Origin of the sequence: Priestia filamentosa (genome assembly GCF_900177535.1) — a bacterium.
Taxonomy (GTDB): Bacteria; Bacillota; Bacilli; order Bacillales; family Bacillaceae_H; genus Bacillus_I; species Bacillus_I filamentosa.
On the sequence record NZ_FXAJ01000008.1, the window covers coordinates 57,672 to 115,342 of the forward strand.

Sequence of the window (57,671 nt, forward strand, 5' to 3'; positions counted from 1 at the left end):
TCGAAAAAGGGTTTAAGGAAATATTTCCACAAGCTTCTTATGTAAAGCTTCCGATGGCCGACGGTGGGGAAGGAACGGTAAGATCGTTAGTTGATGCAACAGGGGGAACAATTGAGAAAAGAACAGTGACAGGTCCCTTAGGAGAGGAAGTTGAGGCTTTCTTTGGTTTAACAGGAGATCGAGAAACGGCCATTATTGAAATGGCGGCTGCATCTGGTCTACATCTTGTTCCACATGAGAGACGAAATCCACTTATTACTTCAACAAGAGGAACAGGAGAATTAATAGAAGCTGCCCTTAATTTGGGTGTCAGCCACATTATTATTGGCATTGGCGGAAGTGCAACAAATGATGGGGGAGCAGGTATGCTACAAGCTTTAGGTGTTAAGCTATTAGATCAAGAAGGAAAAGAAATTGGCCCTGGCGGTGGGGCACTTGCAAAGCTTTCAACAATAGATTTACAACACTTTGATGTACGAATTAAAGATGTTCAAATAGAAGTAGCGTGTGATGTAGATAATCCTTTAACAGGAAAGAGAGGAGCGTCGGCTGTTTTTGGTCCTCAAAAAGGTGCTACTTCTGAAACGATTGATATTCTTGATAGTAACCTTGCACATTTTGCCGATATTGCCGAAGAAATGTTAGGAATACAATTTCGAGAAGTTAAGGGAAGTGGGGCAGCTGGGGGAATTGGGGGGAGTTTGTTTGCTTTCCTGAATGCACAATTAAAAAGAGGGATTGATATTGTTTTAGATGCCGTAGACTTTGAAGATCATGCAAAGAATGCAGACCTTATTATTACAGGAGAAGGAAGAATTGATAGTCAAACGATCTACGGTAAAACACCAATTGGGGTAGCAAAAGCCGCCAAAAAATATGGAGTACCTGTTATCGGATTTGCGGGTTCGCTCTCTGAAGATAGTGAAGTTGTACATGAACATGGAATCGATGCATTATTTACAATTGTTCCATGTGTAACATCCCTTTCTGATGCTATTGAAAATGCAGAAGAATACATGAAGAGAGCAGCAAGAAATGTTGCTGCCTCAATCAATATCATGAATTCTTTATCAATAAAAACTGTTGATTAAAGCCAAACAATGAATTTGTTTGGCTTCTTTTAATCATGATATATTATAATTTTACATATAAAATATCACTTCTTTTAAAGGATGTGAGACGGGTGAATTTTTTAGCAACTAAAGATCCACTTGGACATTACTCGAAAGTAGATCTATACTTTTATAAAGTATTAGACATGCTGAGTTTTCGAAAATCTATCTATACAAAAGTAAAAATAAAGTCTGTTGAAACGTATTTAGAAGCTAGATACAATAGCTATTAGTAGAGGACCTTGTAAGTTTAAAGGTCTTCCTTTTTTATTCTTAATTATGGTAAGAAGTGGCTAATGATAAAGTTCTTTGATAAAATAAACGAGCAAGCGTCACTTTTCTAAAATTTAAAGTGTAGCCCTTTCATAGTATATGGGCTTCTATATTGAGAATAATCATGAAAGAAAGCGATAAAAAACTATATTTGAGGGAAGTTATAATGGCAAAAAAACAACAAAAATCTAGATACTTTGCAGGTATTTCACTAGGAATTATGGGTATAGGGTTTCTGGCAACTCTTCCTTTTCAAGATTCTATTATTGGCAAACTTCTACAAGGAGGATTTGAAGCAGGGCTTGTTGGGGGACTTGCGGATTGGTTTGCTGTAACAGCTCTTTTCCGCCATCCGCTAGGTATTCCTATTCCACATACGGCACTTCTTCCTAAAAACCGTGATAAGATGGTACGTGGAGCCATTGCAATGGTTGAGAATAATTGGCTGACAAAAGAGAGTATTAAAGGAAAGATTGGACAGATCACATTTACAGACAAGCTTTTTCCACTCCTAGAGCGAGAACTGGCATCAGAAGGTGTTTATAAAGCAACTCAATCGGGACTTAAACATGCTGTTGATAAAGTGAATTTAGACCAAATTTCTATTTTTATTGAAAAAGAATTAAAAAAATACATCTCATCTGTAGATGTTACTGTTTTTGTAAAATCTCTAACAGATCAAGTTGTAAAAAGAAATCTAGATGAAAAAGCAATAGACTATATTTTAGCTGAAGTAGAAAAATGGATTTCCAAAGAAGATACAAGACATAAAATTGGCGTTATGGCCAAACAATTTCTTGATAATACAGAATCAGATGGATTTTTAAAAATGGCAATGAGCTCTTTTAGTAGTTTTATTAATGAGGATAAGCTCGGAAAAATCCTTCAGCCCTTTCTTCTTGAAAAGATCGTTCTCCTTCAAGATAAGGATAATCCTTACCGGGGGCTTATTTTAAATCGTATTCGCCAGGAAATTAAAGGTGTTTCAGATCGTGAAGAGCTTATGACTGAAATCAATCAATGGAAAGATAAAACAGTTCAAAACATTGAAGCTTCGGACAAAATCAAAGCTGTCTTAGAGCGGTATAAGGATAAACTTCATAAAATGCTAGCGGATCGAGTATTTATTGCAAAACATGTGCTCTCAGCTGTAAGAGAACTTATTGAGAAAACGAAGAATGATGAAGAAAAAGTAAACACAATTGAAAAATGGATTCACGGACAGGCTGCCTCTTTTATTGAAAATAATCATTCTAAAATTGGTAGTCTTGTGAAAGAAAACCTTGAGAAATTAGATAATGACACGCTCATCCATATGGTAGAAACAAATGTTGGTAAAGATCTACAGTGGATTCGCGTCAATGGAGCTCTCTGTGGGTTCTTGATTGGTCTTGTTCTATCTATATTTAAGCTTGTTATATAAACAAAACTCCTGTGGCTTTTTGCAGACCGCAGGAGTTTTATTTTTTATAAAGATTGTTCATTACGCTGTATCTGGCTTGTTTTAGGGTGTGCAATAGAGCTAAAAAAGAGCATCAAAAGTTCAGCAAGACATAAGGACAGAATAACCCAAATGCCCGTTAATAATGTTGTATGCTGAACAATTGCTTGAAGTTTTGAGGAAGGGTCAACATAAGAAGTGAACGTATAAAACATAGCAAACGTAAACAATCGGCTCCATTGTGATACATCATACGTTAGAATACCTTCTCGAATTCCATATAATTTAATGCGCTCATACATGCGATAAATTTCAATTCCCTCAACAAGAAAAAACATAAGACAAGCAAGTGCCCAAATGAATAAAATCATTTCTGGATTGATGGCTTGAGACGTTATACAGGCGAGCCCTGTAATCGATAAAGCTCCATGAAGAATACAATTAGTATTATTCCAATGTGTAGCAACTCTCCCAGTAGAAGATCGGCTGACATAGCGTTTAGCTATAAAAAAGAGACTAATACAGTAAAGAAGAATCCCGATTATGACTAAGCAAACATTGAATATTTGCGGTAGATCAATCCAGACGGTATTTAATAATAGTACAATTGATTGGGTACTCACTGTTGTAAGGAGCAAAATTCCGTGAGCTTTTTTCAGGAGTTGAGCTCTTTGGGCGGTTAGGAGTGTTTTTATGCAAACAAAAATATACATCGTCCACAAACCACTATTGAAAAGGGAAAGTATCTTTGCAACGAAAAGCAAATCAGTAAAATGTTTCGCAAGCAAAATACCGGAAATTGAAGTGCCAGCAATCCATGTTCCCATTCCAAATCGATTTAAAGGGTCATTATAGTGTTTTTCAATAAATTTATGATGAAAAAGTGAAGTTAAAATAGAAATGAAAAAAGAAATCCAAAGAGAGAAGATAATGATACTAATAACTTTTCCATAGCCTAATGTAAAAAATTTAGAACCAAAATAGTTGGATAAGGCTCCTTCTGTAATAATTCCCAATGCCATCACAATGGCCATTGTTGATGTTTTAATATAAATTTCTTTCATTATCATAAAAGAAGTCATAAGAGCAGAAAGAATGATTAGTAAAATAAAATATAGCATAGATCCTCACCATCATTTGAAATATGTGTAAGCTTTAATGTTTTTATTGTAACATGGTATGCATGAAAATGAAGGAGGGAGAGGAATGCTTACAAAAAAGCTCGTTGCTATAAGCAACGAGCTTTTAGATTAAATCCACTCTACGATACTTTCTAACATTTGTCTCGATTTAGGGCGAGGATCATTTAGACGATATCCAAAAGCAACTGTGCAAGCGAGACTAAAACCTTTCTCTGGCATCACACCTTCTTCGATAAGTACTTTTTCTGCCTTCTCTTTATCGAAACCTTCAATAGGACAAGAGTCGATTCCAATCATTGCAGCAGACGTCATCATATTTCCCATAGCAATATAAGTTTGACGAGCTGCCCATTCAAACATTTGCTCATCGTATTTAGTTAATTCAAAATCATTTTCAATAAAATTGCGATATGCCTTTCCTCTACCTTCCACAGCTTCATTAGGAAGGTCGTGCACATCTTTCATCATTCCTTGAATGTAATCTGAATCAGGAGCTAAACTGTCTTTTGTGCGAGCAAGAAACACAACAAAGTGACTTGCTGTTGGTAGCTGCTTTTGAGCTCCCCATGAAACAGCTCTTAATTTCTCGCGTATTTCTTCATTTTGAACCACAACAAATTTCCATGGTTCAAATCCAAATGAAGAAGGGGAAAGTCGCCCTGTTTCTAGAATAAAATTAAAGTCATCTTCTGAAATTTTCTTTGTTTTATCAAACTCTTTACTAGCATGTCTATATTGATAAGCATTTAAGATTTCTTCTTTATTAAAGGTTGGTTTTATAGCCATCATTATCCTCTCCCTTTTTCGTTTTATAGATAGAGTATAGTACACATAAACAATAAATATAAGTATGCACATTTTTGTGGTATAGTATCAAAAAAGGTACTGTGGAAAGAAGGTGTCTGTATGAATGAAAAGGAATCAAACTTAGCCTTTCTTGGGAGATATTCATGTCCTGTTGAAGCAACAGTTGATGTTATTGGCGGGAAATGGAAGAGTGTTATTGTTTATCACTTACTTAATGGAACAAAACGATTTAATGAATTAAAAAGACTCAACAAAGGAATTACACAGCGAATGCTTACACTTCAACTTCGGGAACTAGAAGCTTCAGGAATTGTTCATAGAGAGATTTATCGTCAAATTCCCCCTAAAGTGGAATATTCCTTAACTGAGTTTGGAAGATCTCTAGAACCACTCATTTTATTTATGAGAAATTGGGGATTAGAAAATATGGAAAAAGTATTAGAAAACAGAGAGAAGCATGAAACAAACCAATCTTAAAGGAGTTAGAACGTATTTTAAAAAGAGGTATTCATTTGGAAAACAAGATTATTTACACGTGGAACGTTTTCATAATTTCTCCTTTCAATTTTCCTTTCTCCTCTTTTCACAAAGGGATATCAAGAAAAGGTGCCCTTATCTGTTTTCATCTTTTTTCTGCTTACTTTCATTAATACATTGGTTAAGGGGATATATCATAAAAAGAATAGAAAATAAACCTCAGATGTATAGTAGGATGTGGAGCTTGCCGATTAATATCAGTGTTCTTGTTCTGTTTTATTTACTCTAAGCCTAATCAATATTGATTAGGCTTTTTGTTCGCTATTAAGAAAGGATTGTCATTCGTATTTTCACTCGCTATAATAGGGATATTGTGAAAATGATTATCAATTGAGAAAAGAGATTCTTATAAAGAAGGTTTCTACTAGAGGAGTGAGCATATGGGAAATAGTCTTTCAAATGAATTTATTAGAAAGAGAACAAGTACTGTTATCTTTCTCTCTTTTTTACTAGCTCTTATCATTCTCTGCATTTGTGTATTTATAGGAATTACTTTTGGAGCGAAGAATCTAGATTTTCAAACTGTATGGCAAGCAACTTTTCATTATAATAATCAAATTACTGCTCAGCAAATTATTCATGAGCTACGCCTTCCAAGGGTTATTGGAGCTGCTGTTATTGGAGCTGCTTTTGCTGTAGCTGGAGCACTTATTCAAGGCGTTACACGCAACCCTTTAGGAGATACGGGAGTATTGGGGATTAATGGAGGATCTATGCTTATTGTTGCTCTATGTTTTGCTTTTTTGCCAAATCTCTCTTACCCAACTCTCATGGTGTTTTCTTTTATCGGAGCTATCTTGAGTACACTTTTAATTTTTGCTATTAGTGTAGCTTCTCGGGGTGGGTTTACCCCAATGAAGCTTACAGTAGCAGGTGCGGTTATAGCAGCTCTGCTACATTCTTTAACAACTGGAGTTGCTATCTATTATGATTTGAGTCAAGATCTAGCATTTTGGTATGCAGGTGGAGTATCAGGAGTAAAATGGTCTCATTTATTCATATTAGTTCCTATTATCCTCGTTGTTATTGGAATTAGTACTTGCTTAGGTAAATCTCTTTCTCTTATTGCAATGGGAGATGATATGGCTGCTAACCTTGGGGTTAAAACATTAAGAGTTAAGGCTATAGGAATCGTTCTCGCGGTTATCTTAGCAGGAGTTTCAGTATCAGTTGCTGGTTCAATTGGGTTTATTGGCCTCGTAATTCCCCACATTGCAAGGAAAATTGTCGGAACAAATTATTATGCTATTATTCCAATGTCAGCTTTATTAGGAGCTATCTTATTAGTTATCGCTGATTTGGGGGCCCGCACCGTTGACCCTCCACGAGAACTTGCTATTGGTATCATGGTCGCCTTTGTTGGTGTTCCATTTTTCCTTTATATTGCCCGTAAAATAGGGAGGGAATTATAGGTGAGAACTTTATGGAACAACAAGGGAATAAGAAGAACGTATGTTGTAACAATTCTTTTCATCATTCTAAGTTTAGTTTCAATTCTTATTAGTCTAGACACAGGTACAATCCCACTATCTCCTTTAAAAGTGATTAATACATTTTTAGGGAAAGGTGATTTTTACAGTGAGACGGTGCTTTTTGATTATCGCTTACCTCGTATAATAATTACCGTTTTAGCTGGGATTGGATTAGGAATCTCAGGAGCTATTCTACAAGGGTTATCTCGTAACCCTTTAGCAGATCCCGGAATTATTGGACTTAATACAGGTTCAGCTTTTGGATTGATGATTTTCGTTACATATTTTCACTCATTAAATGAACATGCCTCTCTTTATATCCCTCTTTTCACTTTTATAGGAGGGATATTAGCAGCCGTTGTCATTATTTTATTAACATACAATAAGCAGCAAGGTATCATCCCAATTAGATTGATCCTAGTTGGAATAGCTGTTTCAGCAGGGTTTAGCGCTGCTACTCTTTTCTTATCCTTACGTCTAGATGAAGAAACATATATGTTTGCTTCTAGGTGGTTAGTTGGAAATGTATGGGCTAGAGATTGGATTCATGTAATTACTCTTTTGCCCTGGATTCTTGTATTAGGTCCGCTCTCATGGTTTCAGTCAAAAACTTTAGATGCTCTTTCTTTAGGAGATCAAGTTGCTTCAAGTCTAGGAGCATCCGTTCAAAAAAAGCGTTTATTGCTATTATCTCTAGCTGTTGGTTTATCAAGTGCTAGCGTAGCTATGGCAGGTGGAATTGGTTTCATTGGTCTAGTAGCACCTCATCTTGCTAGGAGACTTGTAGGCCCATTATATCGACATTTTTTACCTCTTTCAGCTCTTATTGGTCTGCTGATTTTAGTTGTAGCTGATACGATTGGGAGAAATATATTTGAGCCTAATTCTATTCCAGCAGGAGTTGTTGTTGCTGCTGTTGGCGCCCCGTATTTTCTTTACTTATTAATAAAAACTAAATAAATAGATAAAAAAAGGAGTACAAGATGAAAAAATATTTAATCACAATACTAAGCATTGTCATGGTGGTAAGTATTCTCGCTGGATGTGGTCAAAGCAATTCAAGTGAAAATCGTAAAACATCAGAAGATACAAAGAGTGGTAAGGAAGAGAAAATTGCTTCACTTTCTATTCATTTAACAAATGACCTTCTTGCTCTAGGCCTAACACCAGCTGGATCAGTTGTTGGTGGAGCATTAAAAGATTTTCTGCCTCATGTTAAAGAAGACTTGAAAAATACAGAAAAGCTAGGTTCTGTCAAAGATCCAAATATGGAAGCTTTACTCTCTCTAAAACCAGATGCTATTTATCTTGATAAAGAATACTCAGGAAGTGATTTAAATCAGTTTGAAAAAATTGCGGAAACTCATGTGTTTGATTTGGATAAAGGAACGTGGAGAGATCACTTAAAAGAAATTGCCAAGATCGTGGATCGTGAAAAAGAAGCAAACCAGTTCATTAAGGATTATGAAGAAGAAGAGAAAGAAGTTAAGAGTTTAATCCAGAAAGAGCTTGGTGAACATGACAGCACAATGGCTATAAGGGTGACAGCAAAAGAACTTCGCGTTTTCACAACAAAACGTCCAATGGGCCCTATCTTATTTGAAGATCTAGGATTAACTCCTGCTTCAAAAGTGAAAGAGCTTGACCAAACGCAACCATATGAAGTCATCTCTCAAGAAGTACTACCAGACTTTGACGCTGATGCTATTTTTGTTGTTGTAAACGAAGATGATCAATCACAAACAGCGTTCAAAGAACTTGAAAAGTCACCAATTTGGAAAGGGTTAAAAGCTGTGAAAAATGAACATGTTTATGTTGTACCAGAACAGCCTTGGCTTGACTATTCTGCACTAGGTAATAAGCTTGCTTTAGATGATGCAAAGAAACTTTTTAATAAGTAATAATGTAGCTTCAACCTATAGTTTTAAGAAGCCACGTTGATGAATAGAAGATTAGCAATAAAAAAAGCTAGATGAACATCCTTTCATCTAGCTTTTTTCTATATTTAGTCGACATTACGTCTATTTTCTTGATTAGTTGATGTTCGTATTTTAAATGGGAATCAATCATCTATCAATCGCCTTTGAAACCATTTTCCTTTTCTTGCTTATAGGTAGAGTAAGAAAGCTGCTCCTAATAGTGCTAGGGGAATAAACAAAAGGAGATGTACACTCTTATACATAAATAAAATCGCAATAAACTCTCGGATAAAAGCGTTTGGAACAAAGTAAGAAGCGGTTTTAGAACCAATTCCATCTATAGAAAGTCCAGCTCTCTTAGCATAGAGCCCAGCTCGAAATAGATGAAAGCGATTTGTAACAAAGATGGCTTTATAATCCCGCTTTTCTCTCTCCATTATCTCTTTTGAAAATCTCATATTTTGATCTGTATCAACTGCTTTGTCTTCAACTAGAATGTCGTCAGAAGGTATTCCTGCATTTCGTAGATAACGAGCCATTGCCTCACCTTCCGGAATCGATTCATTTGGTCCCTGTCCACCTGTTACAATAAATTTAGCTCGTTTTCCTTTTCTCTTCATCTGTTTATAGTAGAAAGAAATTCCTTTATCAAGTCGACTTGCAAGTAATGGGGGGACTTTTTCTCCGATAATCCCACTTCCTAGTACGATAATAAAGTCTTTATTCCGAAATGGTTGATGTAGGAAATAAAGGTAGGTAGAGACTAAATAGCAGAAAAACCAAAACCCATAAAATATAGCGATAACTAAGATTATAGAAATAATAGAAGGAAAAAGGTATTGTGAGAAAATTGCATAAGAGACAATAAGTAAAATAATAGCCACTCCTAATGTAAGGGAAAGCAGGTTTGTAGGCTTTTTTCCTTCTTTTCTAATAAGTTCACGACCGTTACGGATTAGATAAATAGCAATAAACACAATGATAAAGGGGGTAAGAAAGATAAACAAAATAGCAAATAAAACTAAAATCCATTTAAGTGGTTCAAGGTACTCCACTTTTAGAACAACCACTGTAATACTCACCATAAGAAGCAGTATGCTTATCGTGAGTAAAAATCCATTTAAGATTCGTCTCTTATCCGTTAAGTAACTAACTAAGAATAAAAGAAAGCTGACAGCAGTTAAAGACGCTAATATCAATGGCAGTACCTCCTTTGATGTTATATATATATTATCTTTTGAGCATGTAAAAGCCCACATATAATGCTCTAATTTGAGGGGAAAGACATATATCTTTATTCTTGCTAAACATGTCGGTATAACTCATAATTACGCTGGAAATAAAAAAATTAGGATACAAAAAGGAAGAGTTAATGTTATCCATTCGTCTCTGCTAGTTATTAACTAAAAATCCCCCGTCTCTTTATTTAGAAAGAGACGGGGGAATAATTTTATGTTTATTTTTCTAAGAAAGATTTTTTGAAGAAATCTAGCTGATAATCCAACGTAATTGGATCACTAAAGTATGCTTCTTTTGCATCCATTTCAAATAAATGGCCATTCTTTACTGCTGGAATGTTTTTGTATGTTTCTGTTTGTTGGAATGAATTATCAGCTTCTGAACTCTTACTAAAGATAATATAGTCGCCTGCATATTGTGGAAGAACTTCAGCTGAAATTGAACGATATCCTTCCTTTAATGCATCTTGTTTTACTTTTTCAGGCATTTTTAGCCCCATTCCTTGATAAAGGACTTCTGTACCTCTTGCCCAATTATCGCCAAAAACATAAAGCTCTTTATTTGCTGATTCAATTACAGAAACGGTTGCATCTTCACCAATTTTTGCTTTTACATCTTTACCTGCTTGCTGGGCTCTTTTCTTGAAGTCATCCACCCACTTTTGTGCTTCGTCTTCTTTTCCAACAAGCTTTCCAATCTCAATCTGTTGTTCTAAGTAATCAAGCTTACCCCATGTATATGTAACAGTAGGAGCAATATCCTTTAGTTTATCGATATTTTTTGTAGTAGATAAACCAACAATAAGATCAGGGTTAAGTTCAATAATTTTTTCTAAATCATCTTCAGAAACGACCTCTGCATCTTTTAAATACTTATTATAGCGAGGATTATCTTTAGACCAGCTATCCACTCCAACAATGTTAATATCAAGGCTAGCTAGGTTACCTGCAAAGCTAGAAAGAACAACAACGCGTTTCGGGTTTTTCGGTACTTTTACAGATCCGCTTTCTGACTGGTATGTAACCATTTCTTCTTTATTATCAATTGAAGTTGAATTCTTATCTTTATCAGTGTTTCCGCTGCTGCATGCACTTATTAGTAGCACAAAAACAAGGGAAAGTGGAACTAACCATTTTTTCATATTAATTTCTCCTTTAAAAGAATATAGTGGTTAGTTTATGAACGATTATCGTAATTATCCGCCTATATACACAAAACAATTAAACGATAATGATTATCATTACTAACTATATTTTTAATATAATGTCGATTTATGTAGTTGTCAATCTCTATTTAAATCGCTTATATCATACGCTTTGATTGTTTTTGAAATTAATACTAATACAGGAGAAACAAAGCGTGAATTTATACGATTAGAAGAGGAATTATGAAGCTAGCTACTTTCAATTTTTTTATTTCAGTAAAAGGAAGTTTATTTGGGGAAAATACTATACTAATGGAAAATATTTTATAATAAAAGCAAGAAATCTTTTTATGTGAAGATAGAGAGTTTCTTCTTTCTATACCAACTTCTTTCAACAAGGAGATTAGAAATGGAAAAATATAAGCAGTACTTTTTGAAAAATATACGAAAACAGCTAAAAGAGTGGGAAGTTGTTTCTTTCATTTCTCATGAAGAGATTTACAGATTTCTTCATTCTATGGTAGAAACAGCTGCAATAATAGGTTGGGAGAAAATCGGAACAAAGGCAAGAGAGCTAATGGATGAGCTAGAAGTTATAGATAAAGAAGAGTTGGAAATGGAAAGTGTAGAGCGCTATATATTTAATGTGATCCAGCTTTGCTACGCATATGATCATCAAGAAGTAATCGACTTTCCGAAAAAGACCAATGAACAACAAAAAGAGAGTGCCGTCATCTTATTAATTGATAATGACACATCTTTTTTAATGTATATGAAAGAAAAATTAGAAGAAGAAGCTGATTGGTGTGTCATTGTAGTAGCAAATCCTCAAAAGGCTGCCTCTGCTCTTTATGATATGAAACCGGATTGTGTGATTATGGATATTCATATGAGGGAGAAAAATGGACTTGAATTGCTTGAGTTTCTAAATGGAAAGCTTAAACAACAATTCATTCCAACTTTGATAGTAAGTGTTGATGGAGGAAAAGAAGCACGCATTAATAGTTACCAAAAAGGGGCAGATGACTTTATTCAGAAACCGTTTGATATAACAGAGTTTATTGTGCGTATTCAAAGGCAATTAGACAGAAAAAAGCAATTTCATGATCTGTTACTTCTTGATGAGTTGACACATGTGTATAATCGTAAATATTTAAATCAAGCTTACGAACGGCTGCAAAATGAAAGGAATCGTTCTAGAGAACCATACTGTTTAGCTGTTTTAGATATTGATCATTTCAAGAAAATTAATGATACACATGGCCACCTTGTTGGAGATGAAATCTTAAAAGCCTTTGCTCGCTTTTTAAAAGAGGAAACACGTATGAATGACATTGTGGTTCGTTTTGGGGGAGAAGAATTCATCATTCTTTTTCCGAAAACAAATATTCAGGAAGGGTATGAGGTGATTGATCGGTTACGAGTGAAATTTAAAGAGTTATCATTTGAAGGAAAAAGGACATTTTTTTGCACATTCTCCTCAGGGATTGTAGAGGTAAACAATGTAAATACACTCGAATACTGGTTACAACTAGCAGATAATGCTCTTTATGAGGTAAAGAAAAAAGGCCGGAATCGGGTACAGAAGGCAGAGTCCTTATATAGTTTTTTACCTCAAAAAGTATTGAAAGTAGCAGTAGTCGATAATGATCCAATTATTAGAACGATTATCAAAGGTATTTTAACAAAGCTTCCTCACCAGCAGACAGTTCTTGAAGTTAAAACATTTAAAAATGGAAAAGATTTTATGAATTCTAAATGGCATATAGCAGAGGAGGATTCGTGTCTTGTGATTTTAGATGGGATTATAGATGGATTAGAAGTGCTAAAATGGCTGTATAATCAAGAACAACAAGGCCTTTATAAAGTAATTCTGCTTACTTCAGGAAACAGTAAGGAAGATGTGGCAAGAGCACTTCAACTTGGGGCAGATGATTATATGATAAAACCATTCAACTTATTAGAGTTGGAAACAAGAGTAGGAAAATTAATGAGCAGAATGTTTTAACGCTAGTAATGAAGAAAATAAGGGAAGTTGATTGAAACGAGCAGGTTTGTCTGTTCTTTTTTAGATGCGTAATATGTGATTATTCTGAACTATTAGAATGGTATTGACAATTAATAAAGAGAACGATATAGTTATGAAAATTGAATTCTTATCCAGAGAGGTGGAGGGACTGGCCCTTTGAAGCTTCAGCAACAGGTCAATTATAGACACTGTGCTAATTCCAGCGGGTGATTTAGCCTGATAGATAGGACCGTACGTTTTTATTTGTCAGTAACGCATCCAAAAAATTGGATGCGTTTTTTATTGGGTTTTTAATTGAAATATGAAGGAGAATCAGCATGGGAGCTCAACCAAAACAGGAATTTCAAAGGAAAATGAAAGAAAGACATCTTGTAATGCTTTCACTTGGCGGAGTTATTGGAACAGGTCTTTTCCTAAGCTCTGGTTATACAATTCAACAGGCAGGCCCCTTTGGCACTATTCTTTCTTATCTTGTTGGTGCCGTCGTTGTCTATCTTGTAATGCTATGTTTAGGAGAACTTTCTGTCCACATGCCTGAAACAGGCGCATTCCATGCATATGCAGCTAAATATATCGGTCCAGGAACTGGGTATGCTGTTGCATGGCTTTATTGGTTAACATGGACGGTTGCACTTGGATCGGAGTTTACAGCAGCAGGGCTGCTTATGCAGCGTTGGTTTCCATCTATTAATGTATGGATATGGAGCGCATTATTTGCTGTTTTGATTTTTGTTCTTAATGCTTTAACAGTCAAATTTTTTGCAGAATCAGAGTTTTGGTTTTCATCTATTAAAGTTTTAGCCATTGTATTTTTTATTATCCTAGGAGCAGGAGCAATGTTTGGTATTATTCCGCTTGAGCATTCAGAAGCTGCTCCGTTTTTCTCTAATATAACGAGTGAAGGTCTTTTTCCAAATGGAGCATTAGCTCTTGTAATGACGATGCTTGCAGTTAACTTTGCTTTTTCAGGAACAGAGCTTATTGGAGTTGCAGCTGGGGAAACAGCTGATCCGGAGAAGAACATTCCTAAGGCTATTCGTACAACATTATTCCGACTTATTATTTTCTTTGTTGGAACGATTGTTATTTTGGCAGCATTCTTACCAAGTTCAGAAGCAGGAGTTGTAGAAAGTCCATTTGTTGCTGTTCTTGAAAAAATAGGTGTCCCATACGCAGCAGATATTATGAACTTTGTCATTCTAACAGCTATTCTATCAGCAGCAAACTCAGGGCTCTATGCTTCATCTAGAATGCTCTGGTCACTTGCTGATCAAAAAACAATTTCACCCATCTTTGCAAAATTAACAAAGAGAGGTGTTCCAATTTACGCTGTAATTTTGAGTATGGTTGGAGGGGTGCTTGCTTTATTTTCAAGCATTATTGCTCCTGATACCGTATATATTGTTCTCGTCTCTATCTCAGGACTTGCCGTTGTTATAGTTTGGATGAGCATTAGTCTTTCACAGCTTTTCTTCCGCCGCTGTTATATTCGAGAAGGAAACTCTGTTGAAGATTTAGCATACAAAACACCGCTTTATCCATTTGTCCCTATTGCATCATTTTTACTTTGTTTAGCATCATGTATTGGGATTGCTTTTGATCCAACACAGCGTATAGCCTTGTATTGCGGCCTTCCATTTATTATTTTATGCTATATCGTATATTACACAACTCAACATTTTAAGAAGAAAAAGGAGCCTATTGAATATGCTAGTGGAGAGAAAAGATCCAGTTAAAAACATTCTAGAACAGTATCAAACTTTAATTGTAGATGGAGCACTTGCAACAGAACTAGAAGGATATGGCTGTGACCTTAATGATCCTCTCTGGTCTGCACGTGTTCTTATCGAAAATCCAGAACTTATATATAAAGTTCATAAGGAATACTTTCTTGCTGGAGCAGATTGTGCCATTACAGCAAGCTATCAAGCAACAATTGATGGCTTTAAACAGCGAGGAATTCAAGAAGAAGAGGGAATTAGGCTTATTAAAAAAACGGTAGATCTTGCCAAGAGGGCACGTGATGATTTCTGGAATGAACACAAGAGCAATGGGAGGCCAAAACCTATTGTCGCAGCATCTGTTGGACCATATGGAGCATACCTCGCAGATGGTTCTGAATACGTTGGAAACTATGGGGTTGATGATGAAACCCTTCGAGCTTTTCATGAACCAAGAATTAAAGTGCTGATTGAAGCAGGAGCAGATGTTCTTGCATTTGAAACTATTCCTTCTTTGCAGGAAGCAAAAGTCCTGTCTGGTCTTTTGGAAAAGTTTCCATCTGCTTATGCTTGGCTCTCTTTCTCTCTGAAAAATGAGAAGGAGATTAGTGATGGAAGTGCGCTTAAAGTGTGTGCAGAAGCTTTTAAGGAACATCCTCAGATTGTTGCAGTTGGTGTGAACTGTGCCGCTACAAATGTTGTTACAGAGGCTATTCACACTCTTCATCACTACAGTGGCAAGCCTATTATTGTTTATCCCAACTCAGGAGAGATGTATGATGCTGAAACGAAAACGTGGCATGGCTCTTCAACAGGAAAAGGATTTCATGAAGAATCGAAAGATTGGTATGAAGCAGGAGCCCGTTTGATTGGAGGGTGCTGTCGTACTTCTCCCCAGCATATTAAAGAGCTTGCTCATACATTTAGAGCCTAAACAAAGCGTTTCTAAGCTAGCTTAGAAACGCTTTTTCTATAAGTTGATCCGCTTTTGTCTATAGAGTTTCATAAGTGGATGAGTTCCTTTTGTAATTACATCTCGTAGGACTTTTGCAAGTGCTCCACTATAGACAAGAACATAGAAAAAAGGAGAACAAAATATGAAATGGAGAGCTTTTATAGGTGGAATTATTTCAGGTATCATAATGAGTGTTTTTTTAAAAGGAATTGAAGAATTAACTCACCTTCGAGTTTATACATTGTTACTAAATGTAGATTATATACCATTGTTAAAACTGGTAACATCAAATGAACCATGAGAGCTTATTCTTCACCTTATAGTAGCTGTTATTGTTTCTGTTGTTTGGTTTGTTGTGCTTCAAAAAATCAATCTAACGAAGAAAAAGGGCAGAATAGCAACAATGATGATGGCAATGTGTATTGGTCTTCTTCTATATCCTTCTACAACTATGTCAGAGAGAACCCCCTCCCTTTATTCTTTACCTTCTTTAGGATTTTGGCTTCTGGGCCATTTAATATTTGGTATATTATTAAGTCTTTTTTATAAGCGAGATAAATAGTTTTATGCACCTTCTCGAGAAAACCGTCATGTTCTTTTGGTTGAAGAATATATTGAACTATGGACAAGTACGGAAGAGGTTTGGATAGGGGGCGTATATGTACGTTGAACGATTGAAATATGTAATTCAAAGCAGTGTTAGAAAAACATCTTTATACAGGAGAATTTTTTTTGTTCTTTGTGGAGCAATGCTTGTTGCCGTTTCTTTGGAGCTTTTCCTCGTGAGAAACAGCGTTATTGATGGGGGGATTGTTGGGGTAAGCCTCATTCTCTCTCACCTTTCATCTTTTGAAGCAGGCCCTCTTCTTCTTTTATTAAATAGTCCTTTTCTTCTTGTAGGATATCAATATATGGGAAGGCGATTTGTATTTCTAAGTATGCTTGCCATTTTTGCATTATGGAGCGGAATGTTTTTGTTGAAACCATACCCGGTTCTTACAACAAACCCTTTTGTTGTAATTGGCGTAGGAGGAACAATTTTAGGGCTTGGAATAGGATTGATTATTCGTTATGGAGGAGCTTTAGATGGGACGGAGATTTTAGCTATTTTATTAAGTAAGAGAACAAGATTCTCTATCGGTCAATATGTGATGATCTTTAATTTTATTATCTTTGGAAGTTCTATTTTTGTATTTGGAATGAGAGAAGCCTTTTACTCTCTTGTTACGTACTTTATTGCCTATAATATTATTGACTTGTCTGTCCAAGATCAATAGCTTAGAGCCATATCAATCCCTTGATATGGCTCATTTAATTAAGGTTGTAAATAAGAAAGAGTAAGGGAAGTCAGCATTTTTGCTGCAATAAGCATTGATTTCTCATCAATATCAAATTTAGGATGATGGTGAGGATAATTTGCTTTTTTCTTTTCATTGCCTGCACCAGTAAAAAAGTATGCACCTGGTACTTTTTGAAGATAATAAGCGAAATCTTCTCCACCCATATTCGGTAAAATTTCTTTTGTATTGGAAGGCCCAACAATAAGTGAAGCATGTTCTGCAACTAAATTTGTCTCATAAGAATGATTGATTACAGCAGGATACCCTTTTTGATATGCAAAATCGTAGGAAGCTCCACCTTGTTGGCAAATACCTTCTGTGATTTTTTCCATCTCTTGTTGAATAAAATGTTGTACTTCTTCATCAAAAGTTCGAACCGTACCTCTGATGGTAGCTTTTTGCGGAATAACATTAAAAGCATCACCGGCTTGGAAAGAGGATACAGTTAAGACAGTGGGCTTTAAAGGATCAACACGTCTGCTTACAATGTGCTGGAGGGCTTGAACGAGTGAAGTTCCGATTGCAATTGGATCAACTGTATCATGAGGGGAAGCCCCATGGCCCCCCTTTCCATTAATTGTAATATCAAATCGGTCTGCAGCTGCCATAAATTCTCCGCTACGGTATCCAATTTCCCCAATTGGGATAGGCGTCCAAAGGTGTGTGCCAAAAATAACATCCACACCATCAAGACATCCATCTTCAATCATTGGTTTTGCTCCACCAGGCGTTATTTCTTCCGCAAATTGATGGATAAATACGACATTTCCACAAAGCCTATCCCTCATTTCAGAGAGAACCTTAGCAACGCCAAGGAGTGTTGCGGTATGAGCATCATGTCCACATGCGTGCATAACCCCTGGATTTTTGGATTTATATGGAACATCTTTTTCATCTTGGATCGGAAGAGCATCAAAATCAGCACGTAAAGCAACTGTTTTTCCTTGAGCACCACCTTTTAGAAATCCGACAACTCCGTTTCCTCCAACACCTGTTTTTACATCTAACCCTAATGATTTTAAATAATCTGCGATCTTAGCAGGAGTTTGTACTTCACGAAATGAGAGTTCAGGATATTGATGAAAATAGCGACGCAATTCTACTATTTCAGGGTAAATATCTTCTAAACGGGCTAACTGTTCTTTCATAACCTTTATCCCTCCGATATCGTTTCTTTATCCTTATTTTCTTATCAAGCTTTACATTCTTGTATTTGAAATAGCATCCCTTACTTTCTCTAAGGACACCTCTGCTTTCTGTTTATTTAGCATCATAATATTCGCATAAAGAGCATCAATAAGGCTCAATTGACCAATCCTAGAAGCAAGTGCTTCAGAACGATATTCTGTTTCTTCAGAGCTTGTATAAAGCGCCACATTTACGCCTTGACTTAAAGGCGATTTTGGAAAGCTTGTAATACCAATTGTTTTAACTCCATTCTTTTTAGCAACATCTAAAATTTCCATGATCTCTTTATTAGAGCCTGAATGGGAGATGAAGACAGCTGCATCTTTTTCAGTGAGCTGTGAAGCAGACATGCGTTGAAAATGTGAATCAATAAAAGCAAAGGAATCGATACCTGAACGGATGAATTTGTGATAAGCATCCATTGCGATGACGCTGGATCCTCCTATTCCAAAGAAATGAATGCGGCGTGCTTGAAGCAAAAATTGTACTGCTTTTTGAATAGATGATTGCTCTAATATTTCAAGCGTATTTTCAAGTGTTCGGATGTTTGAATGAAAAATTTTTTGAGATACTGTTTTTTCATCATCGTCTTCTAAAATTTTTTCATTAATTTGTTGAACAGGACTCATTGTTTCAGAAGCAAGTGAAATTTTCATTGCTTGATAGCCTTTGAAACCAATTCGTTTGCAAAATCGAAATACTGTTGCATCTGCTACACGCAAATCTTCTGCAACTTCATTAATCGTCCCATGAATAATTTTCTCAGGATGATTTAAGATATAATTAGCGATTTTTTTTTCTTTTTCACTAAATCGAGCAAAATGGGAGCGTATTTTACCTAAACAGTTTTGTACCATATCATAAATCACTTCCTCTACGTTCACTAGCGTTTAATATTTATTTTACAACGAGAAAACAAAACTTGTAAACGATTGCAACAAGAAATTTTTTTTCGTATAATAGATAAGGACATAAAAATTTTTTTCAAAAGAGAGGTTTTACAATGGAAATCGGCATCGTTGGACTAGGGAAAATGGGCTTTAATTTAGCTCTAAATTTATTAGATCATAAACATGAAGTGGCAGCTTTTGATGTTGCAAAAGAGTCTGTTCAAAACATTGAGAAAGAAGGAGCTAAAGGAGCTTATTCAATAGAGGAACTTGTTTCAAAACTTCCTGAACGCAAAGTTGTATGGGTAATGGTTCCAGCAGGAGAAATTACGGAAGGTGTAATTACTGAGCTTGAGAGCTTGTTAGGGAAAGATGACATTATTATTGACGGTGGGAATGCAAACTATAAAGAATCATTAGCACGTTCAGCTCGTCTTGCTGAGAAAGGCATCCATTTCTTAGATGTTGGTACAAGTGGAGGAACAGATGGAGCTCGTAACGGTGCTTGTACAATGGTTGGCGGAAATAAAGATGCATTTAGTTATGTAGAAGAGATTTTCAAAGATATTTGTGTTGAAAAAGGATACTTATACACAGGTGAAAGTGGAAGTGGTCACTTCTTGAAAATGGTTCATAACGGAATTGAATATGGCATGATGCAAGCAATGGCAGAAGGATTCGATGTATTAGAAAAAAGTCCATATGACTACGACTATAAAGAGGTTGCTCGCGTTTGGAATAACGGCTCTGTTATTCGCTCATGGCTTATGGAACTTATTGAAAATGCATTCTCGAAAGATCCAAAGTTAGAAGGTTTGAAAGGAATTATGCAATCTTCAGGAGAAGGAAAATGGACTGTAGAAACAGCTCTTGATTATCAAGTAGCAACACCTGTTATTGCTCTTTCTCTTATGATGCGTTACCGTTCATTAGAAGACGATACATTCTCTGGTAAAGTCGTAGCCGCACTTCGTAATGAATTTGGTGGGCACAGTGTTGTTAATAAATAAACAAGCATAGAGGAGAAACATAAAGGAGGAAGGAACATGGGAGAAAAATATGTACTAGGGGTCGATATTGGTACAACAAGTACGAAAGCTGTTTTGTTTTCACCAGCAGGCAAAGTCATTGAAAAGCATGGGGTTGAGTATCCACTGTTTTCTCCAACTCCAGCAACAGCAGAGCAAGATCCAGAAATGATTTTTGCAGCTGTTATTGAAAGCATTAAAGAAACAGTGGCAAAAAGCAACGTTAATGCTGAAGATATTGTATGCGTATCATTTAGTTCCGCTATGCACAGTATTGTAGCTGTGGATAAAAAGGGAGAACCCCTTACTAAATGTATCACATGGGCAGATAACAGAAGTGCACATTGGGCTCAAAAAATTATGGATGAATATAATGGCCATGAAATTTATTTGCGCACAGGTACACCTGTTCATCCAATGGCTCCGCTCTCAAAATTGTTGTGGCTAAAGGAAGAGCATAACGAGTTATTTTCTGCTGTGCATAAGTTTGTATCAATTAAAGAATATGTTTTCTACAAGCTTTTCCATGAATATGTTGTAGACTATTCGATTGCTTCTGCAACAGGAATGTTTAACTTGCAAAATCTTGATTGGGATGAGGAAGCTCTTGAAGTTGCAGGAGTGACAAAAGATCATCTTTCTAAACCGGTTTCAACAACGCATTCTTTAACAGGCTTGGATGAAAAGTTTGCACAGGAAACAGGTCTTCTTGCTTCAACTCCATTTGTTGTTGGTGCAAGTGACGGCGTTTTATCAAACTTAGGGGTAGATGCAATCGACCCAGGTGTTGTAGCTGTTACAATTGGGACAAGCGGAGCTATTCGTGCTGTAACAAATAAGCCTGTAACAGATCCGAAAGGTCGCATTTTTTGCTATGCGCTAACAGATGATCACTGGGTAATCGGGGGACCTGTGAATAACGGAGGCATGATTTTCAGATGGGTTCGCGACCAGCTTGGAGAGCAAGAAATTCAAAAAGCAAGAGAGCTTGGTAAGAATTCATATGATCTATTAACTGAAATGGCTTCTAACGTTAAAGCAGGAGCTGAAGGGTTAATTTTTCACCCATATCTAGCAGGAGAACGTGCTCCATTATGGGATGCTAATGCCCGAGGTTCATTCTTTGGATTAGGACTTCATCATAAGCGAGAACACATGGTGCGAGCTGTTTTAGAAGGCATTTTATTCAATCTTTATACTGTGCTTCTTGCTTTAAGTGAGTTAATTGGAGAACCAAAGAAGATTAAAGCTACAGGCGGATTCGCTCGATCAGAGGTTTGGCGTCAAATGATGGCCGATATCTTTGGACAGGAAGTAACGGTTCCGGAAAGCTTTGAAAGCTCATGCTTAGGTGCAGCTCTGCTTGGCCTTTACAGTATTGGAGAGATTGACTCCCTAAATGCTGTATCTTCAATGGTTGGAGAAACTCATCAACATACACCAAATGAAGAGAATGCTCAAACATACCAAGAGCTTTCCTCTATTTACATTCGCCTTGCGCGCCTTTTTAAAGAAGAGTATGCAAACATCGCTGCTTTTCAAGAAAAACAGTCTTAAAAAATAGAAAAAAAGCCGATACTTTCAAAGTATCGGCTTTTTTAGCTGTTTCACATGAAACGTATGTGTTGTTTCACTTTAAAAGAAAAAGTGCTACGATAATGAACAAGTGTAATTTTAATGATAGAAGAAATGAGATGAAAAAATGAGTGAAATGATTTCCCTGCAAATTAAACGTAAAGATGCAGGAAAAATTAAAAGTGGTTTTCCTCTATTAAAAAAAGAGGCCATTGTGAATCCACATGTGCTTAAAAAAGAAGGTCAGCTACTTCGGTTAGTAACAGAAAGTGGCGAATTCTTAGGGACAGGATACTATGGAAAACAAAATAAAGGGTATGGTTGGGTTCTTACAACAAACGAACGCGAGAAGATTGATGAATCTTTTTTTATCAACAAGCTCTCTCAAGCCCTTGCTTATCGTTCTTCATTCTTTCAAAACCTATCCACAACTGCTTTTCGAGTGTTCAATGGTGAAGGAGACGGTATTGGAGGTTTAACAATTGAATATTTTGAAGGATACTATGTTATTAATTGGTACAGTGAAGGAATTTATGCTTTCAAGGATTTAATCTTAAGTGCTTTAAAAAAGGTTGTTCAATATAAAGGATTATATGAGAAGAAGCGTTTTGATCAGCAAGGCCAATATATTGAAGATGATGACTTTGTAGATGGAGAGCGTGCTCAATTTCCGTTAATTATCAAAGAAAATGATGTAAATTTTGCAACATATCTCAACGACGGAGCTATGGTCGGAATTTTCTTAGATCAGCGCAACGTTCGGGAACGTATTAAAGATTATTATGCTAAACATAAAACGGTCCTTAACTTGTTTTCCTATACAGGTGCCTTTTCTGTTAGTGCCGCAGTTGGTGGTGCTTCTAAAACAACAAGCGTGGATGTTGCTAATCGAAGTTTAAGTAAAACGATTGAGCAGTTTAGCGTCAATCAACTTGATTATGAAGACGAGGATATTATCGTAGAAGACGTTTTTCACTACTTTAAATACGCAAAACGAAAAGAGTTCACGTATGACTTAGTTATATTAGATCCTCCAAGCTTTGCCCGCTCTAAAAAGTTTAGATTTAGTGTCGCAAAAGATTATCAAAAGCTCTTAGAAGACACAATTGATCTAACAAACGACAATGGGGTAATTGTTGCTTCTACAAACTATAGTGGCTTTGATATGAAAAAGTTTAAAACCTTTATCGATGGAGCTTTCAAAGCTAAAGGAGAACGCTATAAAATTCTCGAAGAATATAAGTTACCAAAAGATTTTAAAACGAATCCTCATTTTAAAGAAGGAAATTATTTAAAAGTTGTCTTCATTCAAAAAGCCTAAACACTCTGTTTTAGGCTTTTTTCTGTTTCTTAAAATTGTGGATAACTTAGAGAAGAAAGGTTATCCACAATTTTTGGTAGTTAAAAGCTTCTTTTTTCGATCTTCTGCTTCCCTAGAATGGATCGCTTCCTCATTCCCCGTATATTCATCTTCTTTTTACAGCAAAAAAAGCTGTTCTTCTACAATATCCGCCTTTTTTCTTCCTAACGACATGGCTTCATTCTCTTTTTTACTCCCATTCTTAGTTTAGTGCTGCATATTAATACTATGAACTCCCTACCTACGTATCTTTTGTTTCCCTTCTGGCTAAAACAGATAGAAAACAGTATTTATAGTGGTACCTCATCTTAGGTTATTCCCTTACTTTTTGAAAATCCTATCTCTATAATCAATATCTTCAACCTCTTATCCACTAGTTTCTTGATCTGCTAGCTTCTTCATATCTCTTATCCACCTTTTCCATCGTCTCTTATTATTTTCAATCCTTTCTTGATCTTCTTTCTGGGTAGAAAAAATTATTTTCAGAAAATATAGATCTGAACTGCTTTTATTTCTGTACCAATTTATTTATCAGTCTGTATTTATATAGAAATTATTATAAAAAAATACCAGAAAACACTATTATTTTTCTAAAATAATATAAAAAATAACTTATTTGTCGAAATGTCGAATTATTTCCCATAACGTTAAAATTATAAATTAAATAATAGTAGGTAATAGTACCTATTAAAATCCGTGGAACATTTGATGTAAAGCTATTCCTCTTTTTTAGGTATTGATTTTTTTAGAATGGGAAAATAAAAAGAAAGAAGAAGGTAAGGAGGAATATAGGGTGAGAATTTTTTCGGAAAATGAAATGTATAACATTGATCAAGAAACAATGGAGAAGATTGGATTAAATAACGGTATGTTAATGGAGAATGCAGGACAAGCAGTAGCTCGAGAGATTGAAAGTCGAATCAAAAAAAATGATAAGATTATCGTCATTGCTGGAAAGGGGAATAATGGGGGAGATGGAGTTGTTATTGCACGCATTTTAAAGGAAAGAGGCTTTTCTATTGAGCTTTGGATGAGTCATAAAGGCGGAAGTGTTGCAGAAGATGCCCAACGAGCGTTAAAAATTTATGAGAACTGTGGGCATTCGTATAAAATCTATGAAGAAAATGAAGAAGCGTTTCAAATTTCTCTAAAGAAAAGTACGGTTATTGTAGATGCTCTTTTAGGGATTGGGACAAAAGGAAAGGTGAGAGGTCCGTATCGAAACATCATTGAAGAAATGAATGAGATAAACAAAATCATATATGCCGTGGATATTCCAAGTGGACTCAATGCAGATAAAGGGGAAGTAGATGTAGCGATTAAAGCTCATACTACATTTGTTATTCAAGGTGCCAAGCAAGGGGTATTTTTGTTTCCTAGTGCAAACTTTTATGGGGGAATTAAAACTGTTGATATTGGTATTCCTTCTTCTGTTATAGAACAGAATTCATATGTGAAAAGAAGGTGGAGTAAAAATGAAGTGCTTTCATCTCTTCCGCATCGGGACATCTCTTCGCATAAAGGAACATATGGGCGAGCTCTTATGATAGCAGGATCTGAAAATATGCCTGGAGCTGCTGTTCTTTCTTCAAAGGCTGCCTCCCGAAGTGGGGTAGGGCTTCTCACAATTGGTATTATCGAGAATATTAAATCAATTATTGGCTCTCATCTTCCTGAAGCAATGTACAATCTTCATCAAAGCCACCAAGGCATGCTTTCTGAAGTGAAAGATTACAGCTCTTTGCAACTGGACGCTATTGGAATTGGTCCAGGAATTGGAAGGTACAAGGAGACAGAGAAGATCGTTGAGGAAATATTGAAACAGCAGGTTACACTTGTGCTTGATGCAGATGCATTGTTCCATGTGAAACCTCATTTACAGAAAGTGAAGGAAAGGCGTTTTCCAACAATTTTAACTCCTCATCCAGGTGAAATGGCCTCACTTCTTGATTTGTCTATTAAGGAAGTGGAGAGTGACCGATTTGAAAAGTCGCGCGAGTTTGCTCAAACATATGGCATATATCTTGTTTTAAAAGGACCTTTTACCATTGTTACGACTCCCTCAGGAGAGCAATTTGTAAATTCCTCGGGAAATCCTGCTCTTGCAAAAGGTGGTAGTGGAGATGTGTTAACAGGAATGATTTTAGGATCTGTTCTTCAGTATGAGAATGTACAAAAGGCGCTGAGCAATGCTGTATTTATTCATGGTGCCATAGCAGATCAACTAGTAGCATCTACACATTCCCCATTAGATGTACTAGCTACAGACATTATTGAAGGAATTTCTCCACTGCTTCATGAATTATATAGAGAAAAGGAGTATTCTACTGGATACTGAAATGTGAACCATTTTCTTTTAAGGTTTTAAGAGGAAAGGGGAGTTAGAAGGATTGGAAAAGTTCATTAAACAAGCTATTTATAATAGAGGGGACACTTCACCAATTCAATTAATCAGGCCTGTTTCCGGTGGTGATATCAATCAGGCCTCTTATGTGAAAACAGAGAAAGAAGAATATTTTATTAAGTATAATAATTCTACACCTCCTGGTTTTTTTCAACAAGAAGTTCAGGGCCTAACGAAAATCAAAGAAACAGGTGTTATTCAGGTCCCAAATGTGTATGACTTTCATGAATCAACAGAAAGCGGAGAAGGATGGCTTATTTTAGAATGGATCCAAGGAGAGAAAAATGGAAAAACAGAAGAGCTTCTTGGCAGACAGCTTGCACTTATGCATAGTGTAAGTAAAGATAAGTTTGGTTTTCATCATCCTTCGTACATTGGGATGATTGAACAGCCAAATCAATACTATGATAAATGGGCAGAATATTACACGAAAAATCGTCTTCTTCCTCAAATAGAACTTGCAAAGAAAAAGGGGTACCTTTATCAGGAACGAGAAGCAGGGCTTTATGAACTTCTTGAGAAAATGGAGAAATGGCTTCCTCATTCTTGTGAGGCTTCTTTACTTCATGGAGATCTTTGGGGAGGAAATTGGATTGTTGGTAAAACAGGAGATCCTTATTTGATTGATCCCTCAGTATTTTATGGTCATTCTGAATTTGAACTTTCTTTTACTGAACTTTTTGGTGGATTTTCTTCAGCATTTTATCAAGCTTATCAAGAAGTTCGGCCACTTTCTCCAGAGTATGAGGAAAGAAAAACACTCTATCAACTTTTTTATTTACTTGTTCATCTAAATCTTTTTGGAGAAGCTTACGGAAGGTCTGTAGACCGAGTTTGGCGCTATTATGTAGGGTGAAAAAGAAAAAAGAGTAGTTTACATCATTTACTAGATATGCTATAGTTCGAAATGTAAACTGAATATTCAATATTTTACTACTAGGGGAGCCCTAATTTTGTGGGCTGAGAGGAAAGACAAAATCTTTCTGACTCTTCGAACCTGATCTGGGTTATACCAGCGGAGGGAAGTAGGAGAGATAACGTAAGAAAGTGAATTGCGTTTTTTTCTACATATCCAATTGGGTTCTCTATATTAGAGAACCCAATTTTTATTTTAAGAAAAAACTTCTGCTATTTCATCTCCTCCAAAGGTGTAGCCTAACAACAATACTAAGGAGGAAGATTTATATGTCGAAAAAAGTAAACATTCCATTGCAATCAACATTTCCAAACAGTAAGAAAGTGTATGTAGAAGGTGAACATCATAGTATTCAAGTACCAATGAGAGAGATTAAACAAAGTGATACAAAAACAGATAGCAAACATGAAAAAAATGAACCAATTCGTGTTTATGATACAAGCGGAATTTATAGTGATGAAGATTGTGAAGTGGATATTACGAAAGGGTTACCTCGTGTTCGAGAGGCATGGATTATGGACAGAGGAGATGTAGAAAAATATGAAAAACGAGAGATCAAACCAGAGGATAACGGATACCGAAGTGAAAATCAAAAACAAAATATTGCCTGTTATCCGAATGTAATCAAGCACCCGTTCAGAGCGTGTAAAGGAAAGAATGTTACACAAATGCACTATGCCAAAAAAGGGATTATTACCCGGGAAATGGAGTTTATTGCAATTCGAGAGGGAGTAGAGGCAGAGTTTGTACGAAAAGAAGTTGCGGAAGGAAGAGCAATTATCCCATCGAATATTAATCATCCTGAAAGTGAACCAATGATTATTGGCCGGAACTTTTATACGAAGATTAATGCGAACATCGGCAACTCTGCTGTTAGTTCTTCTATAGAAGAAGAGGTAGAGAAGATGACGTGGGCAACAAAATGGGGCGCAGATACGATTATGGATCTTTCTACAGGGAAAGACATTCACACAACGCGGGAGTGGATTATAAGAAATTCACCAGTTCCAGTTGGTACTGTTCCAATTTATCAAGCACTTGAGAAAGTACAAGGGATTGCAGAAAATTTAACGTGGGAAATCTATCGCGATACACTTATCGAACAAGCAGAACAGGGTGTTGACTACTTTACAATTCATGCTGGTGTTTTACTACGTTATATCCCACTCACGGTTAATCGAACAACAGGGATTGTATCAAGAGGGGGATCTATTTTAGCTCAGTGGTGTCTTGCTTATCATGAAGAGAATTTTCTCTATACGCATTTCGAAGAGATTTGTGAAACTTTAAAACGTTATGATATTGCTGTTTCGCTTGGTGATGGCCTTCGTCCAGGCTCCATTAAGGATGCGAATGATGAAGCACAGTTTGCCGAGCTAGAGACGCTAGGGGAGCTTACAAAAATTGCATGGAAGCATGATGTTCAAGTAATGATTGAAGGGCCTGGACACGTACCAATGCATAAAATAAAAGAGAATGTTGATAAACAAATGGATATTTGTCATGAAGCTCCTTTTTATACATTAGGACCATTAACAACTGATATTGCACCAGGCTATGACCATATTACATCTGCTATTGGAGCAGCAATGATCGGTTGGTTTGGTACTGCTATGCTTTGTTATGTTACCCCAAAGGAACACCTTGGGTTGCCCAACAAAGATGATGTAAGAGAAGGAGTTATCTCTTACAAAATTGCAGCACATGCGGCAGATCTTGCTAAAGGTCATAAAGGAGCTCAAGACAGAGATGATGCTCTTTCTAAAGCACGCTTTGAATTTCGATGGGATGATCAATTTAATCTTTCACTTGATCCTGAACGTGCAAGGGAATTTCATGATGAAACTCTACCAGCAGAAGGTGCAAAAACAGCACACTTTTGTTCAATGTGTGGCCCGAAGTTTTGCTCCATGAGAATTTCTCACGATATTCGCTCAATGGCGAAATTAAAAGACAAGAGTATAGAAGAAATTAGAGAAGAAGGCATGAAAGAGAAATCTGAAACATTTAAAAAGGAAGGTTCACATCTTTATTCATAAAAAAGAACCGGTCTCACCATAATTGAGACCGGTCCTTTTTTATGATTTTTAAACTGTTTTTGGCGTTAGGTTAAAACAGCGGTTATAGATCCATTCATATTTCTCTTGGGTAAGATCATGAGGGTTTCCTACTGTTTGAGGGTCTTTCATTGCTTCTTTTGAAAGACGTTCAATCATATCTTTTGAAACTCCCTGATCTTTAAGAGAAGGAATACTTAGATCTTCAACAAGTTCATACATCCAGTTTACGGAAGCTTTTGCTGCCTCTTCTGTTGTCATGTTACTTGTATCAATTCCAAATGCTTTAGCAATACGTGCAAATTTAGCAGGGTTTCCTTTCCAGTTGAACTCCATCACTGGGCCCATCATAGCTGCTACGCATTCTCCATGAGCAACTGGAATAATTCCGCCTAATGTTTGGCTCATTGCATGAGCTGCTCCTGCTGATTCACTGCCATACGAAAGACCAGCAAGCATAGCTGCTTGGGCCATTCCATATCTTGCTTCAAGGTCTTCCCCATCTGCATAAGCACGACGGATGTAATGTGCAGCATACTCCATTGCCATTAGTGCAACAGCGTCTGTAATTGGTTGAGCAAATTTCATTGTATAACATTCAATGGCGTGTGCTAACGCATCAACACCTGTCATTGCTGTAACACGTGGAGGCATTGATACATGAAGTTTTGGATCAATAATTGTAAGGTGAGCAGCAATAAGCGGCCCACCAGTATTAAATTTAAATTCACGCTCTTCATCTGTAATAACAGCCCACTGCGTTACTTCAGACCCTGTTCCAGCTGTTGTTGGAATTGTTGTTAATGGTGGGATGCGATTTTCAAGTGGTTTTTTACCTTCAGCAGCTTCGTAATCTAATACAGAGCCTTGATGTGTTGCCTCTACTCCAATTGCCTTTGCTGTATCCATAGAGCTTCCACCACCAACTGCTACAAGGCCGTCACATTCTTCTTTTTTATAAAGAGAAGAACCTTCTGCAACAAGTCGAACGGGTGGATTTGGTTCTACTTTGTTAAATAAAACAACTTCAATTTCTTCTTCTTTTAAGTTCTTGATTACAGGATCAACAACACCTGCATTGTAGATACCAGGGTCTGTTACTAAAAGAGCCTTTGATACGCCTAATTTTTTTACTTCTTCACCTAGGTGGTTAATTGCTCCAATACCGTGTTTGATTGCTGTAGGGATCTCAAACTGGTGAAATTTTGTCATATGTTCAATTTTCATATTTAGTGTCATACTAAAAAACCTCCTTAGAATAGTGAAAAATTATTTGAACCAGCCAACAGGCTCTGGTTTTGTATTTCGATAAATATGCTTAAGTTCTGTATATTCTTCTAATCCAGTATGACCGAGCTCACGACCGATTCCGGATTGTTTGTAGCCACCCCAAGGAGCTTGAGCGAAGTATGGGTGAAAGTCATTAATCCAAACAGTACCCACGCGAAGGCGGTTTGCTACATACTCAGCTTTTGTAATGTCATTAGACCAAACAGCACCTGCAAGTCCGTAGATTGTATCATTTGCTAATTTCACTACCTCTTCTTTTGAACTGAATTTCTCTACCGTAAGAACAGGACCAAAGACTTCCTCTTGCACAATGCGCATCTTCGATGTGCAGTTTGTAAAAATAGTAGGAGAGTAGAAGAAACCATTTTGTAGCTCTTCAGCTTTTGGACGTTCTCCTCCTAGCGCTAGTGTAGCTCCTTCTTCTTTACCAATCTTCACATAGCTTTCAACTTTTTCACGATGCTCAGCTGAGATAAGAGGACCGCTTTGTGTTCCTTCATCAAATCCATTTCCGAGCTTAATGCGTTTAGCTTTTTCAATTAGTGCTTCAACAAATTTATCATGGAGGCTTTCTTCAACAAGCAGGCGAGCACCTGCTGAACATACTTGCCCTCCATGAAAGAAGACTGCGTTTAAAGCTTGATCAACGGCTGTATCAAAATCCGCATCAGCAAAAACGATATTTGGATTTTTTCCGCCAAGCTCTAAAGCAATGTTCTTTACGTTAGAGCTTGCTGATCGCATAATTTCTTTGCCAGTTTCAATTCCACCTGTAAAAGAAAGAAGATCTACTTCTGTACTTGAAGAAAGTTCAGCACCAACCGTATTTCCTTTTCCAAGCACAAGATTTACTACACCTTTAGGTACTCCTGCTTCTTCCATAGATTCAAATACTTTAATTGTTGTGAGTGGAGTGATTTCGCTAGGTTTCATAATAAGTGTGTTTCCTGCAGCGAGAGCAGGCGCAAGTTTCCAAGATGCTTGGAGTAAAGGATAATTCCATGGTGTAATTTGGCCACAAACCCCAACAGGTTCACGAACTACTCTACTTTGTGAATGTGGAAGAGGGGAGGAGATGACTTCACCACCATTTTTGTCCGCAAGCCCTCCGTAGTAAGAAAATACATTCGCGATATCTTCCATATCTGCTCGACTTTCCTCAAGAGTTTTTCCTGTATCCAATGTTTCAAGTTGTGCTAGTTCTTCATGATCACGACGAATAAGAGATGCAATCTTCTGAACAATCAAACCGCGTTCATTGGCAGGTATAAAAGACCATTCACCTTCGTCAAAAGCAGTTCTTGCTGCTTTTATCGCCTCTTTTGTGTCTTCCTCATTGCCTTCTGAAACTTTAGCAATCATTTCTTGATTGAACGGATTAATAATTTCTCTTGTTTCCCCACTTTTGGCCTCAATCCATTGACCATTGATAAACATTTTCTTTGTTTCCAATCTCTTCACTCCTCCTTACGAATTGTAAAGTTTGTTAAGAATATTTTTAACAAAGTTTATATTTAACAACGTAACATGGCAATCATTTCTTGTCAAAGAAGAACTATTCAACTCAATAACCCCTATAAATAAAGATTTAATCTGGAATGGAAGTCTGTTTTGGATAAATTATCAATATAAATTTATTAAGAAAAAATTTAACGTAATTGATATTATTTTCACTTTTTATAAATGAACTTATAATGATAAAGAGTTTTCTTTTTTAACAGAGGGAAGTAAACTAATTGATAAATGTCTATAACCATAGAAGTGCACCGGCTAATATAGGGCTGACTTGAAAACTCTAAATATAAATTCTAAATCGATTATATAGAGGAGGAGACACAATGGAACAAGGTGATGCAGGGAAGATGACTGAAAAAGCAAGAGCTTCCATTGAACATGCGAAGGGTCTTGTAACAGAGTCAATTGCTGAAACAATGGACTTGTATGGGGTAACTGGAAGTGTTGGAAATTTGTTTGGAACAATGTATTTTGAGAACGATATGACGCTTGATGAGATGCGAGAAAAGCTCGGGATGAGCAAGCCGAGTATGAGTACAGGAGTAAGAAGACTACAAGAGCTTGATATTGTGAAGAAAACATTCATAAAGGGAAGTAGAAAGCATACGTATGTTGCTGAAAAAGATTTCTTTCACTTTTTTGCTAATTTCTTTACTCATAAATGGGAGAGGGAAGTAAAACTAAATTTAGAAGCTATTGAACAAGCTCAAGAGGAAATTAAAAATGTCTTAATTATGAAGGAGCTTGAAGAAGATCTTCAGGCAGAAGCAAGGGATTTATATCATCAACTTGAGGATTCAAAACCTTATTATGCCTGGCTGCATAGGCTTGTGGAAAGCATCAGGAGCGGAAAAATTTATGAGTTTATTCCGAAAGAAGAAAAATAATATATTTAAAAATGAAGAATAGGGGAGGGGAGAAAGATGAAGAAAATACAGGCTGTTATTTTTGACTTTGATGGCGTTATTGTGGATACTGTACCCCTTTATTATAAAGCAACAAAAGTAATTGCGGATAAGTTAGGTGTTACTTTTACGGCCGAAATGAATCAGCGACTTCAAGGCGTAAATCGGAAGCAAACCATCATGACGCTTCTAAAAGACAGTACTAGACCCTATAGTGAACAAGAAGTCTATGAGCTAGGGGAACAGAAAAATGAAGAATATAAAAAGCTCATTCAAAACCTGGATGAAAAAGTTGTGCGTCCTGGAATTCAATTACTCCTAGGAGAGTTGAAAAAGAGGGGAATTCCAACAGCAGTTGCGTCCTCAAGCTCCAATGCCCCATATTTAATAGAGAAGATTGGGCTTTCATCATATTTTGATCATATTGTAGATGTGAAAAAAGTTAAGAAAGGAAAGCCAAATCCCGAGATTTTTTTGACTGCTGCACGTCAATTACAAATTCCTTCACAAGATTGTATAGCAATAGAAGATGGACGAGCAGGACTTGAAGGAATTCAAAAAGCAAATATGTTTTCAGTTGGGGTAGGGGAGGACGAAATGATGAAAAATGCCGACCTTTATGTCGAAAAAACAGAAGAATTAACTTTTGAAAAGTTAGCAAAGAGCTATGATGAGTTCTTTCAAGTAAAATAGTTGAAAAGCTGCTCAGAAAATGAGCAGTTTTTTCTTGCCAAAACAAGAAAAAAAGGCGACAATAACAGACATGATATTACATTATTTGGACAAAAAAGGATAAATGATGAACATTTTGTGACTTATTTGTGACAAATTAATTATCATTTTTTGACGACTAGTCAAAAGAAAGTTAATGTCGTAAAATATGTGGTATTGTGGATAGGTAAATAAAACGTTGTGTTTTTTTGTCTTCTACTATATTACTCTACTCGACTTCCATAAATAGTAAGTGGGGTAGTTGAGGTTTAAAATTTTATAATATCCTTTTTTAAAACAAAGGAAAGGAGGAACATCCATGAAAAAGCTTCAAAAAGTGAGTCGCAAGTGGATCTCATTGTCTGCTCTAGCTATTCTCTTTTTATTGAGTGGCTGTGATCTAAAGATGGGTGTATTAAACCCACAAGGACCAGTGGCTCAAACTCAATATGACCTAATTATGTGGTCGATTGGTTTTATGCTTATTATCATTGTGGTTGTTTTCGTTTTATTTGCTGTAGTTCTTATTAAGTATCGTGAAAGACCAGATAATATGAATTACGAGCCACCAGAGGTACACGGAAATACATTCCTTGAAATCGTCTGGACTGGTATTCCTATTATCATCGTTATTGCACTATCTATCCCAACAGTCAAAGCTATCTTTGACTTAGAGAAACCACCACAAGCTGCAAATGCAGAAGAACAACAAGAACCTCTTGTTATCTATGCAACATCAGCTGACTGGAAATGGATTTTTAGTTATCCTGAACAAGGAATTGAGACGGTTAACTATGTAAACATTCCAGAAGATAGACCAGTTGAATTTAAGTTAACATCTGCTGATTCAATGACGGCTCTATGGATTCCAGAGCTTGGTGGACAAAAATATGCAATGGCAGGTATGGAAACAACGCTTTATTTACAAGCAGATCACGAAGGCACTTACATGGGACGTAACGCTAACTTCAATGGTGAAGGTTTCGCACAAATGGAATTCGAAGTAGAATCTCAAAAACCAGAAGAATTCCAAGAGTGGGCTGATGAAGTAAAAGATACGGCTCCTAAGCTTACCGAAAAAGAGTACAACAAAGAGATTCTAAAACAGAGCGTTATGGGTCGTAAGTCTTTCTCAAACACGCATTTAGACTTTGTTGACCATGCAAAACAAGACACTTATAACAAGGCTGCAGAAGATCATGAAGGTCATGAAGAAGGCATGGACATGGAAGGCATGGACCATAGCAGTCATTAATCTTTAAGCTTTTCATCATGAACAGTTTCATAACGCAACATATAATTTTTGCTAGTACAGCGGAAGGAGGAAGCTAAGAGATGAAGCTCGATGAATTTTTCGTCACAGGTGATCCGCTAATTTATGGCGCGGATGTTTCCATCGTATTAGCCACTTTAGGTATCATCTTTGTTTTAACTTACTTCAAGAAGTGGAAATGGCTTTGGACAGAATGGCTTACATCCGTAGATCATAAGAAAATTGGTATCATGTATATCATTGCTGCGGTGCTAATGCTTTTCCGCGGTGGAGTGGATGCCCTTTTAATGCGTGCTCAACTCACACTTCCAGAGACAGAGTTCTTAAGCTCTTCACATTACAATGAAATTTTTACAACACACGGGACTATTATGATCCTGTTTATGGCTATGCCATTTTTAATTGGTTTGATTAACGTTGCTGTACCACTACAAATTGGTGCACGTGACGTAGCATTCCCATTTTTAAACTCACTTAGTTTCTGGTCGTTTTTTATGGGGGCAATGCTTTTCAATATCTCCTTCGTTATCGGGGGATCACCAGATGCAGGTTGGACAGCTTATATGCCTCTAGCTGGCAATGAGTTAAGCCCAGGCCCTGGACAAAACTTTTACCTGTTAGGATTACAGATTGCCGGTATCGGTACACTTGCAACAGGTATTAACTTCTTAGTTACAATCCTAAAAATGCGCGCACCAGGTATGACATTAATGAAAATGCCAATGTTCACTTGGTCAACGCTTATTACAGCTATCATTATTATCTTTGCTTTCCCTGTTTTAACAGTGGCATTAGCACTTATGACATTTGATAGACTATTTGATGCCAACTTCTTTAACTTAGGAGATGGCGGTATGCCTATGCTTTGGGCTAACTTGTTCTGGGTTTGGGGACATCCTGAAGTATATATTGTTATTTTACCTGCATTCGGTATTTTCTCGGAAATCGTTTGTACGTTTGCACGTAAAACATTATTTGGTTACAAAGCAATGGTATTCTCAATGATTGCTATTGCAGGTTTAAGTTTCCTTGTATGGGTCCATCACTTCTTTACAATGGGAGCAGGCGGAGCCGTTAACTCGTTCTTCTCTGTTTCAACGATGGCAATTGCAATCCCAACAGGGGTTAAGATATTTAACTGGTTATTTACGCTCTACAAAGGGCGCATTAAGATGACCGTTGCGATGATGTGGTCACTAGCATTTATCCCGAACTTTGTTATCGGTGGAGTAACAGGGGTTATGCTTGCAATGGCTGCAGCTGATTATCAGTATCACAATACGTATTTCCTTATTGCCCACTTCCACTACGTATTAATCGCTGGTACAGTTTTTGCTTGTTTCGCAGGTCTATATTATTGGTATCCAAAAATGTTCGGTCATATGCTTAACGAACGTTTAGGAAAAATTAGTTTCTGGTTATTTATGATTGGATTTAACGTATGTTTCTTCCCAATGTACTTCTTAGGTCTAATGGGAATGGCACGTCGTATGTACACTTACTCAGCAGGTCTTGGCTGGACTCCATTAAACGTTATTGCATCTATCGGTGCTGTTGGAATGGGTCTAGGATTCATTGTACTTGTATATAGCATTTACTACAGTGCTCGTCATGGTGAACGCGATCTTACTGGTGACCCATGGGATGGTCGTACGCTTGAGTGGATGGTTTCTTCACCACCACCATTCTACAACTTCGCTACAACACCAAAAATGACTCGCTTAGATGAGTATTGGTATCAGAAGAAAGAAAAAGGCTTTGAAGCTGCTCGTGAAGTAAAAGAGGAAGACTTAAAACCAATCCATATGCCAAGCAACTCTGGCTTAGGTGTTATCATGTCAGTCCTCTTGTTCATTGCTGGTTTCGGTCTTGTATTTGAATGGTACTGGATGGCTATTCCAGGTCTAGCAGGTATGCTAATCTGTATGGTTATTCGTTCCTTCGATTATGACGATGGCTACTATGTCAGCGTTGAAGAAATTAAACGAACACAACGAATCGGAAAGGGGGCGTAACGCATGGCAGCAGAATCTACACACGCACATGATGCTAATACGCCGCTTGAATATTCCAAAGGCGAGGACAGAATGACCATTCTTGGCTTCTGGATCTTCCTTGGAGCCGAGATCGCCCTGTTCTCAACACTATTCGCAACATATATGGTTTTACATTCTCGTCCAGCAAATGGACCAACTTCAGCTGACTTGTTTAAACCAGAGATCGTTCTTTTAATGACGTTCCTACTTTTAACAAGTAGTTTTACAGGAAGTATGGCTATCCATTATTTAAGAGCTCAAAAGATGAAAGCAATGGTAACATGGCTTTTAATTACAATGGCTCTTGGTCTTGGATTCCTGGGCTGTGAGATTTTTGAGTTCTATGAGTATATTGGACACGAAGGTGTGTCAATTAAGACAAGTGCTTTCTTATCAGCATTCTTTGTTCTCGTAGGAACGCACGGACTTCACGTAACAATCGGTATCGGTTGGTTAACGTGTATCTTGATTCAATTAAAACAGCGTGGATTTACACCAAAAACTGCTCGTAAAGTATTCATTATCGGTCTTTACTGGCACTTCTTAGATATCGTTTGGTTATTTATCTTTACGCTAGTCTATTTATCAGGGATGGTGTTATAATCATGGCTGGAAAAGGATATGCACAAGAGCATCATGATGGGTTTCCTTGGAAGCTTGTTATCGGCTTTATCCTGTCGATCGTTATTACACTGATCACCGTATGGGTAGCCTTTAGTTCAGGTTTCTCAAACACTGCTATTCTTACTGTTATGCTTATTCTTGCTTTCTTACAGGCTGGTATGCAGCTCGTGCTGTTCATGCACTTAAGAGAAGGAGAAGGTGCTGTACAGGTTGGGAATATGGTGTATGCATTCTTTATTGCAATTGTAATTGTTGCAGGTTCTGTTTGGGTTATGTCATTCGGAATGCACAATCATTAATACAAAAAAACCTCGGCTCATTTGAGCTGAGGTTTTTCTTTATATAAGAAATGGATGAGGGGAATTTCCCTCATCCTTTTTAAACGTTCTGCTTTTCTTTGCTGCGATATGCACTGTGTTTTGTAGGTCCAATATATTCATTCAATTGGAAAGAATCACGAATTGCTTCTGTAATAAACTCTTTTGCTGTTAAAATAGCTTCTTTCACGTCTTTACCTTTAGCAAGTTCAGCTGTGATAGCAGCTGAGTACGTACAGCCTGCTCCATGTGTATACGGTGTATCAATACGCTCACCTTCAAGCACATCGAACGTTTTGCCATCATATAAAACGTCAACTGCTTTATCATGCTGTAGCTTTCCACCACCTTTAATTAACACATGCTGTGGCCCAAGAGCATGGATTTTTTCAGCTGCAGCTTTCATTTCTTCTACTGTTGTAGGAGTTCCAAGGCCGCTAATTTGACCTGCTTCAAATAAATTTGGTGTCACGACTGTTGCGCGTGGAGTAAGCGTATCCCGCAGACTTTCTGCTGTTTCAGGGTGCAGGACTTCATCTTCTCCTTTACAAACCATTACAGGATCGATAACAATGTTTTTTAAATTATATTTATCAATTGTTTCTGCTACAAGGTTGATAATTTCAACAGAACCAAGCATGCCTGTTTTCATTGCATCAATTCCAATGCCTTCAACAGTTGTAGAAAGCTGGGCTTTTAGCGTATTAATATCTATAGGAAATACGTTATGAGACCATGTGTTTTTTGGATCCATCGTAACGATAGTTGTTAGAGCTGTCATGCCGTACACTTCACGCTCTTGGAAGGTTTTTAAATCAGCTTGTATACCTGCGCCTCCACTCGTGTCAGAACCAGCAATTGTTAATACTTTTTTCATAATGATAAAAAGCCTCCTTGCATCCAAGCAAAAGTTATCTTTATAGTGTGCTTCTATATTCTATTATATCAATAAATAGGGTGTTTTTCATAGAAGAGGATTAATCTTCCGAGAAACAAAAAAGCATGAGAGAAGTTTCTCTCATGCTGAAATTATACAGAAGCAAATCCGTTTAAAAGAGCTGTTTCAACAGGTACATATGTGTAACCAAGATCATGAGCAACAGCTTTAAATGTAATTTCACCATTTGCTACATTGACACCAAGTTTTAATGCTTCATTTTCCGCAACTGCTTTTTGAACTCCTTTGTCAGCAATTTGCAAAGCATATGGCACGGTTACGTTTGTTAAAGCAATTGTTGAAGTTCGTGCAACAGCGCCAGGCATGTTTGCTACAGCATAGTGAACAACGCCGTGTTTTTCATATGTTGGATTATCGTGTGTTGTAATATGGTCAACTGTTTCTACAATACCGCCTTGGTCAATAGCAACGTCTACAATCACAGATCCTTTTGACATTGATTTTACCATGTCTTCTGTCACAAGAGTCGGAGCTTTAGCACCTGGGATTAGAACAGCACAAATGAGTAGATCAGCCTGTGCAACAGCGCTAGCAATATTAACAGGATTTGAAATTAATGTTTGAATGTTACTTCCAAAAAGATCGTCAAGCTCACGTAAACGTTCAGGGTTAAGATCGATAATTGTAACATCTGCTCCTAGGCCAACTGCAATTTTAGCTGCGTTTGTTCCAACAACACCACCGCCAATAACTGTTACTTTTCCACGATTTACGCCAGGAACGCCTGATAGTAGAATTCCTTTTCCGCCTTTAGGCTTTTCTAAAAATTGAGCACCAATTTGAGCAGCCATTCGTCCTGCAACTTCACTCATAGGTGTTAAAAGAGGAAGTTTTCCATTACTTGCAACAGTCTCATAAGCAATAGCTGTAACGCCTTTATTCTTCAATGCTTCAGCAAGGCTTGGCTCAGCTGCTAGATGAAGGTAAGTAAATAGAATAAGTCCTTTTTTAAAGTAGTCATATTCACTTGGCAGAGGTTCTTTTACTTTCATAATCATATCAGAAGTAGCCCAGACATCTTTTGCTTTTGCAATAATCTCAGCACCTGCTTGTAGGTAATCCTCATTTACAAATCCACTGCCAACGCCAGCATTTTCTTCAACTAAGACACGATGTCCATGTGCTACAAGTTGAACAACTCCAGAAGGTGTAAGTGCTACGCGGTTCTCATTGTTTTTAATTTCTGTTGGTACTCCGATAATCATAATTATTATACCCCTTTCGATGTAAGCGTTTTCTATATTTATATGAGAGAAACAAGTGTTCCTCTGATAATGTAGTAAGTGAATTACTATATCTATAGTATATAGCAGAATTATTGGAATCATCTTTGTTGTATTTAGAGAAAGATTTTCCGTTCATTTGTGTAAAATCACAAATGAAGACTTTCAGCATAACGTGCAAGTTTGATATCAAGGTATAGGGTAATCTTTTGATTAGGATTTTTTAAATTGAGCTCTCCAATTTCTTGAATTCGTTTTAGACGATAATTAAGTGTATTAATATGAATGTTTAATGCTTTTGCTGCTTCATGAAGGTTCTGATCCCGATCAAGAAAAATCTCAATTGTTTCAACTAAGTTGCTTTGGTGTTTTTGATCATATGAGACAAGTTTTTCTACCGTCTGGTTTGTAAATCCATCTCTTTGTCTTTTTTCTAATAATACATCTAAAAATTGGTAAATACCTAATGATTGATAAGTGTAAATGGACTGAGTTTCTTTTGGAAATCGTTTCTTTATAGAAAGAACAGTAAGCGCCTCTTTGTAACTTTTTGAAATACAGTCAAGGGATTCATATATATTCCCACTGCTCGCATCAGCCAATGAAAGGTTAAATCGTTCTACGGTTTGTTTTGTGAAGTGTTCAATGAAGTTTTCACATTGCTGAAGAGGCTGTGATCGATTTTTTAATGAGATAAGCAAAATTAATTTATTAAAATCTGTTGTATATAAAGAAACTTGAACTTGCTGTGTTGTTTGAAGAAGATAAGAAAGCTTCCTTTCCATATCATCCGTGATTTCTTGGTGAAAACGAAAAACAAGCACGGAAAATAAAGTTGGGGGTGTAAGTTGCACTTGCTGAAATTGCATGTGAACATCATCTGCTTCTTTTACATGGTCTGTGATTATCTTCCAGAAAAGCTCTTGAGATCTCTCTTCTTTTTTATTTTTGCGGATTTGTAGTTGCAATAGTTTGTTTTTTGCCGCTTTTGCCGCACTCTTTAACAGAATGAGTTCTGAGTCTTGGAGTTTATGGTAAACTTCAAGGGCCCAAATGAAACCAAGAACTTCGTCATTTTTCCAAATAGAAATTGCTACGCGGTTGCCAAGACCAATCTCGTTAATATTCTCTACTCGAATAGGCTCTCTTGATTGTAATAGGGCAGGAATAGCTCCTTGCTTCCAAAGGTTATTAATTACTTTTTCAGGAACGCGTCGACCTATGATTGTAGAAATACGAGCAGGATCAATCTCATCTTGATGTGTGCTGTAAGCTAAAAGTCGATGGTTCGCATCTTCAATTGTAATAGGACACTTTAATACATCACTAATATGGTCAGCAAACTCATCTAGTGAGTCAAAATTAGATTGGAACGGATCGTGTTGTTTTATACTCATAAATTTCCCCTCATTTATCGAAGCTTTTACAAACAGTATACAAGAAAATAAAAGGTTCTGTGTAAAGAGAAATTAAAACAATGTTTTTAAAATCTATTTTTGCTAAAAAAATAAAATAATCTTTCATATAGAGGAAGAAAAGAAGAAATTTTTCTGAAAAATGTGTACAATAGAAGTATCATGGCACATGTTATAATAGACAATCTTTACAAGCTAGTTTATCCTGCTTGAAAAGTGAACTTTTATTGTGGTATGTTCAACAAAACGAAAATGTTTTAAAAGCTTCAGGATGGGTGCTTTTAAAATAACGTTTTGCCTATGCAAAATGTGCTAGGGCAAATTCACTCTATATTTTAATTACAGAAGGGAAGAGAAAGTATGTCAAAACAACAAATTGGTGTTATTGGCTTGGCTGTTATGGGTAAAAACCTTGCTCTTAACATTGAAAGTCGAGGGTATTCAGTTTCTGTTTTTAACCGTTCTCCAGAGAAAACAGAAGAGTTTTTAAAAAATGAAGCAGAAGGTAAAAATTTCGTTGGTACATATAGCGTAGAAGAGTTTGTTAACTCTCTTGAAAAACCACGTAAAATCTTGTTAATGGTTAAAGCAGGACCAGCAACAGATGCAACAATTGAATCATTAAAGCCTTATTTAGATAAAGAAGATATTTTAATCGATGGCGGAAATACATTCTTTAAAGATACAATTCGTCGTAATGAAGAGCTTGAAAAAGAAGGGATCCACTTTATTGGAACAGGAGTTTCAGGTGGGGAAGAAGGAGCGCTTAAAGGACCATCTATCATGCCTGGTGGACAAAAAGAAGCGTACGAGCTTGTAGAGCCTATTCTAGAAGCTATTTCAGCAAAAGTTGATGGCGATTCTTGCTGCACATATATTGGACCAAATGGAGCAGGTCACTACGTAAAAATGGTTCATAATGGAATTGAGTATGGCGATATGCAGCTGATTTGTGAAGCATATTTCATTATGAAAAATCTTTTAGGTCTAGAGGCACAGGAGTTGCATGAAGTATTCTCTGAATGGAATAAAGGTGAGCTTGACAGCTACCTTATCGAAATTACTGCTGATATCTTCACAAAAGTTGATGAAGAAACAGGTAAACCACTTGTTGACGTGATTTTAGATACAGCAGGTCAAAAAGGAACAGGAAAATGGACAAGCCAAAGCTCTCTTGACCTAGGTGTACCACTTCCGATTATCACAGAATCTGTATTTTCACGTTTCCTTTCTGCAATGAAAGAAGAGCGTGTGAAAGCAAGTAAAGTACTAAGCGGACCAGAAGCTTCAGCATTTGAAGGGGATAAAGCTGAATTTGTAGAAGCTATCCGTAAAGCTCTTTATATGAGTAAGATTTGTTCATATGCTCAAGGATTCGCACAAATGCGTTCAGCATCTGAAGAGTACGATTGGAACTTAAGCTACGGAGATATCGCTATGATCTTCCGTGGTGGTTGTATTATTCGCGCACAATTCCTACAAAAAATTAAAGATGCATATGATCGTGAATCAGCTCTAACAAACTTACTTCTGGATCCATATTTCAAAGAGATTGTGGAAGGCTACCAATCAGCGTTACGTGAAGTGATTTCTCTTGCTGTAAAACACGGAATTCCTGTACCAGGATTCTCTAGTGCACTAGCTTACTATGATAGCTACCGCACAGAAACATTACCAGCAAACTTACTTCAAGCGCAGCGTGATTATTTCGGTGCACATACGTATCAACGTATTGATAAAGACGGTATTTTCCATACAGAATGGTTAGAAAAATAAACGTAAAAAAGACGCTCAAGCTTGAGCGTCTTTTTTTATGCAAATTGGATATCGATATCTTCCATTCCTTCAACAAGGAAAACACGAGCAGGAGCTGCTTCAATACCGGTTACTTTAATAGGTGCAGCAATCATCAAATATTCTCCTTGTGGTACATCCTTTAAAGAGAAGCCTTCCATAATAACGATTTTCTCTTTAAAGAGAGAGCGGTGTGTACTATGATCTGGTTGGCTACGTTCAATGCCAAGACCATCTGTAGCAACACCTTTAATACCTTTATCAATCAGATACTTTGCACCATCTTCTTTTAAGTAAACAAATTCATGATCAAATTCATTTTTCTCATGAAAAGAATTAGTTGTTTTTAAAACAAGAAAGTCATTTTGTTCAATCTCAAAAGGCTCGAGGTGGCGTGCCGTAATTCCATCTTCAACAGTGGTCAAATCAAGGACTTTACATTTTGTGATAAAACGATCAAGAGGGATCGTTTCAAATGTGTCTCCCTCATTAATCATATGGAGAGGAGAGTCTATATGGGTACCTGTATGGGCATCCATCGTTATTTTCGTTTCTGTTACATGACCGTTCGTACTCGTATTAAAAACTGGCTTTTTTTCTGCTTTATCTTTATAAACCATCATACTTTCATGAATCGACATTGTCACATCATAAAACTTCATTGAGAAACTCCTCTCACTTTCTATGCTAGTAATTAAAAACCTTTGTGCGAGTTAATATCCCACCAGTGGAAACCATTCTCTGCTAAAAGAGCATCTGCTTCTTTTGGTCCCATTGATCCTGATTCATAGTTTGGGAAGTTTGTTGCTTTTTCATTCGCCCATGCTGCTGAAATATTGTCAACAAATTTCCAAGAAAGGGCTACTTCTTCCCAATGCGTGAAGTTTGTTGCATCTCCATTCATGCAATCATATAAAAGACGCTCATAAGCTTCAGGCGTATTAATTTTATCTCCGCAGTTATTGCAGTAATCAAGTTCAATTGGTGTAGAAGTTGAAGGATCAGCACCACTTTCTTTGCGTGCATTTAAGTGAAGCGTAATACCTTCATCTGGTTGAATATGAATAACAAGTAAATTTGGATGAATGCTTTTTCCTTTATTCTTATAAAGATTCATTGGTAGATCCTTAAATTGAACAACAATTTTTGTTGATTTTTCTCTCATACGTTTACCTGTACGAATATAGAATGGCACTCCAGCCCAGCGGAAGTTATCAATCATGAGCTTAGCTGCAACAAATGTTTCTGTATTTGATTGTTCGTCAACTGCGTTTTCTTCTCGATAGCCTTTTACATTATCCTCTTCAACAACACCAGCTCCGTATTGTCCGCGTACAACATAGTCATTTAAATTCTCCGCAGAAATTTGGCGAAGTCCGCGTAGTACTTTGACTTTTTCACTACGAATTTCTTCTGTTGTTAAGTTAATTGGGGGTTCCATTGCAAGAAGTGCCACCATTTGTAGCATATGGTTCTGAACCATGTCACGCAGGGCACCAGACGTCTCGTAATAGCGTCCACGATCTTCAACACCAAGTGTCTCACTCGATGTAATTTGAATATTTGAAATATATTGGTTATTCCACATCGGTTCAAATAAAGCATTAGCAAAACGAATAACCTCAATGTTTTGAACCATATCTTTTCCAAGGTAGTGATCAATACGATAGATTTGATCTTCGCTAAAAGCATGACGAATTTGGTTGTTTAGTACTTCAGCTGACTGATAATCATGACCAAAAGGTTTCTCAATAACAAGTCTTGACCATCCATTTGTATTTGTAACACCTTCAGATTTTAAATTTTCTGCAATTGGACCGAAAAACTCTGGTGCCATTGCTAAATAGAAAATTCGGTTGCCTTCAGTATGATATTGCTCATCAAGATCTGTTAATAAGCTGTTTAACTTCTGATAGGATTCTAGGTCTGTTACATCAAATGGCTGATAATAAAAATGAGAAGAAAACTCCTCAATGTCTTTGCCATTTAACCCTTTAACAGATTCTTTTACATTGTCACGAAATGTATCATTTGACCATGGTCTTCTTGCCACGCCTACAACAGCAAAGTCTTCAGATATTTTCCCGTTGCGATATAAGCGGTAAATAGAAGGGAATAGCTTGCGTTTTGCTAAATCACCAGTAGCTCCAAAGATTACAATAATTGATTTCGGATTTGAACTCGTTGTCATCGCATCTCTAACCTCACTTTATTTTGAATTACGTATGAAATATGTAATAATTTTAAAAAGAATAGAGTTATAAAAACAGTATTCTTTCATTAATGGCTTGTACCTATTATTCCATGTTTTCTTTTACTTTAAAAGTATTTTGTACTTAATCTTGATAAGACAAAGTAAAGTTTATGTGTAAAAAGATAGAGATACGGTAGCGAAGAGAGCTTAAAGTCAAGAACAGGAAGTTACCAGTTGTCTTTATTTTTAAAAAATTTATTGAGAGGTGTTAAAATGACCATTTTGAAAAATGATTGGCAAGAGATATTAGCAGAGGAATTTGAAAAAACTTATTATAAGGAACTTCGTGAGTTTCTAGTTGAGGAATACAAAACACAAACGATATATCCAGATATGTATGATATCTACAATGCTCTTCACTACACAGCTTATAAAGATACAAAGGTTGTGATATTAGGTCAAGATCCTTACCATGGTCCTGGCCAAGCCCATGGATTAAGCTTCTCTGTTCAACCAGGAGTGAAAACACCACCATCCCTTATGAATATTTACAAAGAACTAAAGCAGGATGTTGGATGCTATATTCCAAACAACGGCTATTTAGTAAAATGGGCTGAACAAGGAGTCCTTATGCTAAACACGGTCTTAACGGTAAGAGAAGGAAAACCAAACTCTCATAAAGGAAAAGGATGGGAGAACTTCACAAACAAAATTATTGAAAAGCTCTCTGAACGTGAGAAGCCAATGGTTTTCTTATTATGGGGAAACAATGCAAGACAGAAAAAAGCACTTATAAAAGATCACCATCTAATTCTAGAAGGCCCTCACCCAAGCCCACTTTCTGCAAATAGAGGATTCTTTGGGAGCCATCATTTCTCAAAAACAAATGAGTTCTTAAAGGAAACAAATCAAGAACCGATTGATTGGCAAATTGAAAATAGAGAATAAGGAAGAGTATAGAGGAGAAAAGAATGTTTTGATACAATAGTAAAGGATAAGCAAACTAAAAATGAGGTGTAATAATGGCCGATATTTCCATACAACATGTGTTAAATAAATTACAGACAGAAGTAACGGAAGCCAAAGAGAAAAACTCGGCAGGAGAGGGTGGCAAAGTTCGAGATCATTTAATTGCGATAAAAACGCTTTGTGAACTTGCTATTGGTGAACAGTCTCCTTCTTCGTCTATCTCTAAGAAAGCAGAGGCTTCTCCTGTTTCAAGTATCCAAACATTTTCTAATTACCAACAAGGTTCTCCAACAAATCCACCAAACAAAGTGGAAGAGAATGATGGATCTAATGGAGACAGTCTTTTTGACTTTTAAGAACTGTAGAAATCAAATACTTTTTACTACATAGGGGAGAGAAAAATGAAGATATTTTTAATATTGGGAGCTATTAATGCGATGCTTGCTGTTGGATTAGGTGCGTTCGGAGCACATGGATTAGAAGGCCGAGTTTCAGAAAAATATCTAGAAGTGTGGAAAACAGGGGTACAGTACCATATGTTCCATGCTTTTGGTCTTTTCGTTGTAGCTTTTCTAGCAAATTTATTTCCACAGTCTAGCTTAATTTCTTCCTCAGGTTGGGTAATGTTAGTTGGGATTATTTTCTTCTCAGGAAGCTTATACATCTTAACATTAAGCGGTATCGGTATCCTTGGGGCCATTACACCAATTGGAGGAGTGGCGTTCATTGTTGCGTGGCTTCTAATCGTAATTGCAGCTGCTAAACTTTTATAAAAAGAACCCTGCTAAAGAAGCAGGGTTTTTTTTAGCGTGAAGGATAAGTACTAATTGAAGTGGAGTTTCCAAATGGATATTGGTATTCAATCTCTTCATCAAACGTAATGTAATCAAGATAAACCATGAGAAGAATATAGCGCATTCCTGTACGAGGATCGCTTAGAATAATGTGGTCACGTCCTGCAGCTTCAACTACACCTTTGAATGTTTTATCTCTATTATTTTCGAAAGTCATATAAACAGTAGCTACTTTTCCTCTGTTGAGACGTAATATATTTTCAATATAAGATTCTTGAAGAGGTAGCATCCCTGGAACGTTTTGACCTGGTGCACCTTGCTGCCCTTGCCCCATTTGACCTTGTGGCATCATCGGTATCCCCATTCCTTGCCCCATCTGTCCTTGCCCCATCTGTCCTTGTTGTCCTTGTTGACTTTGTTGTCCTTGCCCTCCGTTGCTAGACATTTGCCCAGAAGCCTGCCTTATAGAAGGTGGAGCAAAGCCATACTGGTCATAGGGAAATCCATAGTAAGGAGCATAGTATGGTGGATATGCACCATATCCTTGCCCTCCTTGCTCAGGTTGATTCGACGATTTTGATTTAGCCATTATCCAATTCCTCCTTAAAGAAAATGTATAAGCTTTTAGGTTTCAAGCCTTTCAGAAGGCTTATAAGCCCGAATATATACTGGTTTTACAGAGCTAAATATCATTCTCTTTAGCCGCTATTTCATTATTATGTAGGCGAGCGGGGGGATATGATGATTTTTAAAGAATGGAAACGAGAAAAAGCTGAAGAAGGGAAGACCCCTTCTTCAGCTTTTTATGCATATATTTTATACGTGGAAAAATGGAGAAATTCCTTCTTCTGTTAGACGATGCCCAACAAAGAAGCTACCAAATTCCCCGTAACGAGAGCTTACTTCATCAAAACGCATTTCGTAAATTAACTTTTTAAATTGCAAAACATCATCGGCGAATAAAGTAACTCCCCATTCGTAATCATCAAATCCAACTGAACCTGTGATAATCTGTTTTACTTTTCCAGCATATTGACGACCAATCATACCGTGGCTATACATTAATTTGCTACGCTCGTCCATTTCAAGACGGTACCAGTTGTCATCACCTTGACGGCGCTTATCCATTGGATAGAAGCAAATATAATCTGTTTGAGGAAGGATAGGATATAGACGAGAACGAATATGTGGGTTCTCATAAGGGTCTTCTCCTTCTTTAGCCATATATGAGCCAAGTTCAACAACTGAAACGTACGAATATGTTGGAATTAGAAACTCGGCTAATTTCGTTTTATTAAACTCTGTTTCAATATCATTTAGTTCAGCCATTGTAGGGCGCAGGAACATAAACATAATATCTGCTTTTTGCCCGATTACCTTGTATACAACGTGGCTTCCTTGCTCTGCTTTTTGTACGTTGTTCCATTTTTCCATGAGCCCCTGAAATTCATGAAGAGCTGCTTGACGTTCATCGCTCGTTAGCATTTTCCAAGCTGCCCAGTCCATTGCGCGTAAGTCATGAAGACTATACCAACCATCTAGTGTTTGAGCTGGTTCTACCATAATGTTTTCACTCCTATATATGGGTTTTTAGCATCTATTCCAACTATAGCACAGTCTAACCGATATTTCTGAATTGAACACCTATAAATTCGGTGAATATTTTGTGAAATGAGGGTTAAAAAAAGGAAACAGGGGGAAACATACAAGCATTCAGATTGGTCTATGGTAGTAGAGAGAAACACTAATTTTGAATATTCAAAATTGAAATAACTTTACTAATTCGACATTGTTTTGTCAGATTCCTTTGCATTTAACTTTAAAAGAGCTATCCTAGTAAAAGAGGGAATGTTACATAAATAAAAATGATTTCTATTAAAGGAGGACGTTAGTGTGAGTGATTTATTCTCATCATTAAAAGACAAAGTAAAAGGTCAAAATATTCGTATCGTATTTCCAGAAGGACTAGATGAGCGTGTATTAGGAGCGGTAAGCCGTCTTGCTGCAGATGGTCTTGTAACTCCAATTGTGATTGGAAGCCAGGAAGAGGTTGCAAAGAAAGCAGGCGAGATCAATGCATCTTTAGAAGGGGTAACAGTATATGATCCTCAAAACTATGAAGGATTTGAAGAAATGGTTGCTTCATTCGTAGAGCGCCGTAATGGAAAAGCAACAGAAGAGGATGCACGTAAAATTCTTCTAGATGAAAACTATTTTGGGACAATGCTTGTTCATATGGACAAAGCAGATGGCCTTGTAAGCGGTGCTGCGCACTCAACAGCAGATACAGTTCGTCCAGCGCTTCAAATCATCAAAACAAAACAAGGTGTGAAAAAGACATCTGGCGTATTTATCATGGTTCGTGGTGAAGAGCGCTACGTATTTGCTGACTGCGCAATCAACATTGCTCCAGACAGCCAAGATTTAGCTGAGATTGCAATTGAAAGTGCAAATACTGCAGACATGTTTGGTATTACACCACAAGTAGCAATGTTAAGCTTCTCAACGAAAGGATCAGCAAAATCTCCTGAAACAGAGAAAGTAGCAGACGCTGTAACAATTGCGAAAGAGAAAAACCCAACACTTGTGTTAGATGGAGAATTCCAATTCGATGCTGCTTTCGTTCCAGAAGTAGCGGCAAAGAAAGCTCCAGATTCTGTTTTAAAAGGTGATGCAAACGTATTTGTATTCCCAAGTCTTGAAGCAGGAAACATTGGATACAAAATTGCTCAACGTTTAGGTAACTTTGAAGCAGTTGGACCAATTCTTCAAGGGTTAAATAAACCAGTAAACGATCTTTCACGCGGCTGCAGTGAGGAAGATGTGTACAAATTAGCTATTATTACTTCAGCTCAAGCACTGTAATAAAAGCAAAGAAGCTCCTTTTTATAAAGGAGCTTCTTTTTTATCGAAATGCTTTTTCGTTTCGATCATAAATACGCTGTAGATTTTGTTGGAACAGAGATTGTTCTTCTTCAGAAAGTTCCCTTGTTGTTAGTTTGCTACCGAGAGATTTCAACGTACTTAGAACTTTATACATTACATCGTTCACTGTCATTTTTTCTCCCAATAGTTCTGTAAGAGAAGCCATTGTTTCTGGTTTAATCGTTGGATACGTAAATTTAGTTTCTTCTTTTTTAAGGGCTCTTTCATAAAACTGCTGAATAAGTTTGGCGCGCTCTGAACCACTTCTATCAACGCAAAGATAGATTTGCACAGCAATTCCTTTTCGAATACGACGCTGTGAAATCCCTGCAAACTTTTTTCCATTAATGCTTAGATCATAGCTACCAGGACAGTATGACCCAACAATTTCTTTTGCTTCAATCTCAACGTTATAATCTTTAAAAATATATTTAATAAGTTCCCACATTGCATCATATCCACGATCAATATCAATTTTTGCTTCTGGGAAGAGGAGAGAGATGTTTAGTACTTCTTCATCTAACACGACCGCAAGGCCACCAGAATTACGGACAATGGCTTTGAACCCTTGGTCATGGAGATAAGAAAGCCCATCTTTCAAATATGGCAGACGTGTATCTTGAATACCAAGAACGATTGTTTGATGATGAACCCATGATCTCATTGTAGGTGGGGATGAAAATGAACCAACAACTGTGCAAAGCATGTCGTCCATGGCAAACGATTGGCGAGCATCAAAAGCAGGACCTAAACTTGTCTGATCAATAATACGCCATGTTGGCTGTGATAATAACTCTACGGCTTGATTCATAATATGTGCTCCTTTAACTAGCTTTAACATCGTTATTATAGCACAGTTTTATTCGCTGCTTGCTCAAACCAAAAAGAGAATGAACGTCTTTGAAATAAGATGCGTTCACTCTCCTTGGGAATGTGATAAAGGGATTCATTATTCAGCCATTTTCTCAAGATTACCATTGCGATCCATTTTAAATTTTGTAGCTTGGCGATCATCATCTTCAAAAAGAACAAACTGTCGAGCGCGGTTCATAATTTTCATTAATGTTTCGTAGTCTTCTTGAATAGTAGTTGTATCTTGTTCAAGCTTCGCAACTTTTGATTTTAGCATAAGATTTTCTTGCGTAAGCTGCTCGTTTTCACGTTTTAAGCGCTCATTTTCTGCTCGGTAAGCTTGTGAGTTGCTTTGACGACCTTCTAGGTTTCTCAAAAATTGAATAACTTCATGAATCTCGCTACCTTCCTCACGGGGAGAACTGATAGGTTGCTGAATACTTTTAGTTTCCATTTCTCTTTCCACTTCATGCTGATTATCTTCTTGTTCATATGGCATTAACTCATATTCTTGGTAAGTATCAGTAGATACTGTTTCACTAATATCTTCTAACGTTGGTACAGGCGGGTTATAAAGTAATCTCTTTTTACCCTGTTCCTGTCCAAGAACACGCTGGCGCTGTTTGCGCTGCTTTTTAGCTAGTGATAGAGCTTTCTCATAACGATGACGTACAACGGCATTCCAGCGGAAACCACACGCTGCTGATGTACGGTTTAATTCATCTCCTACTTCCTCAAAAGCATTCAACTGTGTACTTCCTTCGCGAACATGACGAAGCACTGTTTCTGCTAGCAATAAATCATTTTCTTCTGTCCATGCATCTTGACGCTCTTTCATTGTAAAACCAACTCCCTTAGTTTCTTTCTTTTATTTGCTGTAAGAATTATGTTGTTAGTTATATGTTTGACAGAAAGAATGTACTTTATACCAAACTTGCAGAAAGATAATAGGATTTTTATAGGAGTAGAGAAGGAATTTTACCGACATTTGTTAAGCACAAGTAGGGCTTGCAATAGGCTATATTTAGCGGTAAAATACCCTTTAGGTTTAATGGTATGGTGAAGAAGGGAAGGTATAACAATGGCAAATGAATTTCGCATTTGTGATGATTGCCAAGCAACAGATATAAAAACGTTAGTACCAAAGCTTAAAAAAGTAGATCCTAATGCGGAGATTAAAATAGGGTGCCAGTCTTACTGTGGCCCAGGTCGAAAGAAATCTTTTGCATTTGTAAATAATCGTCCTGTTGCAGCTTTGAGTGAAGATGAGCTGATTCATAAAGTTGAAAAGAAGATGAAGAAATAAAAATCGCCTTTGTTTGTTTCACAAGGGTGATTTTTCACGTTTAGGTTCATTCTTTTTCCTCTCTCATCTTAAAACCGAAAGTTTTAGAGTCAATATAGGAATTAACAACCTTTTGTCGAATGGAATTAACATAACAGAAGCTTAAAAATAGAGAGGTAACTAGATGACGACATATCCAAGTGGAAAACTAAGTGAAGAAAAAGTATTTAAAGATCCAGTTCATCGTTATGTTCATGTTCGAGATAAACTGATCTGGGATTTAATTGGTACGGCAGAGTTTCAGCGACTTCGGCGGATTCGCCAGCTTGGAACTACTTATATGACGTTTCATGGAGCCGAGCACAGCCGTTTTAATCACTCTCTAGGAGTATATGAAATTATTCGCCGAATTGTAGATGATGTTTTTCAAGATAGGGAAGAGTGGGATAACAATGAACGCCTGGTAAGTCTTTGTGCTGCTCTTTTGCACGATTTAGGACATGGTCCTTTCTCGCACTCTTTTGAAAAAGTTTTTCATCTCGATCATGAGGATTTTACCCAAGCAATTATTCTAGGAGATACAGAAGTTAACGCAGTTCTACGCCGAATGGGAAATAGATTCCCCAAAGATGTAGCAGAAGTAATTGCTAAGACATATCGAAATAAACTTGTTGTTAGTTTAATTTCAAGCCAAATTGATGCGGATCGGATGGATTATTTGCAGCGTGATGCCTATTTTACAGGAGTTAGTTATGGTCACTTTGACATGGAACGAATCCTTCGTGTTATGCGTCCAAGGGAAGATCAGGTTGTTATTAAACATAGTGGAATGCATGCCGTTGAGGATTATATTATGAGCCGTTATCAAATGTATTGGCAAATCTATTTCCACCCTGTAACAAGAAGTGCTGAAGTAATTTTAACGAAAATTCTCCACCGAGCTAAACATTTATATGAAAAGAACTATGAATTCAAGCAGCCTCCGCGTCACTTTTATTCTATTTTTGAAGGAAAAGTCACTGTTGAGGATTATGTAAAGTTAGATGAATCCATTATTATGTTTTATTTTCAAACATGGCAAGAAGAAGATGATGCTATTTTGTCAGATCTTTGCCGTCGTTTTCTTAACCGCAATTTATTCAAGTATATTGAATTCAATCCAAATTCACAGGTGAAAATGAAGATGTGGATGGAACTGACACAGCTTTTCAAAAAAGCAGGGATAGATCCAGATTATTATTTAGTGATTGATTCATCCAGTGATCTTCCATATGACTTTTACCGTCCTGGTGAAGAAGAAGAGCGTCTACCAATCCATTTATTAATGCCAAGTGGGGAATTACGTGAGCTTTCTCGTCAGTCTGAAATTGTTGAAGCTATTTCAGGGAAGAAGAGAACGGATCATAAGCTCTATTTCCCTCAGGATGCAATTGACCAACTATCCTCAAAACGAAAAGTCAAGGAGCAAATTCGTAAGCTCTTGTTTGAAGAAATGAGATAAAAGGGCATAATCTTAAGTTTTACGTTACATTTCTAAGATTTTGCTAGGGTGACGAGCAAAAATGAACGTGATACTCTATTAAATAGACTAAAAATAGAGAGCGTTAAAGCTACGAGAGACAAGCTTCCAATGAAATTTTTTGAAGCATAGGAGTTGAAGGGGCCTTGTTGAAGGATCATGCTAAAATTATTAAAGTGTTTTTATCTGCAGGAGAGATTATTGGGCGAAAAAAGCTGCAGAAAATGATTTTTATTGCAAAGAAGCTAGACTATCCGTTTTATGAGAAATACAACTTTCATTTTTTTGGACCATATTCAGAAGAATTGACGCTTCGAGTTGAAGAGCTTTGTAATTTAGGGTTTTTGACAGAAGTAAAAGAAAACAAAGGTGGTTATATGCAGTACCGCTATGAGCTAACTCAAGAGGGGGAAATATTTCTAGAGCATCACCAGGATTTAGATTTTCCTTTCTTGAATGATTGTGTGAAAAGCATGAATGAACAAAGCTCAAGGTTTCTTGAACTTGTTTCAACCGTTCTTTACTTTGAAACGTTACCACCTGAAGAAGTGGCGGAAAAAGTATTCACATTAAAAAGCAAACAGCATTATACACAAGAAGAGGTTAATGATGCATATAGTTATATCTCGTCTCTTCGTGAGACAATTCATTCTCCACTATAAAAGAGGCTCTCGAATAGAGCCTCTTTTTTTATTGATCACTTATACGCTTTCCGGCAACACCATAGTTGTTTTTACTCATTTCTTCAATAATAACGGCTACTTTCTCTTTAGAAGCACCTGTTGTTTCCACAACAGCCTCCGTTACTTTCTCAACAAGAGCACGTTTTTGCTCATCTGTGCGACCTTCTAACATTTTTACTGTTACATATGGCATATTAGTTCCTCCTTAAAATAGATATCATTATTTAGTGTAGCTCTTTCTTTTATAATTAGAAAGAAAAATCATACCTTTCCATTTGCATGAAGAGAAGACTCTAATATAGTATACTAAGGGCAAGAAGTTGAAATTTAAAATATGGTGTAGAGGAGAAATGATGTGGAACAGTTTTTAGCATTTCCATTACAACAAATGCCTTTTGTTGTAATCACTCTTATTATAGCTTTTACAATTCATGAATTCTCGCATGCCTTTATAGCCAATCTATTTGGTGATTCAACAGCGAAGAATGAAGGAAGGTTAACGCTATCACCCATTTCCCATCTAGATCCATTTGGAACACTTCTGCTTATTATTGCAGGATTTGGATGGGCGAGGCCTGTTCCTGTTAACCCTCGGAACTTTAAGCGTCCGAGACTTGCGGGTGTTCTTGTATCCATTGCAGGACCGCTAAGCAATCTTATATTAGCTTTTATTGGGACGCTGTGCTTTTATATTCTTATTTATGCACAAGTAGCTCCAAACAATGTGTACCTTTATCAGTTCTTTAACCTATTTATTATGCTTAATATTCTTCTTTTCATCTTTAATTTATTGCCTTTTCCTCCCCTTGATGGGTATAGAATATTAGAGGATTTAGCACCAACAAATATTCGTATAAAGATGAAACAGTATGAATCATACGGAATTTTGCTATTCTTAATCATTGTCATTACACCCCTTGATCAATATGTAATCTCGCCCATCTATAATCAAGGGATACCGAGTGTAATGGGGTTATTTGAACGTATATTAGGTCCGTTCTTTCTTTAGGAAATGTAATTAAGCAAGCTAGGAGGAGTTTTTTTATGGATCAACAACCGAAAAAGAAAAAAGCAGCATTTAATATCATTAAAAGTGACCCAACAGATGGTCATGGGGGATTTGGTGTTGGAGCTCTTAGTTTAGATAATGTTTCACCTGTTTTCATTGATCTCGAAGATGAAGAGGTTTTTGTAGACATCGGTGCAATGCATGCTCGTAGTGTCGTTGAAAAAGGAATTAAGTTTTTGCCAAACCGTGAAGAAGTGCCAGCAGGAGATAAGTTTTATTGGCTTGTTTGGGTAACGATTGGAAGAAAACCAGAGTCTCCTTATTATGCAGGAGTAACAGCTTGTGAAATGACGGTTAACCGTGAAGCACGTCGTGGATATAAGTCTCTTCCAGAACATGTGAATCGGATGGATAAATCAATGAAACACCATATTATTGTCGATCATATGGACGAAAAATCAAAACACTTACTGCGTGAATTTTTAAAAGGACATAATGAAGCACTTTGGAATGCTTCAGAACCAGAACTGAAAAAAGCGCTGCTAGAAGCATAAAAAAGACGTGGAGCTTAAGCTCCACGTCTTTTTTATGCCCAAGGAAGGACTTTTTTCCAAAATCCATCTTCCTCTTTCTTTTCTTGTTTTTCTTGTTTCTTCTCTTCGGTATGTTCCATATGTTCATCACAGTACTCCGTTGGCTCTGTGCCTTTAACATAATAAGTAAGCCTCGTATTTGGACAGTCTTTAGTAGCAAGCTTTCCATTGTCCGGATTCACCAGAACGCCTACAACCCCTTTAGATGGCGAGAAGGCTTGAACTGTTTTTCCTTTATGGGCTTCTTCCATAAACGAAACCCAAATGTTTTTGGCATAGCTTCTTTCTGTCACTTTGTCCATTGTTTGGTCTTTGTCATAGCCAGTCCATACACCTGCTACAAGGCTTGGAGAAAATCCAATCATCCAGCTATCTGTTTGTGTTGTTCCGGATTTCCCGCCATAAATATGTGTTGTTTTTTCGTTAATGGAATTCCCTGTCACAGTTGTATAATCATTTAAACGCTCATCAAACATACCCGTCATGAGATGTGTGGTCACATATGCAGCATCTTCATCAAGGACTTGTTTGTGCTCTTTTGGTGCTTCATAAAGTACTTTTCCATCATAAGATTCCACTTTAGTTACAAAGGTCGGTTCAATTTCTCGTCCTCCATTTTCAATCATTCCATATGCATTAACCATCTCACTTAGACGAACAGGAGAGGTGCCGAGGGCGAGAGAAGGAACAGGTTTAATGTTGCTTTTAATGCCCATTTCTCTGGAAGTTTGAACAAGCTGATCCACTCCGATATACTGCATTGTTTTTACCGCATAAATGTTATCAGAAAGAGCGATGGCTTGTGACAGTGTAATATTATCATTTGCATAGTAATCATGGTAATTGCTTGGTTTGTATTGCGTTTCTTTTGTTCCTTTTCCAAATGTAAAAACGGTTGGCTCACTTTTAAATAATGTAGAAGGAGTGAGTCCATGTTCAATAGCTGCGTAATAGAGCGGTACTTTCATTGTTGAACCAGGCTGTCTCACTGCTTGAGTTGCACGGTTAAAAGGGCTTTCTTCATAATCTTTTCCACCAATTAATGCTTTTACAGCACCTGTTTTGGGATTCATAGCAATAAATCCTGTTTGAATGGAAGAGTCAGGATCAATTGTTTTTTCCACTTTCTTTTCAGCAAGCTTTTGAAGCTTTGGATTTAAAGTAGTATAGATTCGAAGCCCATGAAGTTCACGTTCATTTGTTAAATGAAGCTTTTCCTTTACTTGTTTTTTTACTTCATCAACAAAATAAGGAGCAATATCTTTCTTTTCTTCCTCTTTTATTTCATGAAAGGTAAGCTTAGCAGCAAAAGCCTTCTTCTCTTCTTCTTGTGTAATAAAACCTTCTTTTTGCATAGCGGCTAAGATGATTTTCTGTCTTTCTTTGGCATTCTCTAGGTTATTGAAAGGCGAGTAGTAGCTTGGCCCCTTTGGGATTCCTGCAAGAATAGAAGCTTCACTACGTGTGAGTTTTGAAGCATTCTTATTAAAATAGTACCGAGAAGCTGCTTCTATACCATATACCCCATGGCCGTAGTAGATTGTGTTTAAATATCCTTCTAAAATATGGTCTTTGTCATAGTTCGTTTCTAACCGGACTGTATACCATGCTTCCCGCAATTTCCGAATCCATGTTTTATCATGCTCAAGAAACAAGTTACGCGCATATTGCTGTGTAATAGTACTCGCCCCTTGAACTTTTGCCATTGCTTTTAAGTCAGCAACAGCAGCACCTGCAATCCGTTTGGGATCAAATCCATGATGATTATAAAAATTCTGATCTTCAACAGATATAGTTGCCTGAATAACATGAGGAGAAATGTTTTCAATTGGAACCCAATATCTTTTTTGGCCATGATGCATTTCTTCTAAGAGAGATTTATCAGCATTATAAAGAATAGTCGTTTGAGGTACAGATAGAGGAGGAGCTCCTTGAATTTTTGCTATCATCCACATGACGCCGAGAGAGATACAAAATAAGATTAATAGGATAATGCTTAAGGCAATAGCTCGACGCCCCATTTTTTTGAGCTTCTGCTGATACTTGCTTGCATTTAGCTCCAAAGTATTCACCTCCGTTTTCTTCATACATAAAACAGTATTGAAAAAAAAACGGAGTTTTAAACATCAAAATAGCTTTGAATTTTAGAAGAATTTTCATAGAATAAGATCATGCAAAAAACGCTTGCTTTTTTACGAGATTAATCTATACTAAGGTGGGAAACTTGCGAGTATGCCT

The 57,671-nt window shown here is 36.9% G+C and carries 52 protein-coding genes and 2 riboswitches (1 of these 54 only partly in view); of the genes, 33 read left to right on the top strand and 19 right to left on the bottom strand.

Annotated elements, in window-relative coordinates:
* Both B9N79_RS21665 and B9N79_RS21670 read left to right on the top strand, forming a co-directional pair.
* Positions 1–1,091, top strand: the 3' portion of a protein-coding gene (locus tag B9N79_RS21665) for a glycerate kinase (RefSeq protein ID WP_046218058.1). 67 nt of this gene lie to the left of the window's left edge; only the last 1,091 of its 1,158 coding nucleotides appear in the window; the start codon falls outside the window, past its left edge; it ends in the stop codon at positions 1,089–1,091.
* A gap of 460 nt (positions 1,092–1,551) precedes the next feature.
* Positions 1,552–2,808 (top strand): DUF445 domain-containing protein, encoded by a 1,257-nt coding sequence (locus B9N79_RS21670; protein ID WP_085118933.1) that lies wholly within the window; start codon positions 1,552–1,554, stop codon positions 2,806–2,808.
* Positions 2,809–2,852: 44 nt separating this feature from the next.
* Here the strand turns inward: B9N79_RS21670 and B9N79_RS21675 are convergent, their stop codons facing one another.
* Together B9N79_RS21675 and B9N79_RS21680 are read right to left on the bottom strand one after the other, a co-directional pair.
* Positions 2,853–3,947, bottom strand: coding sequence for a TDT family transporter (locus B9N79_RS21675; RefSeq protein WP_040060431.1), 1,095 nt, complete (start codon positions 3,945–3,947; stop codon positions 2,853–2,855).
* A gap of 129 nt (positions 3,948–4,076) precedes the next feature.
* Entirely contained in the window at positions 4,077–4,754 is a 678-nt protein-coding gene (locus tag B9N79_RS21680) for an NAD(P)H-dependent oxidoreductase (RefSeq protein ID WP_094041307.1), read from the bottom strand.
* Between the two features lie 120 nt (positions 4,755–4,874).
* Between B9N79_RS21680 and B9N79_RS21685 the strand changes: the two genes are divergently transcribed.
* The 4 genes from B9N79_RS21685 (at position 4,875) to B9N79_RS21700 (ending at position 8,685) form a co-directional block, all read left to right on the top strand.
* Positions 4,875–5,252, top strand: a complete 378-nt coding sequence (locus tag B9N79_RS21685; RefSeq protein ID WP_040060427.1) for a winged helix-turn-helix transcriptional regulator — start codon at positions 4,875–4,877, stop codon at positions 5,250–5,252.
* Positions 5,253–5,692: 440 nt separating this feature from the next.
* Entirely contained in the window at positions 5,693–6,724 is a 1,032-nt protein-coding gene (locus tag B9N79_RS21690) for a FecCD family ABC transporter permease (protein WP_046218054.1), read from the top strand.
* A gap of 27 nt (positions 6,725–6,751) precedes the next feature.
* Positions 6,752–7,744 (top strand): FecCD family ABC transporter permease, encoded by a 993-nt coding sequence (locus B9N79_RS21695; protein ID WP_376752409.1) that lies wholly within the window; start codon positions 6,752–6,754, stop codon positions 7,742–7,744.
* 23 nt (positions 7,745–7,767) lie between these two features.
* Positions 7,768–8,685, top strand: a complete 918-nt coding sequence (locus B9N79_RS21700; RefSeq protein ID WP_040060423.1) for an ABC transporter substrate-binding protein — start codon at positions 7,768–7,770, stop codon at positions 8,683–8,685.
* Positions 8,686–8,891: 206 nt separating this feature from the next.
* Here B9N79_RS21700 and B9N79_RS21705 read toward each other — a convergent pair whose 3' ends face one another.
* Together B9N79_RS21705 and B9N79_RS21710 are read right to left on the bottom strand one after the other, a co-directional pair.
* Positions 8,892–9,902: a YdcF family protein gene (locus B9N79_RS21705; protein ID WP_040060421.1), complete on the bottom strand. Its 1,011-nt coding sequence runs from the start codon at positions 9,900–9,902 to the stop codon at positions 8,892–8,894.
* 257 nt (positions 9,903–10,159) lie between these two features.
* On the bottom strand, positions 10,160–11,083 hold the full coding sequence (locus tag B9N79_RS21710; protein WP_046218052.1) for an iron-hydroxamate ABC transporter substrate-binding protein: 924 nt from the start codon (positions 11,081–11,083) through the stop codon (positions 10,160–10,162).
* A 412-nt stretch (positions 11,084–11,495) separates the two neighbouring features.
* Between B9N79_RS21710 and B9N79_RS21715 the strand changes: the two genes are divergently transcribed.
* The 5 genes from B9N79_RS21715 to B9N79_RS21730 all read left to right on the top strand — a co-directional run bounded on the left by B9N79_RS21715 (position 11,496) and on the right by B9N79_RS21730 (position 17,068).
* Positions 11,496–13,094, top strand: coding sequence for a GGDEF domain-containing response regulator (locus tag B9N79_RS21715; protein WP_040060418.1), 1,599 nt, complete (start codon positions 11,496–11,498; stop codon positions 13,092–13,094).
* Positions 13,095–13,239: 145 nt separating this feature from the next.
* Positions 13,240–13,345, top strand: a riboswitch (SAM riboswitch).
* A gap of 87 nt (positions 13,346–13,432) precedes the next feature.
* Positions 13,433–14,851, top strand: coding sequence for an S-methylmethionine permease (mmuP, locus tag B9N79_RS21720; protein WP_085118938.1), 1,419 nt, complete (start codon positions 13,433–13,435; stop codon positions 14,849–14,851).
* On the top strand, positions 14,823–15,770 hold the full coding sequence (mmuM, locus tag B9N79_RS21725; protein ID WP_085118941.1) for a homocysteine S-methyltransferase: 948 nt from the start codon (positions 14,823–14,825) through the stop codon (positions 15,768–15,770). Before mmuP ends, mmuM begins: the two co-directional genes overlap by 29 nt.
* Positions 15,771–15,933: 163 nt before the next feature.
* Complete coding sequence (locus B9N79_RS26280) at positions 15,934–16,092, top strand: hypothetical protein (RefSeq protein ID WP_167555143.1); 159 nt, start codon at positions 15,934–15,936, stop codon at positions 16,090–16,092.
* Positions 16,093–16,450: 358 nt separating this feature from the next.
* Positions 16,451–17,068 carry a YitT family protein gene (locus B9N79_RS21730; protein WP_040060414.1) on the top strand — a complete coding sequence of 206 codons (618 nt, stop codon included), beginning with the start codon at positions 16,451–16,453 and terminating at the stop codon, positions 17,066–17,068.
* Between the two features lie 38 nt (positions 17,069–17,106).
* Here the strand turns inward: B9N79_RS21730 and B9N79_RS21735 are convergent, their stop codons facing one another.
* Positions 17,107–18,279, bottom strand: a complete 1,173-nt coding sequence (locus tag B9N79_RS21735) for a M20 family metallopeptidase (protein WP_085118944.1) — start codon at positions 18,277–18,279, stop codon at positions 17,107–17,109.
* A gap of 51 nt (positions 18,280–18,330) precedes the next feature.
* On the bottom strand, positions 18,331–19,176 hold the full coding sequence (locus B9N79_RS21740; RefSeq protein ID WP_019394720.1) for a MurR/RpiR family transcriptional regulator: 846 nt from the start codon (positions 19,174–19,176) through the stop codon (positions 18,331–18,333).
* Positions 19,177–19,322: 146 nt separating this feature from the next.
* On the opposite strand from B9N79_RS21740, the gene gnd reads away from it, so the two are divergent.
* From gnd to thiC, 6 genes are all read left to right on the top strand, one after another.
* The gene (gene gnd / locus B9N79_RS21745) at positions 19,323–20,219 is read left to right on the top strand and encodes a phosphogluconate dehydrogenase (NAD(+)-dependent, decarboxylating) (RefSeq protein WP_040060410.1); all 897 of its coding nucleotides are present in this window, start codon (positions 19,323–19,325) and stop codon (positions 20,217–20,219) included.
* A 36-nt stretch (positions 20,220–20,255) separates the two neighbouring features.
* Positions 20,256–21,794, top strand: coding sequence for a gluconokinase (gene gntK, locus B9N79_RS21750; RefSeq protein ID WP_085118946.1), 1,539 nt, complete (start codon positions 20,256–20,258; stop codon positions 21,792–21,794).
* 145 nt (positions 21,795–21,939) lie between these two features.
* Positions 21,940–23,133: a class I SAM-dependent rRNA methyltransferase gene (locus tag B9N79_RS21755; RefSeq protein WP_085118948.1), complete on the top strand. Its 1,194-nt coding sequence runs from the start codon at positions 21,940–21,942 to the stop codon at positions 23,131–23,133.
* Between the two features lie 832 nt (positions 23,134–23,965).
* A complete protein-coding gene (locus tag B9N79_RS21760; RefSeq protein ID WP_085118951.1) occupies positions 23,966–25,510 on the top strand; it encodes an NAD(P)H-hydrate dehydratase in 1,545 nt (514 codons plus the stop codon).
* A gap of 52 nt (positions 25,511–25,562) precedes the next feature.
* Positions 25,563–26,432 (top strand): fructosamine kinase family protein, encoded by an 870-nt coding sequence (locus B9N79_RS21765; RefSeq protein ID WP_085118953.1) that lies wholly within the window; start codon positions 25,563–25,565, stop codon positions 26,430–26,432.
* Positions 26,433–26,504: 72 nt separating this feature from the next.
* A riboswitch (TPP riboswitch) is annotated at positions 26,505–26,617 on the top strand.
* A 144-nt stretch (positions 26,618–26,761) separates the two neighbouring features.
* Positions 26,762–28,531: a phosphomethylpyrimidine synthase ThiC gene (thiC, locus tag B9N79_RS21770; RefSeq protein WP_085118955.1), complete on the top strand. Its 1,770-nt coding sequence runs from the start codon at positions 26,762–26,764 to the stop codon at positions 28,529–28,531.
* A gap of 48 nt (positions 28,532–28,579) precedes the next feature.
* On the opposite strand, the gene B9N79_RS21775 is transcribed toward thiC, so the two are convergent.
* Together B9N79_RS21775 and betB are read right to left on the bottom strand one after the other, a co-directional pair.
* Positions 28,580–29,788, bottom strand: coding sequence for a choline dehydrogenase (locus B9N79_RS21775; protein ID WP_040060397.1), 1,209 nt, complete (start codon positions 29,786–29,788; stop codon positions 28,580–28,582).
* 30 nt (positions 29,789–29,818) lie between these two features.
* On the bottom strand, positions 29,819–31,276 hold the full coding sequence (gene betB / locus B9N79_RS21780; RefSeq protein ID WP_085118970.1) for a betaine-aldehyde dehydrogenase: 1,458 nt from the start codon (positions 31,274–31,276) through the stop codon (positions 29,819–29,821).
* Between the two features lie 401 nt (positions 31,277–31,677).
* Here betB and cudC point away from each other — a divergent pair, with 401 nt between their 5' ends.
* The 6 genes from cudC to qoxD all read left to right on the top strand — a co-directional run bounded on the left by cudC (position 31,678) and on the right by qoxD (position 37,202).
* Positions 31,678–32,241 (top strand): choline uptake/conversion transcriptional regulator CudC, encoded by a 564-nt coding sequence (cudC, locus tag B9N79_RS21785; RefSeq protein ID WP_094041311.1) that lies wholly within the window; start codon positions 31,678–31,680, stop codon positions 32,239–32,241.
* 36 nt (positions 32,242–32,277) lie between these two features.
* Entirely contained in the window at positions 32,278–32,952 is a 675-nt protein-coding gene (gene pgmB, locus B9N79_RS21790) for a beta-phosphoglucomutase (protein WP_085118957.1), read from the top strand.
* Between the two features lie 337 nt (positions 32,953–33,289).
* Positions 33,290–34,225, top strand: a complete 936-nt coding sequence (gene qoxA, locus B9N79_RS21795) for a cytochrome aa3 quinol oxidase subunit II (protein ID WP_019394731.1) — start codon at positions 33,290–33,292, stop codon at positions 34,223–34,225.
* 80 nt (positions 34,226–34,305) lie between these two features.
* Positions 34,306–36,258, top strand: a complete 1,953-nt coding sequence (gene qoxB / locus B9N79_RS21800; protein ID WP_040060393.1) for a cytochrome aa3 quinol oxidase subunit I — start codon at positions 34,306–34,308, stop codon at positions 36,256–36,258.
* 3 nt (positions 36,259–36,261) lie between these two features.
* A complete protein-coding gene (gene qoxC / locus B9N79_RS21805) occupies positions 36,262–36,882 on the top strand; it encodes a cytochrome aa3 quinol oxidase subunit III (protein WP_040060391.1) in 621 nt (206 codons plus the stop codon).
* 2 nt (positions 36,883–36,884) lie between these two features.
* A complete protein-coding gene (qoxD, locus tag B9N79_RS21810; protein ID WP_019394734.1) occupies positions 36,885–37,202 on the top strand; it encodes a cytochrome aa3 quinol oxidase subunit IV in 318 nt (105 codons plus the stop codon).
* Positions 37,203–37,281: 79 nt separating this feature from the next.
* Here the strand turns inward: qoxD and pdxK are convergent, their stop codons facing one another.
* The 3 genes from pdxK to B9N79_RS21825 all read right to left on the bottom strand — a co-directional run bounded on the left by pdxK (position 37,282) and on the right by B9N79_RS21825 (position 40,798).
* Entirely contained in the window at positions 37,282–38,103 is an 822-nt protein-coding gene (gene pdxK, locus B9N79_RS21815; RefSeq protein ID WP_094041315.1) for a pyridoxine/pyridoxal/pyridoxamine kinase, read from the bottom strand.
* Positions 38,104–38,249: 146 nt separating this feature from the next.
* Positions 38,250–39,383 (bottom strand): alanine dehydrogenase, encoded by a 1,134-nt coding sequence (gene ald / locus B9N79_RS21820; protein WP_019394736.1) that lies wholly within the window; start codon positions 39,381–39,383, stop codon positions 38,250–38,252.
* A gap of 167 nt (positions 39,384–39,550) precedes the next feature.
* Positions 39,551–40,798 carry a PucR family transcriptional regulator gene (locus B9N79_RS21825; protein ID WP_046218049.1) on the bottom strand — a complete coding sequence of 416 codons (1,248 nt, stop codon included), beginning with the start codon at positions 40,796–40,798 and terminating at the stop codon, positions 39,551–39,553.
* A gap of 378 nt (positions 40,799–41,176) precedes the next feature.
* Here B9N79_RS21825 and gndA point away from each other — a divergent pair, with 378 nt between their 5' ends.
* Positions 41,177–42,592 (top strand): NADP-dependent phosphogluconate dehydrogenase, encoded by a 1,416-nt coding sequence (gndA, locus tag B9N79_RS21830; protein ID WP_019394738.1) that lies wholly within the window; start codon positions 41,177–41,179, stop codon positions 42,590–42,592.
* A gap of 35 nt (positions 42,593–42,627) precedes the next feature.
* Here the strand turns inward: gndA and B9N79_RS21835 are convergent, their stop codons facing one another.
* On the bottom strand, positions 42,628–43,272 hold the full coding sequence (locus B9N79_RS21835; protein ID WP_040060387.1) for a cyclase family protein: 645 nt from the start codon (positions 43,270–43,272) through the stop codon (positions 42,628–42,630).
* 32 nt (positions 43,273–43,304) lie between these two features.
* On the bottom strand, positions 43,305–44,801 hold the full coding sequence (gene zwf / locus B9N79_RS21840; RefSeq protein WP_019394740.1) for a glucose-6-phosphate dehydrogenase: 1,497 nt from the start codon (positions 44,799–44,801) through the stop codon (positions 43,305–43,307).
* Positions 44,802–45,077: 276 nt separating this feature from the next.
* Here zwf and B9N79_RS21845 point away from each other — a divergent pair, with 276 nt between their 5' ends.
* The 3 genes from B9N79_RS21845 to B9N79_RS21855 all read left to right on the top strand — a co-directional run bounded on the left by B9N79_RS21845 (position 45,078) and on the right by B9N79_RS21855 (position 46,546).
* Positions 45,078–45,752 (top strand): uracil-DNA glycosylase, encoded by a 675-nt coding sequence (locus B9N79_RS21845; RefSeq protein WP_026009742.1) that lies wholly within the window; start codon positions 45,078–45,080, stop codon positions 45,750–45,752.
* Between the two features lie 74 nt (positions 45,753–45,826).
* Complete coding sequence (locus B9N79_RS21850; protein ID WP_040060383.1) at positions 45,827–46,129, top strand: YwdI family protein; 303 nt, start codon at positions 45,827–45,829, stop codon at positions 46,127–46,129.
* A gap of 45 nt (positions 46,130–46,174) precedes the next feature.
* Entirely contained in the window at positions 46,175–46,546 is a 372-nt protein-coding gene (locus tag B9N79_RS21855; RefSeq protein ID WP_019394743.1) for a DUF423 domain-containing protein, read from the top strand.
* Positions 46,547–46,577: 31 nt separating this feature from the next.
* Here B9N79_RS21855 and gerQ read toward each other — a convergent pair whose 3' ends face one another.
* Together gerQ and hemQ are read right to left on the bottom strand one after the other, a co-directional pair.
* On the bottom strand, positions 46,578–47,156 hold the full coding sequence (gene gerQ / locus B9N79_RS21860; protein WP_040060381.1) for a spore coat protein GerQ: 579 nt from the start codon (positions 47,154–47,156) through the stop codon (positions 46,578–46,580).
* A gap of 227 nt (positions 47,157–47,383) precedes the next feature.
* A complete protein-coding gene (gene hemQ, locus B9N79_RS21865; protein WP_019394745.1) occupies positions 47,384–48,130 on the bottom strand; it encodes a hydrogen peroxide-dependent heme synthase in 747 nt (248 codons plus the stop codon).
* 330 nt (positions 48,131–48,460) lie between these two features.
* On the opposite strand from hemQ, the gene pta reads away from it, so the two are divergent.
* Complete coding sequence (pta, locus tag B9N79_RS21870; RefSeq protein ID WP_019394746.1) at positions 48,461–49,432, top strand: phosphate acetyltransferase; 972 nt, start codon at positions 48,461–48,463, stop codon at positions 49,430–49,432.
* A gap of 40 nt (positions 49,433–49,472) precedes the next feature.
* Here the strand turns inward: pta and lipL are convergent, their stop codons facing one another.
* The gene (gene lipL / locus B9N79_RS21875; RefSeq protein ID WP_046218048.1) at positions 49,473–50,303 is read right to left on the bottom strand and encodes an octanoyl-[GcvH]:protein N-octanoyltransferase; all 831 of its coding nucleotides are present in this window, start codon (positions 50,301–50,303) and stop codon (positions 49,473–49,475) included.
* Between the two features lie 138 nt (positions 50,304–50,441).
* A complete protein-coding gene (locus B9N79_RS21880) occupies positions 50,442–51,182 on the bottom strand; it encodes an RsfA family transcriptional regulator (protein WP_040060377.1) in 741 nt (246 codons plus the stop codon).
* 243 nt (positions 51,183–51,425) lie between these two features.
* Between B9N79_RS21880 and B9N79_RS21885 the strand changes: the two genes are divergently transcribed.
* The 3 genes from B9N79_RS21885 (at position 51,426) to B9N79_RS21895 (ending at position 53,810) form a co-directional block, all read left to right on the top strand.
* Complete coding sequence (locus B9N79_RS21885) at positions 51,426–51,650, top strand: YuzB family protein (protein ID WP_019394749.1); 225 nt, start codon at positions 51,426–51,428, stop codon at positions 51,648–51,650.
* 163 nt (positions 51,651–51,813) lie between these two features.
* A complete protein-coding gene (locus tag B9N79_RS21890) occupies positions 51,814–53,130 on the top strand; it encodes an HD domain-containing protein (protein ID WP_040060374.1) in 1,317 nt (438 codons plus the stop codon).
* A 164-nt stretch (positions 53,131–53,294) separates the two neighbouring features.
* The gene (locus B9N79_RS21895; protein WP_019394751.1) at positions 53,295–53,810 is read left to right on the top strand and encodes a YwgA family protein; all 516 of its coding nucleotides are present in this window, start codon (positions 53,295–53,297) and stop codon (positions 53,808–53,810) included.
* Between the two features lie 28 nt (positions 53,811–53,838).
* Here the strand turns inward: B9N79_RS21895 and B9N79_RS21900 are convergent, their stop codons facing one another.
* A complete protein-coding gene (locus B9N79_RS21900; RefSeq protein WP_019394752.1) occupies positions 53,839–54,024 on the bottom strand; it encodes a 2-hydroxymuconate tautomerase in 186 nt (61 codons plus the stop codon).
* A gap of 162 nt (positions 54,025–54,186) precedes the next feature.
* On the opposite strand from B9N79_RS21900, the gene B9N79_RS21905 reads away from it, so the two are divergent.
* Positions 54,187–54,840 carry a site-2 protease family protein gene (locus tag B9N79_RS21905; RefSeq protein ID WP_019394753.1) on the top strand — a complete coding sequence of 218 codons (654 nt, stop codon included), beginning with the start codon at positions 54,187–54,189 and terminating at the stop codon, positions 54,838–54,840.
* A 35-nt stretch (positions 54,841–54,875) separates the two neighbouring features.
* Positions 54,876–55,394 carry a YwhD family protein gene (locus B9N79_RS21910; RefSeq protein WP_040060371.1) on the top strand — a complete coding sequence of 173 codons (519 nt, stop codon included), beginning with the start codon at positions 54,876–54,878 and terminating at the stop codon, positions 55,392–55,394.
* A gap of 32 nt (positions 55,395–55,426) precedes the next feature.
* Here B9N79_RS21910 and mtgA read toward each other — a convergent pair whose 3' ends face one another.
* The gene (gene mtgA, locus B9N79_RS21915) at positions 55,427–57,454 is read right to left on the bottom strand and encodes a monofunctional biosynthetic peptidoglycan transglycosylase (RefSeq protein ID WP_240516719.1); all 2,028 of its coding nucleotides are present in this window, start codon (positions 57,452–57,454) and stop codon (positions 55,427–55,429) included.
* Positions 57,455–57,671 lie beyond the last annotated feature (217 nt).

Coding starts and splice junctions, on each gene's coding strand:
- gnd (WP_040060410.1), top strand. CDS start 19,323: ATGGAAATCGGCATCGTTGGACTAGGGAAAATGGGCTTTAATTTAGCT.
- B9N79_RS21710 (WP_046218052.1), bottom strand. CDS start 11,083: ATGAAAAAATGGTTAGTTCCACTTTCCCTTGTTTTTGTGCTACTAATA.
- zwf (WP_019394740.1), bottom strand. CDS start 44,801: ATGACAACGAGTTCAAATCCGAAATCAATTATTGTAATCTTTGGAGCT.
- mtgA (WP_240516719.1), bottom strand. CDS start 57,454: ATGGGGCGTCGAGCTATTGCCTTAAGCATTATCCTATTAATCTTATTT.
- B9N79_RS21825 (WP_046218049.1), bottom strand. CDS start 40,798: ATGAGTATAAAACAACACGATCCGTTCCAATCTAATTTTGACTCACTA.
- B9N79_RS21690 (WP_046218054.1), top strand. CDS start 5,693: ATGGGAAATAGTCTTTCAAATGAATTTATTAGAAAGAGAACAAGTACT.
- B9N79_RS21910 (WP_040060371.1), top strand. CDS start 54,876: ATGGATCAACAACCGAAAAAGAAAAAAGCAGCATTTAATATCATTAAA.
- B9N79_RS21855 (WP_019394743.1), top strand. CDS start 46,175: ATGAAGATATTTTTAATATTGGGAGCTATTAATGCGATGCTTGCTGTT.
- pgmB (WP_085118957.1), top strand. CDS start 32,278: ATGAAGAAAATACAGGCTGTTATTTTTGACTTTGATGGCGTTATTGTG.
- B9N79_RS21700 (WP_040060423.1), top strand. CDS start 7,768: ATGAAAAAATATTTAATCACAATACTAAGCATTGTCATGGTGGTAAGT.
- B9N79_RS21850 (WP_040060383.1), top strand. CDS start 45,827: ATGGCCGATATTTCCATACAACATGTGTTAAATAAATTACAGACAGAA.
- betB (WP_085118970.1), bottom strand. CDS start 31,276: ATGTTTATCAATGGTCAATGGATTGAGGCCAAAAGTGGGGAAACAAGA.
- B9N79_RS21715 (WP_040060418.1), top strand. CDS start 11,496: ATGGAAAAATATAAGCAGTACTTTTTGAAAAATATACGAAAACAGCTA.
- qoxC (WP_040060391.1), top strand. CDS start 36,262: ATGGCAGCAGAATCTACACACGCACATGATGCTAATACGCCGCTTGAA.
- thiC (WP_085118955.1), top strand. CDS start 26,762: ATGTCGAAAAAAGTAAACATTCCATTGCAATCAACATTTCCAAACAGT.
- mmuM (WP_085118941.1), top strand. CDS start 14,823: ATGCTAGTGGAGAGAAAAGATCCAGTTAAAAACATTCTAGAACAGTAT.
- qoxD (WP_019394734.1), top strand. CDS start 36,885: ATGGCTGGAAAAGGATATGCACAAGAGCATCATGATGGGTTTCCTTGG.
- B9N79_RS21740 (WP_019394720.1), bottom strand. CDS start 19,176: ATGGTACAAAACTGTTTAGGTAAAATACGCTCCCATTTTGCTCGATTT.
- qoxB (WP_040060393.1), top strand. CDS start 34,306: ATGAAGCTCGATGAATTTTTCGTCACAGGTGATCCGCTAATTTATGGC.
- B9N79_RS21880 (WP_040060377.1), bottom strand. CDS start 51,182: ATGAAAGAGCGTCAAGATGCATGGACAGAAGAAAATGATTTATTGCTA.
- B9N79_RS21735 (WP_085118944.1), bottom strand. CDS start 18,279: ATGAAAGAACAGTTAGCCCGTTTAGAAGATATTTACCCTGAAATAGTA.
- qoxA (WP_019394731.1), top strand. CDS start 33,290: ATGAAAAAGCTTCAAAAAGTGAGTCGCAAGTGGATCTCATTGTCTGCT.
- B9N79_RS21670 (WP_085118933.1), top strand. CDS start 1,552: ATGGCAAAAAAACAACAAAAATCTAGATACTTTGCAGGTATTTCACTA.
- gndA (WP_019394738.1), top strand. CDS start 41,177: ATGTCAAAACAACAAATTGGTGTTATTGGCTTGGCTGTTATGGGTAAA.
- B9N79_RS21680 (WP_094041307.1), bottom strand. CDS start 4,754: ATGGCTATAAAACCAACCTTTAATAAAGAAGAAATCTTAAATGCTTAT.
- hemQ (WP_019394745.1), bottom strand. CDS start 48,130: ATGGTAGAACCAGCTCAAACACTAGATGGTTGGTATAGTCTTCATGAC.
- lipL (WP_046218048.1), bottom strand. CDS start 50,303: ATGAATCAAGCCGTAGAGTTATTATCACAGCCAACATGGCGTATTATT.
- gntK (WP_085118946.1), top strand. CDS start 20,256: ATGGGAGAAAAATATGTACTAGGGGTCGATATTGGTACAACAAGTACG.
- ald (WP_019394736.1), bottom strand. CDS start 39,383: ATGATTATCGGAGTACCAACAGAAATTAAAAACAATGAGAACCGCGTA.
- mmuP (WP_085118938.1), top strand. CDS start 13,433: ATGGGAGCTCAACCAAAACAGGAATTTCAAAGGAAAATGAAAGAAAGA.
- B9N79_RS21885 (WP_019394749.1), top strand. CDS start 51,426: ATGGCAAATGAATTTCGCATTTGTGATGATTGCCAAGCAACAGATATA.
- B9N79_RS21900 (WP_019394752.1), bottom strand. CDS start 54,024: ATGCCATATGTAACAGTAAAAATGTTAGAAGGTCGCACAGATGAGCAA.
- B9N79_RS21730 (WP_040060414.1), top strand. CDS start 16,451: ATGTACGTTGAACGATTGAAATATGTAATTCAAAGCAGTGTTAGAAAA.
- B9N79_RS21845 (WP_026009742.1), top strand. CDS start 45,078: ATGACCATTTTGAAAAATGATTGGCAAGAGATATTAGCAGAGGAATTT.
- B9N79_RS21775 (WP_040060397.1), bottom strand. CDS start 29,788: ATGACACTAAATATGAAAATTGAACATATGACAAAATTTCACCAGTTT.
- B9N79_RS21675 (WP_040060431.1), bottom strand. CDS start 3,947: ATGCTATATTTTATTTTACTAATCATTCTTTCTGCTCTTATGACTTCT.
- B9N79_RS21890 (WP_040060374.1), top strand. CDS start 51,814: ATGACGACATATCCAAGTGGAAAACTAAGTGAAGAAAAAGTATTTAAA.
- B9N79_RS21755 (WP_085118948.1), top strand. CDS start 21,940: ATGAGTGAAATGATTTCCCTGCAAATTAAACGTAAAGATGCAGGAAAA.
- B9N79_RS21685 (WP_040060427.1), top strand. CDS start 4,875: ATGAATGAAAAGGAATCAAACTTAGCCTTTCTTGGGAGATATTCATGT.
- gerQ (WP_040060381.1), bottom strand. CDS start 47,156: ATGGCTAAATCAAAATCGTCGAATCAACCTGAGCAAGGAGGGCAAGGA.
- cudC (WP_094041311.1), top strand. CDS start 31,678: ATGGAACAAGGTGATGCAGGGAAGATGACTGAAAAAGCAAGAGCTTCC.
- B9N79_RS26280 (WP_167555143.1), top strand. CDS start 15,934: ATGAAATGGAGAGCTTTTATAGGTGGAATTATTTCAGGTATCATAATG.
- B9N79_RS21835 (WP_040060387.1), bottom strand. CDS start 43,272: ATGAAGTTTTATGATGTGACAATGTCGATTCATGAAAGTATGATGGTT.